The sequence below is a fragment of the Streptomyces sp. Da 82-17 genome (genome assembly GCF_046098215.1).
Taxonomy (GTDB): Bacteria; Actinomycetota; Actinomycetes; order Streptomycetales; family Streptomycetaceae; genus Streptomyces.
In genome coordinates this window covers 168,338-223,396 of the sequence record NZ_JBJURH010000002.1, presented here as the reverse complement: position 1 = coordinate 223,396, position 55,059 = coordinate 168,338, and the positions used below count along the sequence as shown (strand labels likewise).

56 protein-coding genes (2 of these 56 only partly in view) are annotated in these 55,059 nt (G+C 73.1%); 34 read left to right on the top strand and 22 right to left on the bottom strand.

Translation table 11 applies throughout. The features are described 5' to 3' along the window. The 3 genes from ACIDOF_RS03995 to ACIDOF_RS03985 all read left to right on the top strand — a co-directional run. Nucleotides 1-1,454, top strand: the 3' portion of a protein-coding gene (locus ACIDOF_RS03995; RefSeq protein WP_409004231.1) for a lytic transglycosylase domain-containing protein. 379 nt of this gene lie to the left of the window's left edge; the window shows 1,454 of its 1,833 coding nt (coding positions 380-1,833); the start codon falls outside the window, past its left edge; it ends in the stop codon at nt 1,452-1,454. A gap of 265 nt (nt 1,455-1,719) precedes the next feature. Then, nucleotides 1,720-1,854: an SPW_0924 family protein gene (locus ACIDOF_RS03990; protein ID WP_409004230.1), complete on the top strand. Its 135-nt coding sequence runs from the start codon at nt 1,720-1,722 to the stop codon at nt 1,852-1,854. Nucleotides 1,855-1,865: 11 nt separating this feature from the next. After that, nucleotides 1,866-2,864 (top strand): DUF3068 domain-containing protein, encoded by a 999-nt coding sequence (locus tag ACIDOF_RS03985; protein WP_409004229.1) that lies wholly within the window; start codon nt 1,866-1,868, stop codon nt 2,862-2,864. Nucleotides 2,865-2,885: 21 nt separating this feature from the next. On the opposite strand, the gene hrpB is transcribed toward ACIDOF_RS03985, so the two are convergent. Further along, complete coding sequence (hrpB, locus tag ACIDOF_RS03980; protein ID WP_409004228.1) at nt 2,886-5,408, bottom strand: ATP-dependent helicase HrpB; 2,523 nt, start codon at nt 5,406-5,408, stop codon at nt 2,886-2,888. A gap of 81 nt (nt 5,409-5,489) precedes the next feature. Next, nucleotides 5,490-6,314: a class I SAM-dependent methyltransferase gene (locus tag ACIDOF_RS03975; protein WP_409004481.1), complete on the bottom strand. Its 825-nt coding sequence runs from the start codon at nt 6,312-6,314 to the stop codon at nt 5,490-5,492. 376 nt (nt 6,315-6,690) lie between these two features. Between ACIDOF_RS03975 and rpsA the strand changes: the two genes are divergently transcribed. After that, entirely contained in the window at nt 6,691-8,190 is a 1,500-nt protein-coding gene (gene rpsA, locus ACIDOF_RS03970; protein ID WP_409004227.1) for a 30S ribosomal protein S1, read from the top strand. 165 nt (nt 8,191-8,355) lie between these two features. Here rpsA and ACIDOF_RS03965 read toward each other — a convergent pair whose 3' ends face one another. Continuing rightward, entirely contained in the window at nt 8,356-9,324 is a 969-nt protein-coding gene (locus ACIDOF_RS03965; protein ID WP_409004225.1) for a right-handed parallel beta-helix repeat-containing protein, read from the bottom strand. 214 nt (nt 9,325-9,538) lie between these two features. Here ACIDOF_RS03965 and ACIDOF_RS03960 point away from each other — a divergent pair, with 214 nt between their 5' ends. The 4 genes from ACIDOF_RS03960 (at nt 9,539) to ACIDOF_RS03945 (ending at nt 12,060) form a co-directional block, all read left to right on the top strand. Continuing rightward, entirely contained in the window at nt 9,539-10,477 is a 939-nt protein-coding gene (locus ACIDOF_RS03960; protein ID WP_409004224.1) for a PAC2 family protein, read from the top strand. 65 nt (nt 10,478-10,542) lie between these two features. Continuing rightward, the gene (gene coaE / locus ACIDOF_RS03955) at nt 10,543-11,151 is read left to right on the top strand and encodes a dephospho-CoA kinase (RefSeq protein ID WP_409004223.1); all 609 of its coding nucleotides are present in this window, start codon (nt 10,543-10,545) and stop codon (nt 11,149-11,151) included. Between the two features lie 10 nt (nt 11,152-11,161). Beyond that, entirely contained in the window at nt 11,162-11,545 is a 384-nt protein-coding gene (locus ACIDOF_RS03950; protein WP_409004221.1) for a DUF3592 domain-containing protein, read from the top strand. Nucleotides 11,546-11,649: 104 nt separating this feature from the next. After that, on the top strand, nt 11,650-12,060 hold the full coding sequence (locus tag ACIDOF_RS03945; protein WP_409004480.1) for a tetratricopeptide repeat protein: 411 nt from the start codon (nt 11,650-11,652) through the stop codon (nt 12,058-12,060). Here the strand turns inward: ACIDOF_RS03945 and ACIDOF_RS03940 are convergent. Next, entirely contained in the window at nt 12,057-12,347 is a 291-nt protein-coding gene (locus tag ACIDOF_RS03940) for a DUF6343 family protein (RefSeq protein ID WP_409004220.1), read from the bottom strand. The two genes, ACIDOF_RS03945 and ACIDOF_RS03940, sit on opposite strands and share 4 nt — an antisense overlap. A 242-nt stretch (nt 12,348-12,589) precedes the next feature. On the opposite strand from ACIDOF_RS03940, the gene ACIDOF_RS03935 reads away from it, so the two are divergent. The 4 genes from ACIDOF_RS03935 to ACIDOF_RS03920 all read left to right on the top strand — a co-directional run bounded on the left by ACIDOF_RS03935 (nt 12,590) and on the right by ACIDOF_RS03920 (nt 17,357). Then, nucleotides 12,590-13,495 carry a trypsin-like serine peptidase gene (locus ACIDOF_RS03935; RefSeq protein ID WP_409004219.1) on the top strand — a complete coding sequence of 302 codons (906 nt, stop codon included), beginning with the start codon at nt 12,590-12,592 and terminating at the stop codon, nt 13,493-13,495. 160 nt (nt 13,496-13,655) lie between these two features. Further along, entirely contained in the window at nt 13,656-14,369 is a 714-nt protein-coding gene (locus tag ACIDOF_RS03930) for a class I SAM-dependent methyltransferase (RefSeq protein ID WP_409004218.1), read from the top strand. A 260-nt stretch (nt 14,370-14,629) separates the two neighbouring features. After that, nucleotides 14,630-16,861 carry a molybdopterin cofactor-binding domain-containing protein gene (locus ACIDOF_RS03925; protein ID WP_409004217.1) on the top strand — a complete coding sequence of 744 codons (2,232 nt, stop codon included), beginning with the start codon at nt 14,630-14,632 and terminating at the stop codon, nt 16,859-16,861. A gap of 37 nt (nt 16,862-16,898) precedes the next feature. Continuing rightward, a complete protein-coding gene (locus ACIDOF_RS03920) occupies nt 16,899-17,357 on the top strand; it encodes a (2Fe-2S)-binding protein (protein ID WP_409004216.1) in 459 nt (152 codons plus the stop codon). 136 nt (nt 17,358-17,493) lie between these two features. On the opposite strand, the gene ACIDOF_RS03915 is transcribed toward ACIDOF_RS03920, so the two are convergent. Then, the gene (locus tag ACIDOF_RS03915) at nt 17,494-17,940 is read right to left on the bottom strand and encodes an RNA-binding S4 domain-containing protein (protein ID WP_409004215.1); all 447 of its coding nucleotides are present in this window, start codon (nt 17,938-17,940) and stop codon (nt 17,494-17,496) included. 177 nt (nt 17,941-18,117) lie between these two features. Between ACIDOF_RS03915 and ACIDOF_RS03910 the strand changes: the two genes are divergently transcribed. The 3 genes from ACIDOF_RS03910 to ACIDOF_RS03900 all read left to right on the top strand — a co-directional run bounded on the left by ACIDOF_RS03910 (nt 18,118) and on the right by ACIDOF_RS03900 (nt 20,886). Then, nucleotides 18,118-18,825 (top strand): SDR family NAD(P)-dependent oxidoreductase, encoded by a 708-nt coding sequence (locus tag ACIDOF_RS03910; RefSeq protein ID WP_409004214.1) that lies wholly within the window; start codon nt 18,118-18,120, stop codon nt 18,823-18,825. An 86-nt stretch (nt 18,826-18,911) separates the two neighbouring features. Continuing rightward, on the top strand, nt 18,912-19,658 hold the full coding sequence (locus tag ACIDOF_RS03905; RefSeq protein ID WP_409004479.1) for a uracil-DNA glycosylase: 747 nt from the start codon (nt 18,912-18,914) through the stop codon (nt 19,656-19,658). A 10-nt stretch (nt 19,659-19,668) separates the two neighbouring features. Beyond that, nucleotides 19,669-20,886, top strand: a complete 1,218-nt coding sequence (locus ACIDOF_RS03900) for an MFS transporter (protein ID WP_409004213.1) — start codon at nt 19,669-19,671, stop codon at nt 20,884-20,886. A gap of 23 nt (nt 20,887-20,909) precedes the next feature. Here the strand turns inward: ACIDOF_RS03900 and ACIDOF_RS03895 are convergent, their stop codons facing one another. Then, on the bottom strand, nt 20,910-21,320 hold the full coding sequence (locus tag ACIDOF_RS03895) for a RidA family protein (RefSeq protein ID WP_409004212.1): 411 nt from the start codon (nt 21,318-21,320) through the stop codon (nt 20,910-20,912). A 128-nt stretch (nt 21,321-21,448) separates the two neighbouring features. On the opposite strand from ACIDOF_RS03895, the gene ACIDOF_RS03890 reads away from it, so the two are divergent. Further along, a complete protein-coding gene (locus tag ACIDOF_RS03890; RefSeq protein WP_409004211.1) occupies nt 21,449-22,393 on the top strand; it encodes an NADP-dependent oxidoreductase in 945 nt (314 codons plus the stop codon). A 115-nt stretch (nt 22,394-22,508) separates the two neighbouring features. Here the strand turns inward: ACIDOF_RS03890 and ACIDOF_RS03885 are convergent, their stop codons facing one another. Next, complete coding sequence (locus ACIDOF_RS03885) at nt 22,509-23,138, bottom strand: DUF4291 domain-containing protein (protein WP_409004210.1); 630 nt, start codon at nt 23,136-23,138, stop codon at nt 22,509-22,511. A gap of 86 nt (nt 23,139-23,224) precedes the next feature. Here ACIDOF_RS03885 and ACIDOF_RS03880 point away from each other — a divergent pair, with 86 nt between their 5' ends. Next, nucleotides 23,225-24,016 (top strand): nucleotidyltransferase domain-containing protein, encoded by a 792-nt coding sequence (locus tag ACIDOF_RS03880; protein WP_409004209.1) that lies wholly within the window; start codon nt 23,225-23,227, stop codon nt 24,014-24,016. A 165-nt stretch (nt 24,017-24,181) separates the two neighbouring features. Here the strand turns inward: ACIDOF_RS03880 and ACIDOF_RS03875 are convergent, their stop codons facing one another. After that, nucleotides 24,182-25,120, bottom strand: a complete 939-nt coding sequence (locus ACIDOF_RS03875) for a trypsin-like peptidase domain-containing protein (protein ID WP_409004208.1) — start codon at nt 25,118-25,120, stop codon at nt 24,182-24,184. Nucleotides 25,121-25,264: 144 nt separating this feature from the next. Between ACIDOF_RS03875 and ACIDOF_RS03870 the strand changes: the two genes are divergently transcribed. From ACIDOF_RS03870 to ACIDOF_RS03860, 3 genes are all read left to right on the top strand, one after another. Next, nucleotides 25,265-26,704 (top strand): membrane-associated oxidoreductase, encoded by a 1,440-nt coding sequence (locus ACIDOF_RS03870; protein WP_409004207.1) that lies wholly within the window; start codon nt 25,265-25,267, stop codon nt 26,702-26,704. 75 nt (nt 26,705-26,779) lie between these two features. Next, entirely contained in the window at nt 26,780-28,342 is a 1,563-nt protein-coding gene (locus ACIDOF_RS03865) for an MFS transporter (RefSeq protein WP_409004206.1), read from the top strand. 254 nt (nt 28,343-28,596) lie between these two features. Continuing rightward, nucleotides 28,597-29,115, top strand: coding sequence for a lytic polysaccharide monooxygenase auxiliary activity family 9 protein (locus tag ACIDOF_RS03860; RefSeq protein ID WP_409004205.1), 519 nt, complete (start codon nt 28,597-28,599; stop codon nt 29,113-29,115). Nucleotides 29,116-29,210: 95 nt separating this feature from the next. Here ACIDOF_RS03860 and ACIDOF_RS03855 read toward each other — a convergent pair whose 3' ends face one another. Then, the gene (locus ACIDOF_RS03855; protein WP_409004204.1) at nt 29,211-29,960 is read right to left on the bottom strand and encodes a hypothetical protein; all 750 of its coding nucleotides are present in this window, start codon (nt 29,958-29,960) and stop codon (nt 29,211-29,213) included. A gap of 446 nt (nt 29,961-30,406) precedes the next feature. Between ACIDOF_RS03855 and ACIDOF_RS03850 the strand changes: the two genes are divergently transcribed. Both ACIDOF_RS03850 and ACIDOF_RS03845 read left to right on the top strand, forming a co-directional pair. Further along, nucleotides 30,407-31,168 (top strand): helix-turn-helix domain-containing protein, encoded by a 762-nt coding sequence (locus ACIDOF_RS03850; protein ID WP_409004203.1) that lies wholly within the window; start codon nt 30,407-30,409, stop codon nt 31,166-31,168. 130 nt (nt 31,169-31,298) lie between these two features. Continuing rightward, nucleotides 31,299-31,829, top strand: a complete 531-nt coding sequence (locus ACIDOF_RS03845; protein ID WP_409004478.1) for a toxin-antitoxin system, toxin component — start codon at nt 31,299-31,301, stop codon at nt 31,827-31,829. A 689-nt stretch (nt 31,830-32,518) separates the two neighbouring features. Here the strand turns inward: ACIDOF_RS03845 and ACIDOF_RS03840 are convergent. The 3 genes from ACIDOF_RS03840 to ACIDOF_RS03830 are packed head-to-tail and all read right to left on the bottom strand — an operon-like array spanning nt 32,519 to nt 34,132. Further along, nucleotides 32,519-33,127: an HXXEE domain-containing protein gene (locus ACIDOF_RS03840; protein WP_409004202.1), complete on the bottom strand. Its 609-nt coding sequence runs from the start codon at nt 33,125-33,127 to the stop codon at nt 32,519-32,521. A gap of 50 nt (nt 33,128-33,177) precedes the next feature. Further along, nucleotides 33,178-33,609, bottom strand: coding sequence for a hypothetical protein (locus ACIDOF_RS03835; protein ID WP_409004201.1), 432 nt, complete (start codon nt 33,607-33,609; stop codon nt 33,178-33,180). Between the two features lie 52 nt (nt 33,610-33,661). Continuing rightward, nucleotides 33,662-34,132 (bottom strand): ATP-binding protein, encoded by a 471-nt coding sequence (locus ACIDOF_RS03830; RefSeq protein ID WP_409004200.1) that lies wholly within the window; start codon nt 34,130-34,132, stop codon nt 33,662-33,664. A gap of 221 nt (nt 34,133-34,353) precedes the next feature. On the opposite strand from ACIDOF_RS03830, the gene ACIDOF_RS03825 reads away from it, so the two are divergent. Genes ACIDOF_RS03825 through ACIDOF_RS03815 form a run of 3 tightly spaced genes read left to right on the top strand, consistent with a single transcriptional unit; the run spans nt 34,354 to nt 35,624 of the window. Further along, complete coding sequence (locus ACIDOF_RS03825) at nt 34,354-35,214, top strand: helix-turn-helix domain-containing protein (RefSeq protein WP_409004199.1); 861 nt, start codon at nt 34,354-34,356, stop codon at nt 35,212-35,214. Then, entirely contained in the window at nt 35,215-35,505 is a 291-nt protein-coding gene (locus tag ACIDOF_RS03820) for a DUF397 domain-containing protein (protein WP_409004198.1), read from the top strand. A gap of 29 nt (nt 35,506-35,534) precedes the next feature. Continuing rightward, nucleotides 35,535-35,624, top strand: coding sequence for a hypothetical protein (locus tag ACIDOF_RS03815; RefSeq protein WP_409004197.1), 90 nt, complete (start codon nt 35,535-35,537; stop codon nt 35,622-35,624). A 31-nt stretch (nt 35,625-35,655) separates the two neighbouring features. Here ACIDOF_RS03815 and ACIDOF_RS03810 read toward each other — a convergent pair whose 3' ends face one another. Continuing rightward, nucleotides 35,656-37,200 (bottom strand): PLP-dependent aminotransferase family protein, encoded by a 1,545-nt coding sequence (locus ACIDOF_RS03810; RefSeq protein WP_409004196.1) that lies wholly within the window; start codon nt 37,198-37,200, stop codon nt 35,656-35,658. A 41-nt stretch (nt 37,201-37,241) separates the two neighbouring features. Between ACIDOF_RS03810 and ACIDOF_RS03805 the strand changes: the two genes are divergently transcribed. Continuing rightward, a complete protein-coding gene (locus ACIDOF_RS03805; protein WP_409004195.1) occupies nt 37,242-37,757 on the top strand; it encodes a carboxymuconolactone decarboxylase family protein in 516 nt (171 codons plus the stop codon). A gap of 78 nt (nt 37,758-37,835) precedes the next feature. On the opposite strand, the gene ACIDOF_RS03800 is transcribed toward ACIDOF_RS03805, so the two are convergent. Next, the gene (locus ACIDOF_RS03800; protein ID WP_409004194.1) at nt 37,836-39,362 is read right to left on the bottom strand and encodes a glutamate synthase subunit beta; all 1,527 of its coding nucleotides are present in this window, start codon (nt 39,360-39,362) and stop codon (nt 37,836-37,838) included. 191 nt (nt 39,363-39,553) lie between these two features. Between ACIDOF_RS03800 and ACIDOF_RS03795 the strand changes: the two genes are divergently transcribed. Further along, nucleotides 39,554-40,516, top strand: a complete 963-nt coding sequence (locus tag ACIDOF_RS03795; protein WP_409004193.1) for a D-2-hydroxyacid dehydrogenase family protein — start codon at nt 39,554-39,556, stop codon at nt 40,514-40,516. Nucleotides 40,517-40,711: 195 nt separating this feature from the next. On the opposite strand, the gene ACIDOF_RS03790 is transcribed toward ACIDOF_RS03795, so the two are convergent. Both ACIDOF_RS03790 and ACIDOF_RS03785 read right to left on the bottom strand, forming a co-directional pair. Next, nucleotides 40,712-41,428, bottom strand: coding sequence for a DUF2293 domain-containing protein (locus ACIDOF_RS03790; protein WP_409004192.1), 717 nt, complete (start codon nt 41,426-41,428; stop codon nt 40,712-40,714). 80 nt (nt 41,429-41,508) lie between these two features. Further along, a complete protein-coding gene (locus ACIDOF_RS03785) occupies nt 41,509-41,991 on the bottom strand; it encodes a DUF1772 domain-containing protein (protein WP_409004191.1) in 483 nt (160 codons plus the stop codon). 162 nt (nt 41,992-42,153) lie between these two features. On the opposite strand from ACIDOF_RS03785, the gene ACIDOF_RS03780 reads away from it, so the two are divergent. The 3 genes from ACIDOF_RS03780 to ACIDOF_RS03770 all read left to right on the top strand — a co-directional run bounded on the left by ACIDOF_RS03780 (nt 42,154) and on the right by ACIDOF_RS03770 (nt 44,489). Beyond that, the gene (locus ACIDOF_RS03780; RefSeq protein WP_409004190.1) at nt 42,154-42,810 is read left to right on the top strand and encodes a uridine kinase; all 657 of its coding nucleotides are present in this window, start codon (nt 42,154-42,156) and stop codon (nt 42,808-42,810) included. 260 nt (nt 42,811-43,070) lie between these two features. Further along, complete coding sequence (locus ACIDOF_RS03775; RefSeq protein WP_409004189.1) at nt 43,071-43,490, top strand: CBS domain-containing protein; 420 nt, start codon at nt 43,071-43,073, stop codon at nt 43,488-43,490. A gap of 198 nt (nt 43,491-43,688) precedes the next feature. Next, complete coding sequence (locus ACIDOF_RS03770; RefSeq protein WP_409004188.1) at nt 43,689-44,489, top strand: methyltransferase domain-containing protein; 801 nt, start codon at nt 43,689-43,691, stop codon at nt 44,487-44,489. 89 nt (nt 44,490-44,578) lie between these two features. Here the strand turns inward: ACIDOF_RS03770 and ACIDOF_RS03765 are convergent, their stop codons facing one another. The 4 genes from ACIDOF_RS03765 to ACIDOF_RS03750 all read right to left on the bottom strand — a co-directional run bounded on the left by ACIDOF_RS03765 (nt 44,579) and on the right by ACIDOF_RS03750 (nt 48,808). Next, entirely contained in the window at nt 44,579-45,598 is a 1,020-nt protein-coding gene (locus ACIDOF_RS03765) for a carbohydrate kinase family protein (protein WP_409004187.1), read from the bottom strand. A 98-nt stretch (nt 45,599-45,696) separates the two neighbouring features. Further along, a complete protein-coding gene (locus ACIDOF_RS03760) occupies nt 45,697-46,599 on the bottom strand; it encodes a pseudouridine-5'-phosphate glycosidase (protein ID WP_409004186.1) in 903 nt (300 codons plus the stop codon). Nucleotides 46,600-46,931: 332 nt separating this feature from the next. After that, entirely contained in the window at nt 46,932-47,726 is a 795-nt protein-coding gene (locus ACIDOF_RS03755) for an ABC transporter permease (RefSeq protein ID WP_409004185.1), read from the bottom strand. After that, nucleotides 47,723-48,808, bottom strand: coding sequence for an ABC transporter substrate-binding protein (locus tag ACIDOF_RS03750; RefSeq protein WP_409004184.1), 1,086 nt, complete (start codon nt 48,806-48,808; stop codon nt 47,723-47,725). The genes ACIDOF_RS03755 and ACIDOF_RS03750 overlap by 4 nt, the downstream gene beginning before the upstream one ends. Nucleotides 48,809-48,990: 182 nt before the next feature. Here ACIDOF_RS03750 and ACIDOF_RS03745 point away from each other — a divergent pair, with 182 nt between their 5' ends. Further along, nucleotides 48,991-49,353, top strand: coding sequence for a cupin domain-containing protein (locus ACIDOF_RS03745; RefSeq protein ID WP_409004183.1), 363 nt, complete (start codon nt 48,991-48,993; stop codon nt 49,351-49,353). 94 nt (nt 49,354-49,447) lie between these two features. Here ACIDOF_RS03745 and ACIDOF_RS03740 read toward each other — a convergent pair whose 3' ends face one another. Together ACIDOF_RS03740 and ACIDOF_RS03735 are read right to left on the bottom strand one after the other, a co-directional pair. Then, complete coding sequence (locus tag ACIDOF_RS03740; protein ID WP_409004182.1) at nt 49,448-50,011, bottom strand: methylated-DNA--[protein]-cysteine S-methyltransferase; 564 nt, start codon at nt 50,009-50,011, stop codon at nt 49,448-49,450. A 183-nt stretch (nt 50,012-50,194) separates the two neighbouring features. Continuing rightward, nucleotides 50,195-51,106, bottom strand: coding sequence for a glycerophosphodiester phosphodiesterase family protein (locus ACIDOF_RS03735; RefSeq protein WP_409004181.1), 912 nt, complete (start codon nt 51,104-51,106; stop codon nt 50,195-50,197). Between the two features lie 265 nt (nt 51,107-51,371). On the opposite strand from ACIDOF_RS03735, the gene ACIDOF_RS03730 reads away from it, so the two are divergent. The 3 genes from ACIDOF_RS03730 to ACIDOF_RS03720 form a co-directional block, all read left to right on the top strand. Next, nucleotides 51,372-52,274, top strand: a complete 903-nt coding sequence (locus tag ACIDOF_RS03730; RefSeq protein WP_409004180.1) for an MHYT domain-containing protein — start codon at nt 51,372-51,374, stop codon at nt 52,272-52,274. A gap of 98 nt (nt 52,275-52,372) precedes the next feature. Then, nucleotides 52,373-54,544, top strand: a complete 2,172-nt coding sequence (gene uvrB / locus ACIDOF_RS03725) for an excinuclease ABC subunit UvrB (protein ID WP_409004179.1) — start codon at nt 52,373-52,375, stop codon at nt 54,542-54,544. A gap of 252 nt (nt 54,545-54,796) precedes the next feature. Beyond that, a protein-coding gene (locus ACIDOF_RS03720; RefSeq protein WP_409004178.1) for a TerD family protein crosses the window boundary here: on the top strand, nt 54,797-55,059 show its 5' end (the start). Its footprint extends 316 nt past the window's final position; only the first 263 of its 579 coding nucleotides appear in the window; the start codon lies at nt 54,797-54,799; its stop codon lies off the right edge, out of view.

Sequence of the window (55,059 nt, the reverse complement as noted above, 5' to 3'; positions counted from 1 at the left end):
AGGCGCGCGGCGGCCGCGTCGACGACAACGGCACCACCCTCCGGCCGATCCTCGGCCCGCAGCTCAACGGCGTCGGCTTCGCGAACATCCGCGACACGGACGGCGGTTCGTACGACGGCGACACCACGCACGACCGCGCCGTCGGCCCCATGCAGTTCATCCCGTCCACCTGGGCGACGTGGGCGCAGGACGGCAACGGCGACGGCAAGAAGGACCCCAACAACATCTACGACGCGGCCCTCGCCGCCGGCCGCTACCTCTGCGCGGGCGACCGCGACCTGTCGACCACCGCGGGCCTGCACCAGGCGATCCTCAGCTACAACCACTCGCAGCACTATCTGCGTACGGTCCTGTCGTGGCTGGAGTTCTACCGCAAGGGCACCCACGAGGTTCCCGACGGCACCGGTGTGCTGCCCGTCAACCGCAGCAACGACGACGCCAAGTCCGGTTCGGCGAAGGGCGGTTCGGGCGGCTCGACGGGCGGCTCCGGGAACGGGGGCACGGAATCCGGCTCCGGTACGAACAACGGGTCCAACACCGGTACGGGCGCGAACTCCGACGCCCCGGCGCCCGGCTCGACCGACGGCTCCACGGGCACCGACAGCCCGAACGGATCGGGCGACTCCGACGGCGGCACCGACGGCGGCGGCAGCACCGGCGGGACGGACAGCGGCGGCAGCACCGGCGGCACCGGAACCGACCCCTCCGAGCCCAGCACCGGCCCCGGCGGCGGCAGCGAGAGCCCCAGCCCCACCCCCACACCGACCGCGCCCGAGGACCGGGTCGCGAAGCTCGCGGACGCGGGGACCGGCGAGCTCACCGCCACCGCGGGCGAGACGTTCGCCGCCCGGCCCGTCGTACGGGCGCACGGCGCGAACGGCGCGGGCGTCGCCGGAGTGCAGATCCGGTACGAGATCGTCGGCGACACGGACTCCCGCTTCGCGGGCGGCGCCACCGGCGCGACGATCACCACCGACAGCACCGGCAAGGCCGTCGCGCCCGAGCTGCGGGCGGGCGAGCAGACCGGCGAGTTCACGGTCCGCGCCAAGGTCGTCGGCCGCACCCTCGCCCCCGTCGAGCACACCGCGAAGGTCACCGCCCGCCAGGCCGACTCGATGTCCCGCGTCGGCGACCAGGAGATGACCTGCGCGTCCGGCGCCGAGTACACGGTCCCCGTCGAGGTGAAGGCCACGTACAACGGCGAGGCGGCAGTCGGGGTCGAGGTCACCGCGACCATGATCAAGTCGGCGGAGGACCCGACCGTCAACGACAAGGGCCCGTACTTCAAGAACGCGGACGGCGACGTGATCCGCACGCTCAAGGGCCTCAAGACCGACGCGAACGGCGTGCTGAAGCTGCCGAGGATCTACGCGGACGGCGCGCAGGGCACGTACCTGCTGCGGATCGCCGCGGTCGGCGGCGGGACCGTCACCGTCGAGCTCAAGGTCTCCTGACCCGGCGACAGGACAAGCCCCGACTGACCCGGCAGCAGGACTGACTCCGACCGTTCCGCCCCCGCGCCCTCCCCGGGCCCGGGGGCGGTGCCCTGTCCGGCCCGCGCCGACCCGCGCCGCACAGCATCTTCGGCCCGCGCCCGGCCCATCTCCGGCCCGTGCGACGTGTTCTCATCTCACGGCCGCATTGCTACGGTGCCCCCGCCCTGACGCCGTGTCAGGTCGGCGGTTCGGCCGGCCTGGCCACCACCACGGGAGGCCGAGCATGCGCGCCCTGATCTCCGCCGCCATCGGCCTCGTCGCCGCGCTCGCGCTGGTCCTCACCATCACGGCCGTCGGCGCGCCGCCCGGCGAGACCTCGCCGAAGCCGCTGCTCACCACCGTCCCCGACCACCCGTAGGGAGGGCCGCGATGCGCCGCAAGGCCGGCCTCGTCCTGCTCGCGTTCGCCGTGTTCTTCACGGCCCTGTCCCCCCTGATGCGGTTCTACGCCTTCCCGCGTCTGGCGAAGATCCCGCCCAGCCAGTACCAGGAGATGGTCCTGGAGGTGAAGCCGGCGACGCTCATCGACTACGGCACCATGCAGCCGAAGAAGGTCGACAAGCTCACCATCGTGCAGACCCTCAAGGGCAACGTCGAGGAGTCGGAGAAGATCGAGAAGAAGGTCGGGAAGGACGTCGTCGTCTGGGACGGACTCGTCCACGTCGTGGGCCCCGACGGCAAGATGGTCTCTCAGATCCCCGAGCGCTACATCTTCGACGCCCACACCCAGGAACCCGTGCACGCCAAGGGCGAGATGGTCGACGGGCGGGCCGTGAAGCGCGAGGGCATCGAGTTCAAGTGGCCCTTCCTCACCGAGCAGAGGGACTACGAGTATTACGACGCACGGGCGAACAAAACCGCCCCCATCCACTACAAGGGCACCCGCGACTTCCGCGGCGTAGAGGTCTACTACTTCGAGCAGACCATCCCCTGGACCGAGGTCGAGGTCCCCAACACCCTTCCCGTGAAGGGCATCACGCCGGAGTCCGTCCGCAAGACCGGCACGAAATTCTGGTACACGACGGTCCGCAAGTTCTGGGTCGAACCGACCACAGGAGCGCCCGTGTACGGCGAGGAGATCCACAAGGAGGAGATGCGCGGCGGCACCCTCCTGGAGGGCAGCGGACGCGACAAGGTGACCGCCTTCGCCGGCCACGCCAAGATCCGCGAGGACTACATCGACTACACCGTCGACCTGGTCAAGTCCCAGCGCGTCCTCGTCCTCCTCCTCACCAGCTACCTCCCCTGGGGCTTCCTCGCCCTCGGCGCCGCCCTGCTGACCCTCGCCCTCGTCCTGGAGGCCCGCAGCCGCAGGCCCGGCGAACCGGAAGCGGAATCCACCCCTGAGCCCGAACCCGTCAACGCCTGAGTCCGGCGGCGCCCGAACCCGTCAACGCCTGAGCCGCGCGTTCGTGTGCCGGGTCGGCTCCGCCGTCGCCGGGTCCTCCGGCCACGGGTGCTTCGGATAACGGCCGCGCAGCTCCGCCCGTACGCCCCGGTAGCCGTCCCGCCAGAACGACGCCAGGTCCGCCGTGACCGCCGCCGGACGGCCCGCGGGGGAGAGCAGGTGGACCAGGACCGGAACCCCGGCCACCGTCGGCGTCTCGGCGAGCCCGAACATCTCCTGCAACTTGACGGCGAGCACGGGCTGTCGCGGATCCGAGTAGTCCACCCGGATCCGCGAACCGCTCGGCACCTCAAGCCGCTCGGGCGCCAGCTCGTCGAGCCGCGCCGCCTGCCCGTCCGCCCACGGCAGCAGCCGGTTCAGGCACTGCCCCGCGTGGATCCGCCCCAGATCCGCCCGCCGCCGCGCCTTCGACAGCTCCGGCTCCAGCCACTCCTGCACGCGCGCGTAGAGGGCGTTCTCCGATACGTCGGGCCAGGGCGCCCCGAGCTGCTCGTGCAGGAACGCGAGCCGCAGGCGCAACTCCCGTGCGCTGTCGGACCACTTGAGCAGCGCCGTGCCCTCCGCGCGCAGACCGGTGAGCAGCGCCTCCCGCACCAGCGCGGGATCCGCGTCCCTCAGCGGGCGCACCGCCAGCTCCACGGCGCCGAGGCGCTCCACGCTCCGCGCGACCACGTCCCCGTCCGCCCAGGCGACCTCCTCGCCCGCGGAGCGCAGCGGTGCGGCGGCCCGCAGCGCCGTCTCCTCGTCGACGACCGCGGCAAGCCGCACGCGCGCGTGCGCCGAGCTCACCGGGCGGTCCGCGACGGCCACGGCCAGCCACGGCGCCGCGTGCAGCGGCGAACCGGGACCCGTCGCCGCGGCCGTGCCCGAAGCCATCAGGAACGTGCCGTCACCACGCGCGCGTGCGACCCGTTCCGGGAACGCGAGAGACGCGACGAGCCCGCACACCCGGTCGTCCCCGAGCGCGGCCCCAGGCCCCTGCTGCGCGCCGACCGCCTTCTCCCCGACCGCCGAGGTGAGCCGTCGTACCTCCTGCCGCCAGCGCGACCCGTACGCGTCGCCACCGCGCCGCGCGGACCGCAGCGCCGCCGCCAGGTCGTCCCCGTACTCGCGCGGCGGCTCCTCGCTCAGCAGCGCCACCACCTCCGCGGCGGCCCGCGCACCCGCCTCGGCCGCCCCGTCGAGCAGCGCCCGCGCGAGACGCGGATGGAGGCCCAACCGGGCCATGCGCGCGCCCCGTTCGGTCACCCGGCCGGTGTCCGCGGACAGCGCGCCGAGCGCCGTGAGCACCTCCCGCGCCGCCGCGAGCGCCCCGGCGGGCGGGGCGTCGAGCAGCGCCAGGCCCGAGGCGTCCGGATCACCCCAGCAGGCCGCCTGCAGCGCGAACGCCGCCAGGTCGGCCACCCTGATCTCCGGCGCCGGGAAGCGCGGCAGCCGCCCCTGCTCCGCCTCCGCCCAGCACCGGTACACGGCCCCCGGCGCCTCGCGCCCCGCGCGCCCGGCACGCTGCCGCCCGGCCGCCTGCGAGGCCCGCACCGTCGTCAGCGCACTCAGGCCCCGCGCGTGATCGGTACGCGGCTCCCGCGCGAGCCCCGCGTCGACGACCACCCGCACGCCCGGCACCGTCAACGACGACTCCGCGACCGCCGTGGCCAGCACGACCCGGCGCCCCGCACCCGGCGACAGCACCGCGTCCTGCACCGCCGCCGGCGCCCGCCCGTGCACCTGCAGCACCTCGACGCCGCCGAGATCCCCCAACTGGCCCGCCACACGCGCGATCTCCCCCACGCCGGGCAGGAAACACAGCACATCGCCGTCCCGCTCGGCCAGCGCCCGCCGCACCACAGCCGCCACATGAGAGAGCAGCGCCGGGTCCACCCGCATCCCATGAGGAGGCCGCACCGGCCGCGCGGGCGGCGCCCACACCACGTCCACCGGGTACGCGACACCCTGCGCCTCGACCACCGGCGCACCGCCCAGCAGCCGCGCCCACCCCTCCGCGTCCGTCGTCGCCGACGCCGCCACCAACTCCAGCTCGGGCCGCAGCGCCGCCCGTACGTCGAGCAGGAAGGCCGCCACCGTGTCCGCGTCCAGGTGTCGCTCGTGGCACTCGTCGAGGACGACCGCGTCGACGCCGCTCAGCTCCTGGTCGCGCTGGAGGCGCTGCAACAGCACACCGGTCGTGACGACCTCCACGCGCGTGTGCCGCCCGACGACGCGCTCCCCGCGCACCGTGAACCCGACGCTGTCGCCGACCTTCTCGCCGAGCAGCCACGCCATCCGCCGCGCCGCCGCACGCGCGGCGATCCGGCGCGGCTCGGCCACCACGACCCGCCGCGCCTCGGACCCGCCGAGCAGCCCCGCCAGCTCCAGCGGCACCAGCGTCGTCTTGCCGGTGCCGGGCGGCGCGCACAGCACCGCCGCGCCCTGCCCTGCGAGGGCGGCACGCAACTCGGGCACGGCCTGCCGTACGGGCAACTGCTCCAGGACGTCGCTACGGATCACGCACCCAGTCTCCCGGACGGCTCCGTACGACAGTCCGACAGTCCCCCGGCTTCGTACGCTCCAGCAGCCGCCGTACGACCGTCAGTCCCGTTCGCAGACGAAGATCGCCGTGCCCGGGATGAGGCTGCCGCGCAGCGGGGACCAGCCGCCCCACTCCTGCGTGTTCCACTCCGGCCACTCCGGCTCGACCAGGTCCACCAGGCGGAAACCGCCCGCCACCACGTCCCGCACCCGGTCGCCGACCGTCCGGTGGTGCTCCACATAGACGGCGTTGCCCTGCTCGTCCTGCTCCACATAAGGAGTGCGGTCGAAATACGACGCCGCGACGGACAGGCCCTCCGGGCCCGGCTCGTCCGGGAAGGCCCAGCGCATCGGATGCGTCACCGAGAACACGAACCGCCCGCCCGGCCGCAGCACCCGGCGCACCTCGCGCAGCACCAGCACCGGATCGGCGACGAAGGGCAGCGCCCCGTACGCGGAGCAGGCCAGGTCGAAGGAGCCGTCGGCGAAGGGCAGCGCCCCCGCGTCCGCCTGGACGAGGGGGAGGGGAGCGGAGGAGTTCAGGTCGTCGATGCGCAGCGCGTGCTGCAGCTGGCGGTGCGAGAGGTCGAGGGCGACCGGGCGGGCGCCCTGCGCGGCCAGCCAGCGCGAGCACTGCGCGGCGCCGGCGCCGATCTCCAGGACGTCGCGCCCCTTCAGGTCCTCCGCCGGGCCGAGCAGCTCGGCCTGCACCTCGTCGAGCCCCTCGGGGCCCCAGACGAAGCGGTCGTCGCCGAGGAAGGTGCCGTGCTCGACCTGGTACTCGTCCGCGTTCCGGTCCCACCAGCCGCGGTTCGCGCGGCTGCTCTCGGCGACGCCCGAGGCGCGCCGGGTGGCTTCCGGTTCGGGCAGCTCGTGCTCTTGGATGGTCGGCTCCCTCGTCGTACTCTTCCGTCGAACGCTGTCGTCGCGGGGGTTCGCGAGGCGCGGTTGGCCTCGTGCGACAGTTCTTGTGCCGGGTATGCGGCGATCCGCCCCGGGTGCCCGCCTTCGCGCATTGACCCTGCCCGGCAGCCCCCGTATGCTACAAGTTGCGCTGGCGGCCTGCGCTCCTCAGACAGAGCAGGGTGCGCTCGCATCTGTTGTATGTCCCCTCGGTTGTCGAGGCGATTCCGTTTTTCCCGGTGGGAAGTCTTCCCGGGGAAACCGCGCCTCCTGAACTGTCTGGCTTCTGCAGGGCGAAATGGGCTCTCGGCGTAGCAGTACCTACGACTTCAATGTCCGTACCGGAGCCCTTTCCCACATGACGAGCAGCACCGAGACCACCGCCACCACCCCGCAGGTTGCGGTCAACGACATCGGTAACGAGGAAGCCTTCCTCGCCGCGATCGACGAGACGATCAAGTACTTCAACGACGGCGACATCGTCGACGGCGTCATCGTGAAGGTCGACCGGGACGAGGTCCTGCTCGACATCGGTTACAAGACCGAAGGTGTCATCCCGAGCCGCGAGCTCTCGATCAAGCACGACGTCGACCCGAACGAGGTCGTCGCCGTCGGCGACGAGATCGAGGCCCTGGTTCTCCAGAAGGAGGACAAGGAAGGCCGCCTGATCCTCTCGAAGAAGCGCGCCCAGTACGAGCGTGCCTGGGGCACCATCGAGAAGATCAAGGAAGAGGACGGCATCGTCACCGGTACCGTCATCGAGGTCGTCAAGGGTGGTCTCATCCTCGACATCGGCCTCCGCGGCTTCCTCCCGGCCTCCCTGGTCGAGATGCGCCGCGTCCGCGACCTCCAGCCCTACGTGGGCAAGGAGCTCGAGGCGAAGATCATCGAGCTGGACAAGAACCGCAACAACGTGGTCCTGTCCCGCCGTGCCTGGCTCGAGCAGACCCAGTCCGAGGTCCGCCAGACGTTCCTCACCACCCTGCAGAAGGGCCAGGTCCGCTCCGGCGTCGTCTCCTCGATCGTCAACTTCGGTGCCTTCGTGGACCTGGGCGGCGTCGACGGTCTGGTTCACGTCTCCGAGCTGTCCTGGAAGCACATCGACCACCCGTCCGAGGTTGTCGAGGTCGGCCAGGAAGTCACCGTCGAGGTCCTCGACGTGGACATGGACCGCGAGCGTGTCTCCCTGTCGCTCAAGGCGACGCAGGAAGACCCGTGGCAGCAGTTCGCCCGCACCCACCAGATCGGCCAGGTCGTGCCCGGCAAGGTCACGAAGCTGGTTCCGTTCGGTGCGTTCGTCCGCGTGGACGAGGGCATCGAGGGTCTGGTCCACATCTCCGAGCTGGCCGAGCGCCACGTGGAGATCCCGGAGCAGGTCGTCCAGGTCAACGACGAGATCTTCGTCAAGGTCATCGACATCGACCTCGAGCGTCGTCGCATCAGCCTCTCGCTGAAGCAGGCCAACGAGGCCTTCGGCGCCGACCCGTCGGCCGTCGAGTTCGACCCGACCCTGTACGGCATGGCCGCGTCCTACGACGACCAGGGCAACTACATCTACCCCGAGGGCTTCGACCCCGAGACCAACGACTGGCTCGAGGGCTACGAGGCGCAGCGCGAGGCCTGGGAGACCCAGTACGCCGAGGCGCAGCAGCGCTTCGAGCAGCACCAGGCCCAGGTCATCAAGTCCCGCGAGGCCGACGCCCAGGCGGCGGCCGAGGGTGGCGAGGCCGCTGCTGCCGCTCCGGTCAACGCCGGTGGCGGTTCGTACTCCTCGGAGTCGGACGACAACTCCGGCGCCCTGGCGTCGGACGAGGCGCTCGCCGCTCTGCGCGAGAAGCTGGCCGGCGGTCAGAGCTGAATCGCTCTGCGCTAGCAGGTAGTTGAACAAGTGGGCCCGCACCTTCTGGTGCGGGCCCACTTGCCTTTTCGCCCACTCGCCGTGGGGTGCCTTCTTTGTGCGGGTGCCGGTTTCGTCGTGGCTGGTCGCGCAGGTCCCCGCGCCCCTAGGTGATGCCCCCCTTCGTCAAGGCGTGACCTCTATGTTCGTCAGGCCCTTGCCTCCCGTGACCGTGTTGCTCGCGTAGACCGTCGTGCGGCAGGCGTCGCTCTGGTTGGTCACGTTGATCGCGAGTTGTTTGTCGCCGGAGGCGCCGGTCAGGTCGGAGGCGTTGTCGCGGAAGACCGTGCCGCAGCCCCAGCCGGGCTTCTGGGTGTGGGTCTCGTAGCCGTTGTTCGTGGTGTTCCGGCCCCGGTTGTCCGCCACCAGGACGTCGTTGCCCTTCACGTCGACCCATGAGTCGTCGTAGTTCGCGCCCGTCAGGCCCCTGCCGTCGAAGGTGTTGCCGACGATCTGGGCGCCCGTCGTGCCCTCCTTGATGTCGACGCTCTCGCCGCCCACGTCCGGGCCGATGGTGTTGCCGGTGATGCGCACCCGGTCGCTCTTGTCGTCGAGGGTGTTGGCGCTGCCCACGTACACACCCTCGCCCATGCCGCGGCCGTCGTTGCCGGTGTCGTGGATGCGGGAGTTCTTGATCACGCCGTCGCTCGACGACTTGCGGAAGTGCACGCCCTCCATGTCCAGGCCGTGCACCGTCACCGAGTCGACGACCACACCTCGGGCCGCGTCGATCATGATGCCCTTCTGGCCACCGGTGACGGTCACGCCGTGCACGGTCCAGTACGCCGCTCCGTCGAGGTGCAGGCCGTACCCGCCGCCCGCCTTCAGGACCGCGTTCCCGGAGCCGGTGAGCGTGATGCGCGCGTCGGGGCGGGCCGCCGTCGAGGCCTTGAAGTTCCCGCTGTACGTGCCGTCGGCCAGGCGGATCGTGTCGCCGGCGCGGGCGGCCGACAGGGCGGACTTCAGCTCGGCCGAGGTGGACACGTCGATGACCGCGTCCGGGGCCGGACCCGCGGCGGCGGAGGCGGCGACGGCAGGCACGGCGGCGGTCGCGGTCAGGACGGCGAGGGAGACGAGGAGAGTACGCGTACGCATGGGGGGTTCTCCTATATGAATGCGGGGCCTGTGTGTGAACGTGAGGCTGCTCCGGGAACGTAGAGGCGGGGCATGTCCCCGTCAAGGTCTGGACCAGACGAGTTGGCGTAGTACGCGCGCGTGGTGCAGGAAACGGCGTCGTGGGGCCGGGGGTTGGGAATGCTTGTGCCGCGTCACGTGTTCTGGAGTACGAACACGAGGAGGAGCGGTCACTGTGGTTGAACCCGAGGGTTTGTACAGGTGGGAGCCGAAGGGCCTGGCGGTCGTCGACATGGCGTTGGCCCAGGAGTCGGCGGGACTCGTCATGCTCTACCACTTCGACGGGTACATCGACGCCGGCGAGACCGGCGACCAGATCGTCGAGAAGCTCATCGACACGCTCCCCGGCCAGGTCGTCGCCCGCTTCGACCACGACCGGCTCATCGACTACCGCGCCCGCCGCCCCCTGCTCACCTTCGAGCGCGACCGCTGGACCGACTACGAGGTCCCGGCGCTCGAGGTCCGCATGCTGCAGGACGCCACCGGCGCGCCGTTCCTACTGCTGTCCGGGCCCGAGCCGGACGTCGAGTGGGAGCGGTTCGCGGCCGCCGTCAAGCAGATCGTCGAGCGGCTCGGCGTGCGCCTGTCCGTCAACTTCCACGGCATCCCCATGGGCGTGCCGCACACCAGGCCCGTCGGCCTCACCCCGCACGGCAACCGCAGCGAACTCGTCCCCGGCCACACCTCGCCCTTCGACGAGGCGCAGGTGCCGGGGAGCGCGGAGGCGCTTGTCGAGTACCGCCTGATGCAGGCCGGGCACGACGTCCTCGGCGTCGCCGCGCACGTCCCGCACTACATCGCCCGCTCCGCCTACCCGGACGCGGCGCTCACCGCCCTGGAAGCGGTCACCTCGGCCACCGGTCTGGTACTGCCCGCCGCCGCGCACGCGCTGCGCACCGAGGCGCACCGCACCCAGAACGAGATCGACCGCCAGATCCAGGAGGGCGACGAGGAACTGGTCTCCATGGTCCAGGGACTTGAGCACCAGTACGACGCGGCGGCCGGAGCGGAGACGCGCGGGAACATGCTCGCCGAACCGGTCGAGATCCCGTCCGCCGACGAGATCGGCCGGGAATTCGCACGGTTCCTCGCGGAGCGCGAAGGCGACCTCTGAGCCCCGCGTGAAGATCCCGAGGGGGCGGGCAGCGGAGAGTGAAGCGAGGCCCTAAGCTGCCGGGCATGCTGAAAGTGGGTTTGACCGGCGGAATCGGCGCGGGCAAGAGCGAGGTCTCCCGCCTGCTCGCCTCGTACGGGGCGGTCCTGATCGACGCCGACCGGATCGCGCGCGAAGTCGTGGAACCGGGAACTCCGGGGCTGCGGGCGGTGGTTGAGGCCTTCGGGCCCGAGATCCTCGCCGCCGACGGCAGCCTCGACCGGCCGCGCCTCGGCTCCGTCGTCTTCGCCGACCCGGAGCGGCTCGCCGTGCTCAACGGCATCGTGCACCCGCTGGTCGGCGCCCGCTCGGCCGAACTGGAGGCCGCGGCCGGCGCGGACTCCGTCGTCGTGCACGACGTACCGCTGCTCACCGAGAACGGCCTTGCCCCGCTGTACGACCTGGTGATCGTCGTCGACGCGTCCCCCGAGACCCAGCTCGACCGGCTCGTACGGCTGCGCGGCATGTCCGAGGAGGACGCCCGCGCGCGGATGGCCGCCCAGGCCACCCGCGAGAAGCGCCTGGAGATCGCCGACATCGTGATCGACAACGACGGGCCCCTGGAAGCGCTCGAACCGCAGGTACGCAGCGTCTGGGAGGACCTCGCGCGGCGCGCAGCCGCGGGCGACGCCTGAGGGCCCGCCGATGCTCGTACTCGCGGTGCTGACCGCGCTCGGCGGTCTCGTCGCGCTCCTCGCCGGCGGCTACGGGCTGCGCAGGACCCGGCGCATGGAGGCGTCGGCGCAGGCGGCGGACGCGCTGGTCAAGCCGCCGCAGCCGGGCTCGGACCGGCCGCTGGTGCAGTTCGGGACGGCGGACGGCAGGGTCGTGGAGATCGCCTCCCCGGTCCGCCGCACCCGGCGCCGACCGCTGCGGCCGGGCAGCGAACTCCGCATCGCGTACGACGCGGACGACCCGCGCGAGATCGTGCTCCTCGACCGGCGGCGCGTACGCGTCGACCAGGCGTTCATGGTCGCCGGTGCCGCGCTGGTGGTGCTCGGTGTGGTGCTGGTGGTGCGAGCCCTGTAGGGGGCGCCCGTGGCGATACGGGGGTGCGGGTTCGGTGGAATAGCGCTGGTGCAGGGCGCGTTGAAACCGAGCAGTGAGGGAAGGACTCAGTCGTGCCCGAAAGCATCGGTCGTAGCAGCAGCGGATCCGGCGACACCGGCGGTGGTCGCGGCGGTGCCGGGCGTAACCCCGAGACGCATGTCATCGACTTCCGCGCGGCCGAGCAGCTCCTCGCCGCGCGCGATCCGCGGGGTGCCGTGAAGCTGCTCGACGAGGTCATCGCCGCGCACCCGGAGAACACCGCCGCCCGGCTCCTTCGCGCCCGCGCCTTCTTCGCGTCGGCCCAACTCCGCGCCGCCGAGCTGGAGTTCTCCATCGTCCTGGAGCGCGAGCCGGACAACGCCTTCGCCCACTTCGCCCTGGCCCGCACCTACGAACGCGCCAACCGGCCCGGCCAGGCCCGCCGCCACTTCCGCCTCGCCGCGGCCCTCGACCCGCAGCCGGAGTACCTGGCGGCGGCCCGCTTCGACGGCTAGCCGCGCGGGCGGTCGCGCCCCGGCCGGTTGTCGCCGTGGTCCGGTTCGTACGGGGGAACGTCCCGGCCCGGCTGGAAGTGCGGGCCCTGGCGGATGTGGCGCAGGACCAGGACCAGGTCGACCGTGACGATCAGCCACAGCACCCCGCAGGCCGCGGCCCAGCCGGGGCGGCCCGCCACGGCGAAGGCCGCGGTGCCCGCCGTCGTCCAGATCAGGCCCCACACGCCGAGCCAGAAGCGCATGCGGAGGGGACTGCGCGCAGTCATCGGTTCACTGCCCGTGCGCATCGAAGGCACCTCCCGCCGGGCGGATCTCCACGCCCCGCCCAGGCGTTTCTTCCTGCTTCTTCCAGGATCCTCCTGCGGAATCCCCGACGGAAATCGGGCTCAGGCCGATCCGTAACCAGCTTGTGTTGACGCGCCCCTGACACAGTGTCGAATTCGTGGCACGCTGCCCCCTGCACTCCCACCTCCCGAACGAAGGAGTACGCAGCGTGAGACGACGCAGCCTTCGAATACCCCACAGGGCCATGAGCGCGGTCGCAGCGGCCGGCGCCCTGGTGGCCGGACTGCTCCTGCAGACCGGATCTGCCTCCGCCTCGACCGCCCCCTCGGCGGAGGACTTCTGGACGGCCGAGCGGATGCGCTCCGCCGAGCCGCTCGACCTGCTGCCGGTGAACCCCGGCGACCTGACCAAGGTCAAGGAGGGCGTGGAGAAGCTCGTGCCGGGGACCGGTCTGCCCGGCGCCGAGGCCTTCCCCGAGCAGGGCGGGCCCTGGACCGGCGGCGGCAAGGTCACCAGCACCACGGGCCGGGTCTTCTTCACGTACCAGGGCCGCCAGGCCTCCTGCTCCGGCAACGCCGTGACCAGCGCGAACAAGTCGACCGTCCTGACCGCAGGGCACTGCGTGAAGATGGACGGCGCCTGGCACACCAACTGGGTGTTCGTCCCCGGCTACAAGGACGGCCAGGCGCCGCACGGCAAGTGGACGGCCGCCAAGACCATGTCCACGCCGCAGTGGACCGCGAGCGAGGACATCAACTACGACGTCGGCGCGGCGGTCGTGAACCCGCTCGACGGCAAGCGGCTCACGGACGTCGTCGGCGCCCAGGGCGTGGCCTTCAACAGCGGCTACAACAAGAAGATGTACGCCTTCGGCTACCCGGCCGCCGACCCGTACGACGGGTCCAAGCTCATCCACTGCAGCGGGAACTCCTTCCAGGACTTCCTGCTCTCCGACGACCACGGTCTGTCCTGCGACATGACCGGCGGCTCCAGCGGCGGCCCCTGGTTCCAGGACTTCAACGAGTCCACCGGAACCGGCCTCCAGACCTCGGTGAACTCCTTCGGCTACAACTTCCTGCCGGGGTACATGTTCGGCCCCTACTTCGGGGACGACGCCAAGAACCTGTACGAGAAGGCGCAGGCGAGCTGAGCTCGGAACTCCTTCCTCGCGAACGGCCCCGCGCCCTCCCGGTGCGGGGCCGTTCCGCGTTCCGTCTTCGTCCTCGCGGGTGAGCACGGGGCCGTGCCACGATCGGGTGACGCTCGCGGATGCGGGGAACTCCCGTACGAGCGCCGCCCGTTGGACCGGCATGAGCGAAGTGATCCGAGAGGGATACTCGGGCACGGGGCCGGGGGCGATCACACCCGACGGCTGCGCGGTCGAGTTGTACGCACGCCTGAAGGCGGGGGTCGAACCGGACATCGTGGCGGGCGCGGTTCCGCAGGGCGGGAGCCTGCTCGAACTGGGCTGCGGGGCCGGGCGGTTGACGCGCCCGCTGACCGGCAGAGGCTTCACGGTGACCGCCGTCGACGAGTCGGCGGAGATGCTGGCGCACGTCGAGGGCCTGCCCGGCGTGGCCCGGACGGTGCGCAGTCCGATCGAGGCGCTCGACGGGGGAGGGCTCGGCGAGCGGTTCGACGTCGTGCTGCTCGCCTCGTTCCTGGTGCACGCCGCCGACCCCGCCGTACGGAACGGCATCCTGGGCGCGTGCCGGAGCCATGTGAAGGACGACGGCTGCGTGCTGATCCAGCGCGAGGGCGCCGACTACCACACGGCCCTGCCGAGAGAGCGCGTCGACCCCGCCGGGTACACGGTCCGGATCGTGTCGTCGACGCCGGTCGGGGACGGGGTCAACTCCGTGGAAGCGCAGTACATATGGCCGGACGTCACCTGGACGCAGACGTTCCGGGCGCGGGTCCTGAGCGTGGCCGAGTTCGAGGAGCACCTCGCGCGGGCCGGGCTCGCCGTGGAGCGGTACCTGACGGAGGACGGGACGTGGGTGCTGGCGCGGCCGGTGCGGTGAGGGGGAGGAGGGCCGCCGCCCCTGCGGCCGTGCGGTGAGGGGCGGGGAGCCCTGTGGCCTTGGGGCGAGCGGTGCTCGTCGTGTGCGGTCGCTGCTCGTGAAGGTCGTGCGCCGGGTGCTCGGTAGGGTGTAGCCGGGGCGGGCCGGTTGTGGTAGCCAAGCATCGTCCAGGCGTTGTTGACGGGACGTCAACGCGTAGACCCATCAAGCAGCTTGGCGCTGCGACGACCCTTTGGAGACCCCAGTTGGAGCCCCCTGCCGTGGCCGAGAACTCCGCGGGCGACGGAGTCGGCCGGCGCAAGCTGCTCGCGTACCTGGTCGCCGCCCCCACCCTGACGGTCGCCGTCCGCGTCGGGGCCGACGCCTGGGCGCCCGAGCAGGCCGCCGCGGCCGGCCCGGAGGCGCCCGCCACCGCGCCCGCCGCGCTGCCGGACGTGCTGCCCGACCTGGGCGACGTGCTGATCCTCGCCGCCGCCCCCACCTCGCACCTGCTCACCCTGGAGCTCCAGGAGGACGGCAGCGCCCGCTTCGGGCTGCCCCGAGCGGAGGTGGGGCAGGGCCTGACGACGGCCGTGGCGATGCTGATAGCCGACGAGTTGGACCTGCCGCTCGACCGGATCGACGTCCGACTCGACGACGCGCGGCCCGAGTTGCTCTTCAACCAGCTCACCGGCAGCTCCAACTCGATCCGCGCCCTGCACCGCCCCGTGCGCACCGCGGCCGCCGCCGCCCGCGCCCGCCTGATCGCGACCGCCGCCCGCCAGTGGGACGTCGACGCCGCCGACCTCACCGCTCGCGACGGCGCCGTGCACGCCCCCGACGGCCGCAGCCTCGGCTACGGCGCGCTCGCCAAGGGCGCGGCCGCCCCGCGTACCGCCGAGGCGCCCGACGTCACGCTCAAGGACGCCGCCGACCAGAGCGTCGTCGGCCGGCCCACCGGGCGGATCGACGCCCGCGCGATCGTCACCGGGCAGAAGGAGTTCGCGCTCGACCTGGACGTGCCGGGCGCCAAGCCCGCGATGGTGCGCAGGCCGCCCACCGTCAACGGCACCGTGGCCGAGGTCCACAACGCCGCCGACGTACGCGCCCTGCCCGGCGTGCTCGACGTCGTGGAGATCCCCACCGGCGTGGCCGTCGTCGCCGAGACCTTCGGGCAGGCCCTCGCCGGCAAGGAGGCGCTGCGCGTCGACTGGGGCCCCGGCACCGTGGACGAGCTGTCCCACGAGGACATCAAGGCCAAGCTCCGCAAGGCCGCCCCTGGCTTCCTGCCGCCGCTGCTGGTGCAGCACATCGACGCCGAGTACGACTTCGCGCCGGTCAGCCACGCGCCGCTGGAGACCAACAGCGCGGTCGCGGACGTGCGGGCCGACCGGGCCACGGTGTGGACGGCCGCGCAGTCCCCGATCGCCGCGCGCTCCGCCGTCGCCGAGGCGATCGGGCTGCCCGCGTCCCGCGTGGACTTCCATGTGGTGCAGGCCGGCGGCTCGTTCGGGCGGCGGCTCTTCTACGACGCGGCCGTCGAGGCGGCCCAGGTGTCCAAGGCGTGCGGGAAGCCCGTGCGTCTGATGTGGTCGCGGATCGACGACATGCGGCACGGGCGGATGCGGCCGCCCACGCACCACAAGCTGCGCGTCACCCACACCCGGGACAAGCCGCTGTCCCTGCAGCACCGCACGGCGTCCGTCGAGACCGACACGGGCCACGGCATCGGCGACGCGCTCACCGCGGGACTCACCGAACTCCCCGCCGGGAACGAGACGTTCGCGCAGACCATGTTCCGCCTGTCGATGCGCTCGCCGTACGACCTGGGGGCCACCGCGCAGACGTTGACGGAGGTCCCGCTGAAGCTGCACACCGGGTCGTGGCGCAGCGTGTACTCGGGCACCGCGCGGGCCGCCGAGGAGATGTTCCTCGACGAGGTGGCCGAGAAGCTGGGCGTGGACCCGGTGGAATTCCGGCGTACGCGGCTCAAGACCGAGGCGCAGCGCAAGGTGCTCGACACGGCCACCGCGGACTGGGGCCGGGAGCTGCCGGAGGGCGTCGCGCAGGGCGTCGGCTTCCACGAGGAGTACAAGTCGCGGGTGGCCTGCCTCGTCGAGCTGGACGCCCGCGCCCCGAAGGCGCCGCGCGTGACGCGTGCCGTGATCGCGGTCGACGTGGGCCGGGCGGTCAACCCGCGCGGCGTCGAGGCGCAGATGCTGGGCGGGCTCACCGACGGCATCTCGACGGCCCTGCGCGCCGGGCTGCACTTCGACAAGGGCCTTCCGCTGGAGGGCAGTTACTCGCAGTTCCACTACGCGCGGCAGAAGGACTCCCCGCCGGACGTCACCGTCCACGTCGTCGAGTCCGACGCCGAGCCCGGCGGTGTGGGCGAGCTCGGCGTGCCCGCGGCGACCGCGGCGATCGGCAACGCCTACGCGCGGGCGACCGGCACGCGGGTGCGCAGCTTCCCCATCCACTTCGACGTCGACTTCGAGCCGTTCCCGCGCTGAGCGGCGGCATCCTGCGTTTCTGCTGAGGAGTTCTCTCTTGCCCGCACAAACCTTCACCGTGAACGGCGAGCAGGTCACCGTCGACGCCCCCGACGACCTGCCGCTGCTGTGGGTGCTGCGCGATCTGCTCGGCATCCGCGGACCCAAGTACGGCTGCGGCATCGACGTCTGCAAGGCCTGCACGAGCCATCTCGACGGCGAGGCGGTCAACCCGTGCGCCGTGCCGGTCTCCGAGGCGGCCGGCCGTGAGGTCACCACGATCGAGGGGCTCGCCGACGGGGACCAGCTGCATCCCGTGCAGGAGGCGTGGATGGAGCAGGACGTCGCGCAGTGCGGCTACTGCCAGCCGGGCCAGATCATGGCGGCCGTCGCCCTCCTGAAGCGGACCAAGAACCCGACGGACGAGGAGATCGACGCGATCGAGAACGTCTGCCGGTGCGGTACGTACTTCCGGATCCGGGAGGCGATCAAGTCGGCGGCGGCGCGGATGAGTTGAGGTCGTTTGCGGCGCGTGCGGGGTGTCCGGGGTTCGGTACCGGGGCTGCGCCCCAGGCCCCCGCTCTCATCGGCCTGCGGCTCGTCCTCGAACTCCCCCAACCTTCGGCCGGGAGGTGCCCCCGGACGGGCTGGATCTACAACCGCGAGTTGAGTGCCCGCAAGCGCTCCATCTCCCTGCGGTCCCGCTTGGTCGGACGGCCCGTGCCCCGGTCGCGGACGCCCGCGGGGGCGACGGCCTCGCGGGGCGGGGGCGGCGGGCTGTTGTCCACGTAGCACTCCACGGCGACCGGGGCGCCGACGCGCTTGCGGATGACCCGCTTCACGACGACCACCCGGTCCCGGCCCGCGTACCGCAACCGCACCTCGTCGCCCGCCTTCACCGCGTGGGCGGGCTTGACGCGGTCGCCGTTGACCCGGACGTGCCCGGCCCGGCAGGCGGTGGCGGCGGCCGAGCGGGTCTTGATCAGGCGCACCGACCAGATCCAGCTGTCGACCCGCACCGTGCCGCCGTCCTGCGACGGCACCCCCTCACGCGGGGCGGAACGGTCCTTCTGGCCGGGCTGATCGGACTGCGAGCTCATGCCCGCACTGTAGCTCCGCGGCCCGCCTCGGCGCCGCCGAGATTCCCGGATCGCGATCGGGCTCGGGGCGTGCGGTCTCCGGCGGCGGCTCCCGAGTGCTCACTGCCCGTGCCCGCCCCTGGGCCGTCCCGCCCCTTCCCATGTGATTTCCCGGCAGCCCGTACGTACCGTGGTGGCATGTCGGACGTGCAGGGATTCGGCGGGCCCGTGGTCCTGGTGACCGGGGGGAATCGTGGGATCGGTCGTGAGGTGTGCCGGCAGTTGGCCGGGCTCGGGCATGTCGTGCTGCTCACCGCGCGGTCCCTGGCGGACGCCGAGGCCGCCGCGGCGGAGATCGGGCAGGGCGTCGTGCCCGCGCAGCTCGACGTGACCTCCGAGCACGACCGGCTGCGGATCGTCCGCCAGGTCGAGGAGCGCTTCGGCCGCCTGGACGTGCTGGTCAACAACGCGGCCATCGCGTACGACACCTGGCAGTACGCCGTCGACGCCGATCTGGACGTGGTGCGGGAGGCCGCCGAGACCAACCTGTACGGGCCGTGGCGGCTCACGCAGGTGCTGCTGCCGCTGCTGCGGGCGAGCCCGCACGGGCGCGTGGTGAACGTGTCGAGCGGCGCGGCCTCGCTGGCCGACATGGGCGCGGGCACCCCCGCGTACGCGACGACGAAGGTCGCCCTCAACGCCCTGACGCGGATGCTCGCCGCCGAGCTGCGGGCCGACGGCATCCTGGTCAACTCGGTGTGCCCCGGCTGGGTGGAGACGGACATGGGTGGACCGGGCGGGCGGCCCGTCGCGGACGGCGCGGCCGGCGTCGTCTGGGCCGCGACCCTGCCCGGCGGCGGCCCGACCGGCGGGTTCTTCCGCGATGGGGTGCGGGTGGAGTGGTGAGCGACCCCCACGCGAGCGGCGCCCACGCCGACCGCCCCCACGGCTCCGCCGGCCCCCACGGCTCCGCCGGCCCGCCGTACCCCGACCTGGGGGCCCTCGACCGGGACCTCACGCACTGCCGCCGCTGCCCCCGGCTCGTCGCCTGGCGGGAGGAGGTCGCCCGGACGAAACGCGCCGCGTTCGCCGACGAGACGTACTGGGGCCGGCCCGTGCCCGGCTTCGGGCCCGCGGACGCGGCGCTCCTGATCGTCGGCCTCGCCCCCGCCGCGCACGGCGCCAACCGCACCGGCCGGATGTTCACCGGCGACCGCTCCGGCGACGTGCTCTACCAGGCCCTGTACGACATCGGCCTCGCCTCCCGGCCCACCGCCACCGCCGCCGACGACGGGCTCGCCCTGGACGGTGTGCGGATCACCTCGCCCGTGCACTGCGCACCGCCCGCCAACAAGCCGACGCCGCAGGAGCGGGACGACTGCCGGCCCTGGCTGGTCGGCGAGCTGGGGCTGCTCGCGCCCACGCTGCGCGCGGCGGTCGTGCTCGGCGCGTTCGGCTGGCAGTCGGCGCTGCCCGCGTTCGCCGCCGCGGGCTGGGAGGTGCCGCGACCGCGGCCGGCCTTCGGGCACGGCGCCCGTACGACGCTGCGCGGAGCGCACGGGCCGCTCGACGTGTACGGCTGCTTCCACGTCAGCCAGCGCAACACCTTCACCGGACGGCTCACGCCCGCGATGCTCCGCGAGATCCTCCGGAACGCGGCGACGACGGCCGGACTGCCCGTACACCCCGAGCAACCCCAAGAACGCCCCCAAACTGCGCAAAAGGGACGTCGAGCCTAGGTTGGGCGGGGTGAGCGACACCGTTGACACCCCCCGCGCCGTAGCCACCGCCACCACCGGTCCCGGCGCCGCCGCGTACCGGAATCTGATCGCGGCCACCGTCGGCTTCACCCTCACCTTCTGGGCCTGGAACCTGATCTCGCCGCTCGGCGGCGCGTACAAGGACCACCTCGGGCTCAGCTCGTTCCAGCAGTCGCTGCTCGTCGCCGTCCCCGTGATCGTCGGCTCGCTCGGCCGGGTCCCGGTCGGCGCGCTCACCGACCGCTACGGGGCCCGGCTGATGTTCCCGCTGGTCACGGCGTTCACGATCGTGCCGGTGCTGCTGCTGATCCCCGCCCGCGACTCGTACGCCGCGATGCTGGGCGTCGGCTTTCTGCTGGGGCTCGGCGGCACGACCTTCGCGATCGGGGTGCCGCTGGTCAACTCCTGGTTCCCGCCCGCCAGAAGAGGCTTCGCGATCGGCGTCTTCGGCATGGGCATGGGCGGCGTCGCGCTCTCCGGCTACTTCACGCCGCGGATCGCGAAGCACGGGGAGAACCTGCCGTTCCTTGTCGTGGCCGCGGCCCTCGCCGTGTTCGCGGTGCTCGGCGCGCTGCTGATCACCGACCGCCCCGACCGGCCCGTCCCCACCGCCCCGCTCTCCACCCGCCTCGGCTCGGCCGGGCGGCTGCGGGTGACGTGGGAGCTGTCGGCGCTGTACGCGATCGGCTTCGGCGGCGTCGTCGCCTTCGGCGTGTACCTGCCGACGTACCTGAAGACCTGGTACGAGCTGTCGCCCACCGACGCGGGCACCAGGGCGGCCGGGTTCGCCCTGGTCACCGTCGTGTTCCGGCCGATCGGTGGCTGGCTGTCGGACCGCGTCCACCCGGCGGTGGTGACGGCGGGCGCGCTCGTCCTCGTGGCGCTGCTCGCGATCGCGCAGGCCTTCGACCCGTCGCTCGTGCCGATGGGCACGATCTGTCTGCTCGGCATGGCCGCCGGGCTCGGCGCGGCGAGCGGCAGCGTGTTCGCGATGGTCGCGCAGGTCACGCCGCAGCCGCAGGTCGGCTCGGTCACCGGCATCGTCGGCGCGGTCGGCGGCCTCGGCGGGTTCGTGCCGCCGCTGGTGATGGGCGCGATCTACAGCGCCAAGGACTCGTACTCGATCGGCTTCATGCTGCTGTCCGACCTGGCGCTCGCCGGATGCGTGTACGCGTACGGGCGGATGCGGGGCGTACGGCCGGAGTGAGCCCCGGGCTCGGTCAGCCGCGCTCAGTCCGGGACGACCGCCGTGGCCGTGATCTCGACGAGCTGACCCGTGTAGCCCAGCGTGGGGACGCCGATCAGGGTGGAGGAGTGCGGGCCCGAGGCGCCGGTGGCGAGGCCGGACTTCTCCACCACCTCCCAGACGGCGGAGAGCGGACCCGGCTCGTCCGCGACCACGTACACATCCGTGTACGCCACCAGGGAGAGGTCGCTGCCGACCGCCTTGAGCTGCTCCTCCAGGTTGGCGAGCACCTGCCGGGCCTGCGCGACATGGTCCCCGGGGCCGACCAGCTCGCCGTCCGCGTCCAGCGGCACCGAGCCCGCGAGGAACGCGAGCCGGGTGCCGGCCTCGACGACGGAGGCATGCGTGTACCGGGGCGGGGTGAAGAGCGAGGGGACGACGTTGCGCCTGATCACGGTGGTGCCTCCTGGAGCCGTGTCGACATGCCGGCGGGGACCGCCCACCGGATCATGTACGGGAGGGACCGCCCCTCGCACCCGAATTTCGCGGGAATGCCGTGTACCGCAGGGGAGTTGCGCCGAACATGAAGGCAATCGCACTTGACAGCTACGGATCCCCCGACGACCTCCGCGTGGCCGACCTCGCGGAACCCAAGGTGGCGCCCGGCGAGGTCCTGATCCGGGTCCGCGCCGCCGGGGTCAACCCGGTGGACTGGAAGCTCGCGGCGGGCGGCCTCGACCCGATCATGGAGACGCGCTTCCCGATGATCCCCGGCTGGGACGTCGCGGGCGTCGTGGAGCGCACCGGTCTCGACGCGACGGAGTTCGCCGTCGGCGACGAGGTGTACGGGTACGTCCGCAAGGACTGGGCGCAGAACGGCGCGTACGCGGAGCTGGTCTCGGCCAGTGTCCGGATGCTCGCGAAGAAGCCCGCCGCGCTCGACTGGGAGCAGGCCGCGGGCGTCCCCCTCGCCGGGCTCACCGCCCTGCAGGCGCTGCAGCGGGTCGAGGTGCGCGCCGGCGACACGGTCCTGATCCACGCGGCGGCCGGCGGTGTCGGATCGCTCGGCGTGCAGATCGCGGCCGCGGCGGGCGCCCGCGTGATCGGCACGGCCAGCGAGCGGAACCACGACTTCCTGCGGGAGCTGGGCGCGGAGCCGGTGACGTACGGGGACGGGCTGGTGGAGCGCGTACGGAAGGTGGCGCCCGAGGGCGTGGACGCGGTGCTCGACTTCGTGGGCGGCGGCGTGGCCGCGGCGTCCGTTCCGCTGCTGCGCATCCCGCCGACCGGCGGCCCCGGCTCCGCGCGCCTCGCGTCCATCGCCGACGGCGACGTCCTCGCCGCCGGGGGCCACATGGTGTGGGTGCGCCCGGACGCGGAGGGCCTCGCCTCGCTCGCGGAGCTGGCCGACGCCGGGAAGCTGAAGGTGCACGTCGACCAGGCGCTGCCCCTGGAGGACGCCGCGCAGGCATGGCGCCTCAGCCAGGAGGGGCGGACCCGGGGGAAGATCGTCCTCGCGGTGCCGTAGCCGCGCCTGCCGGTCGCCCTACCCGGCACACCGCGCCCACCCTCGCCGTCCTGCGCGGCACACCGCCCACCCTCGCCGTCCCGCGCGGTGCGGCGTCCCGTCGTCCACTGCGGCCCTACGCGCCCAGATGCGCCAGCGCTCCCGGCGCCGTCGGGTACTCCCGCTCGTCCGGCAACAGCGCCCGTGCGGCGTCCAGTCGGCCCGACCGCACCAGCGCGTGGATCTCCCGGGCCGTGGGCGTGACATCGGTGATGGAGACCGTCCACTCGTCCGCGTACCGCCTGGACGCCTCGCCCGCGAGGCCGAGTTGGAGCGAGCGGTGGGGCAGGGGCGCGAGGTGGACGTCGCGCTCGGGGTCCCACTGCACGCGCGCCGGCGCGGTCCGGAGCTGTTCGCGCCATGCCTGGCGGTCGGCGTGCAGGCCCCGCTCGTAGTGGGAGAGGCACGCGTTCCGCAGGGCCCATTCGAAGCCGCTGCGGCTGATCTCGACGGCGAGCACGGTCTCCTGGCCGTCCTTCGTGGCCCAGCCGCAGCGGTACATCATCCACAGGAAGGACGGCTTGATCCAGGTCATCCGGTCCCGCTTCCACGCGGTGGGGAAGCGGCCGTCGCGGGCGGCGGGCAGGCCGAGCGCGGGGGAGTAGGCCTGGTAGACGGTGACGGTGTCGGCGGTGTGCAGCGCGCGGATGCGGCGGGAAGGGGCGGAGGCGATCGTCGTCGTCGCCTTCTGGTCATGTTGACTCATGTGGCCAGGATGCAGCCCGAGACCGGTTCCGCGCCACGGAATATTCCGAGCGGACCGCCGTCGTACGTCGGTACGTTGGAGCCACCATGGATCACACCCCCACCACGCAGACCGGCAGCCCCGACGACGACGCCTTCCTCGACCGGCTCGCGGACCGCCTGGCCGCGCTGCCCGCCGTCGAAGCCGTCACGCTCGGCGGATCCCGCGCCCAGGGCACGCACACGACGGAGAGCGACTGGGACCTCGCCGTGTACTACCGGGGCGCCTTCGAACCGGAACAACTCCGGCGCGCGGCACGCGAGTTCGGCTGGGAGGGCGAGGCCTCCGAACTGGGCGGCTGGGGCGGCGGCGTGTTCAACGGCGGCGCCTGGCTCACCGTGGAGGGCCGCCGCGTCGACGTGCACTACCGCGACCTGGACGTAGTCGAGCACGAGTTGGCCGAGGCCGAGCAGGGTCGGTTCCACTGGGAGCCGCTGATGTTCCACCTGGCCGGCATCCCCTCGTACCTGGTCGTCGCCGAGCTGGGCGTCAACCGGGTGCTGCGCGGGCAACTCCCCAGCCCCGCCTACCCGGAGGCGCTCAAGGCGGCCGCCCCGGCGGTGTGGCGGGACCAGGCGCGGCTCACCCTCATGTACGCGAAGGGCAACCACGCCCCGCACGGCCGGCTCACCGAGGTCGCGGGCGCGCTCGCCGTCGCCACGGCTCAGTCCGCGCACGCGGTGCTCGCGGCGCGCGGCGAGTGGGTCACCAACGAGAAGACGCTGCTCGCCCGGGCCGGTCTGCGTGACACCGACGCCCTCGTCACCGGCCTCACTCCCGAACCGCAGTCCCTGGTACGGGCGGTGGAGCGGGCGGAGGAGCTGCTGCTGCGGTCGTGAGCCCCGCGCCCGGGCGGGTGGTCCCGCGCCCGGGCCGGTGCCCCGAGGCCGGGCCGGTGCCCCCGAGGCCGGGCCGGTGCCCCCGAGGCCGGGCCGGTGCCCCCGAGGCCGGCAGGTGGGTGGCGGCCGGCGTCGCCACCCACCTCGATCACCGCCGAGTACGGGCTACTTGCCCGCGCCCGGCTTCGGCAGCCCGCAGCCCTCGGCACTCAGGTCGATCTTGCTGCCCACGCCCACGCAGGGCACCATCTGGTACGTCTGCTGGCCGTAGTTGATGCCCTTGCGGACGGTGATCTCGCCGTTCTCGTCCACCTCGCACGGGTTGTTGACCGTGCACTCCTCGCCGCTCTCGTTGCCCGTGTTGTTCACGGCGACCACCTTGCCGGTGGCGTCGTCCAGGACCGGGGAGCCGGAGGTGCCGCCGATCGTCTTGCAGGCGTCGGTGTAGCGGACCGAGTCCTTCCAGGTCCAGTCGCCCTCCTTGAGGGTCGGCACGAACCCGTCGATGTCGCAGCTGTACGTCTTCTTCCAGTACCCGGAGACGACCGTGATCGCGGTGCCCGCCGAGGGGTGCTCCGCGTTCAGCTCCAGCGCCTTGATGCCGTACTTGCTCTCGATCTGCTCGTACGTCTCGGTGAGTTCGTACAGCGAGACGTCCGTGTCGGTCATCGTGCCGTACGCGAGCTTGCTCGCCTTCAGCGTGCCGACCTCGCTGCCCGAGGCGTTCAGCAGGTCGAAGGTGCGGCTCGACGGCTGGTCCACGAGGACCTCGCCCGGACCCGGCATGCCGCCCTCCAGGCAGTGCCCGTTGGACATCACCAGGGCGGGGTCGCCGGGCTCGGCGTCGGGTGTGCGGACGACCGAGCCGGAACAGTTGCTCAGCGCCACCGTGCCCGCGAAGTCGACGGCGCGCGGCTTCTTCGCCTTGCCGAACGCCTCGCCGAGGGCCGTGCCGAGCGCCTTGCCGGGCGCGGCCTTCGCGCTGCTCGTGGCCGCCTTGCCGGGCGTGCCAGAGTGGTTGTCCTGCGCCACCGCCGGGGCGGCGCCCACGCCGGCGACCAGGAGCGCGGCCGTCGCGAACGCGCCGACGAGAGGTTTCTTCATGTGGGGGTCCCCTCTGTCTCCGAGGACCTTGGTGCCCTCGGCATTGTCATGCGCATTCTTATGGGGTGAACGCTCTGCGGACAACAGTGCGCGTCTGTCGGACAGTTGGTTGACTGCCGTCGCCCGACGGGTGAGAGTCACGCGGTGGAGATCGACGAACTGACGGACAGTGAGCGACGCGTCCGGGAGGCCTTCCCGAGCGGGCACACGGTCGACCTGAGCGGCGCCCCGCAGGAGCAACGGGCCGTACGCGCCGAGGTGTTGACCGACCTCCTGCTCGGCGACCGCCGCCGCGACGGCGCCGTGGCCGCACTGCGGGTCACCGGCGCCCGCATCACCGGCGCGCTGCGCCTGCGGTACGCGCTCGTGGAGTGCGCGATCACGCTGCAGGCCTGCGAGTTCGAGGAGCCGCCCGACCTCTACGGGGCGCAGCTGCGGCAGATCAACCTCACCGACAGCACCTTCCCCGCCCTGCATGCCGCCACCGTCCGCGTCGACGGCGTCCTCCGCCTCACCGGCTGCCGCACACCCGGGCCCGTACGGCTCGGCGGGGCCGCCGTCTCGGGCGCCTTCTTCGTCGACCGGGCCGAACTCGGCCTACCCGGCGTGGCGTCGGACGAGCCCGTGCTGCAGCTCAACCAGGCGACCGTCGGGCACGACCTGCACGGGCCGGGGCTCGTCGCGCACGGCGAGGTACGGCTGCAGGGCGCCACCGTCAGCGGCGCGGTGAAGCTCAGCGACGCCTTCCTCGACAACCCCGGCGGCGACGCCCTGTCCGCCAAGACCCTCACCGTCGGCTCCGACGTCCACGGCATGCGGCTGCGCGCCCTCGGCCGGGTCAACCTGCGCGGACTCCACGTACCCGGCCAACTCAACCTCGCCTACGCTCAGTTCGCCAACCCGGGCGGCACCGCCCTGCGCGTCAGCAGCTCCGTCATCGGCGAGCTGTGGCTGCGCGAAGCGCCCCGTATCGACGGCGAGGTGACCCTGCGCCGCTCCCAGATAGAGATCCTCAACTTCCCGCCGGAGACCTACCCCGACACCGTCCGCCTCGACGGACTCGTCTACACCGCCCTCGACCCGCACGAGCCCGCCGAACGCCGGCTCGACCTCCTGGAGCGCGAGAAGGACGGCTACGTCCCGCACGAGTACGAGCAACTCACCACCGCCTACCGCCGGTTGGGCGACGAGTCGGCCGCCCGTACCGTCCAGCTCGCCAAGCAGCGCAGGCACCGCGCGACCCTGCCCGCGTACGCACGCGCCTGGGGGCATCTGCAGGACGTGACCGTCGGCTACGGCTTCCGGCCGGTGCGCGCCGCCGGCTGGCTCGCCTCGCTGCTGCTCGTCGGGACCGTCGCGTTCGCCCTGGACCGGCCGCCCGCCCTCAAACCCGAGGAGTCACCGCCCTTCAACCCGCTCGCGTACACCCTCGACCTGCTGCTGCCCATCGTCGACCTCGGCCAGGAGAAGGCGTACGCGCCGGACGGCGGGGCGCAGTGGCTCGCGTACGGGCTGATCGTCACCGGCTGGGTGCTCGCCACGACGATCGCGGCCGGTGTGACCCGGACGATCAGCCGCCAGTGAGCGCGGCGGCGCCGGGCGGCGGCGATCGGGGGAAGGCGAGCGGCGCGGGCCCGCCGTACGAGGGATGATCCGGACATGAGCCGTGATGCCCCTGACGCCGCCGGAGCCCTGCGCACCCGGAGCGCGACCGGCCGCTGGGTGCTGCTGACCACCGTCCTCGGCTCCGCCATGGCGCTGCTCGACTCGACGGTCGTGAACGTCGCCCTGCCCCGGATCGGCCGCGACCTCGACGCCGATCTGGCCGCACTGCAGTGGACCGTCAACGCGTACATGCTGACCCTCGCCGGGCTCATCCTGCTCGGCGGTGCGCTCGGCGACCGGTTCGGGCGGCGGAAGGTCTTCGTCCTGGGCGTGGTGTGGTTCGCGGCGGCCTCGCTGCTGTGCGGGCTCGCGCCCAACGCCGGAGTCCTGATCGCCGCCCGCGCCCTGCAGGGCATCGGCGGCGCGCTGCTCACGCCCGGCTCGCTCGCCCTCATCCAGGCCTCGTTCCACCCGGACGACCGGGCCAGGGCGGTCGGCCTGTGGTCCGGACTCGGCGGCGTCGGCGCGGCGGTCGGGCCGTTCCTCGGCGGCTGGCTGGTGGACGGGCCCGGCTGGCGCTGGGTGTTCCTGCTCAACGTCCCGCTCGCCGCGCTCTGCGTCCCCGTCGCCCTGCGGCACGTACCGGAGTCGTCCGGCGGGGCCGAGGCGCGCGAGCACTCCTTCGACGTGCTCGGCGCGGCCCTCGGCGCCCTCGCGCTCGGCCTGCTCACCTACGCCCTGATCGCCGCACCGGACGGCGCCGCGTCCCCGGCCGTGCTCGGCTCGGTGCTCGCCGGGCTCGTCCTGGCCTGGCTGTTCGTCCGCATGGAGCGGCGCCGCCCCGAGCCGATGCTGCCGCCGTCGCTGTTCCGCATCCGCCTGTTCACGGCCGTCAACATCGTCACCCTCTGCGTGTACGGGGCGTTCGGCGGCTTCTTCTTCCTGGCCGCGCTGCAGCTCCAGGTCGTCGCGGGCTACTCGGCTCTCGGCGCCGGCACCGCGCTGCTCCCCACGACGGTCCTGATGCTGCTGCTCTCCGCCCGCTCCGGCGACCTCGCCCAGCGGACCGGGCCGCGCCTGCCGCTCACCGTCGGCCCGCTGCTGTGCGCCGCGGGCATGCTCCTGATGCTGCGCGTCGACGCCGGGCACTCCTCGTACGTCACCGAGGTGCTGCCCGCCGTGGCGGTGCTCGGGCTCGGCATGGTCACCCTCGTCGCCCCGCTCACGTCGACGGTCCTCGCCTCGGTCGACACCGCGCACGCCGGTCTGGCCAGCGGGGTCAACAACGCGGCCGCCCGCGCCGCCGGCCTGGTCACCGTGGCGGCGCTGCCGCTGCTCGTCGGCATGGGGCCGGAGGCGTACCGCTCGGTCGCGGAGTTCGGGAGCGCGTTCCGGCGCGCGATGCCGCTGTGCGCCGGGCTGTTGGTCCTGGGCGCCCTCGTCGCGTGGTGGACGGTGCGGGCGCCCGAGGCGGAGCGCGCCGGGCGCTGCCACCCGGAGTGCCGTACGAACTGCTCGGTCGCGGCCCCGCCCCTGGAACCGCAGGAGGCGGCGGAGCCCGAGGGGCGTGAGGCGGGCGGTTCCGAGGGCACCGCGGGTTCGCGCGATCCCGACTGACCTCTCGGATTGGACCGACCTTCCGGCCGGTCTCTCGGATTCCGGCCGACCTCTTGACCGTGGCCCGTCAGCCGCTATGGTCTAGGCGCAAGGTCTAGACCAGGACTGAGCGTGAACTCCCGTCGCGGGCCGCCGAGTCGGCGCCCTGGCGGCCCGCCGGGCTGCGCACCTTCACGCTCCTTCACCTCCCCCCACCGAGCGGAGCCGTCGTACGCCCCACGCGCGCGGCGCCTCCAAGCTGTGAAGGAGTAGCCATGCAGAGGAACCGGAAGCTGGCCTTCGCCCTCGGCGCGGGCATCGCGCCGCTCATCGCCCTCACCCTGTCGACCGGCACGGCGAGCGCGCACGGGTACGTCAACTCGCCGCCCAGCAGGCAGGCCCAGTGCGCCGCGGGCACCGTCCCGTGCGGCGCGATCAAGTACGAGCCGCAGAGCGTGGAGGGCCCCAAGGGCCTGAAGAGCTGCAGCGGCGGCAACGAGGCCTTCGCCGAGCTGGACGACGACAGCAAGGGCTGGGCGGTCACCCCGGTCGGCAGCTCCCAGGACTTCACCTGGAAGCTGACGGCCCGGCACGCCACCAGCACCTGGGAGTACTACGTCGGCGGCAACAAGATCGCCGAGTTCGACGACGGCGGGGCCCAGCCCGGCGAGACCGTCACGCACAACGTGAACTTCGGCGGCGCGAGCGGCAAGCAGAAGGTGCTCGCGGTGTGGAACATCGCCGACACGGCGAACGCGTTCTACGCCTGCATCGACGTCAACATCGGCGGCTGACCGGCCGGTTCACGTCGCACGGTGTGCGCGGCCCGTGGGCAGCCGATCGCCCGCGGGCCGCGTCCGTACGCTCGCCCGTGCACGCGTCCGGGTGCTCAGCCCTGCGGACGTACGACCCGGAGCCGGGGCGGCGTCGCCCGCGCGTCGGCCTCGGTGGTCCGAGGCGCCGTCGCAGCGGAATCCCGTCGTTCCGTCGCCTCGCGGCCGCCCGGGGTCGCGCTGCGCGGGTGCAGGATCAACGTCAGCCGGGTCAGGCCGCGTTCGCGCAGCGTGGCCGGGGTGTCCGTGACGACGCGGCAGGTCGTCGCGCCCCACGCCGGGTCCGGGTGGCGCAGCGGACGCACCGCGCCGTCGTGGTCCAGGGCCGCCGGGCCGACGCTGTGCATCCAGCGCGGCAGGCCCTGCTGGTAGGCGGCGTTCATCAGCGGGTCGCGGGCGATGTCCTCGCGGATGCCGCGCAACGTGGCGTCCTGCCCGTACGCGTCGAGCGCCGCCGACAGCTGGGCTAGCAGCGGCAGGCACCAGCGCGTCTCGTGCTCGCGCAGCACCGTGCCCGCGTCCGGGTGGAACAGGACGAACCGCAGGACGTTCTCGCCCGGCATCGCCCCGGGCGCCTCCCGTACGCCCGCGAAGAGCTCCTCGTACGCGGAGTTCGCGGCGAGCACGTTCCAGGCGCGGTCGAAGAGGACCGACGGGCTGGGGGTGGCGGCGATCAGTGCGGTGTAGTCGCGCAGATAGGCGCGCAGCTCCAACTCACGCTCGGCGGAGGCGGGTTGGGCGTGCCCCGGGCCGTGCGGCCAGGGCTTCAGGGAGCCGGTGGGTCCGGACGCCGGGTCATTCGTCATCGAGATCATTCGTCATCGAGACGCTGTCCCTCCCGTGGAGTCAGACGTTCCGCACGCGGGCCCGCACGGTGGTCGTCCGCCGCGGGCCCTGGCCGGTCGGCGGTGCTCCCCGCCCTGCGCGACCGGCCGTTACGTACTTTGTTGAAGGCGATACTCCTTCTCCCGGAGACCGCGTGTCAATGATCGTGGCATTTCCTGCCGCAGGCCGATTGCTTTGCGCCACAGCTGTGGCAAGCCCTTTCCGTCCCGAGGCGGACCGACTAGCCTCCGGGCAGCCCCGGTTGTTGCCCGAAGCCGGTACGGCACCGGGCCGAGGCCGCCCGACTCCTCCCCGACCAGGGGGAGTTCCCCGAGGTCAGCGCCGTACGCGCGGCACTGCGGGCACAACGCGGCCGTACGGGACGACAGTTGACCGAATCGAAGCTCTCGACGTAGGAGATCCACCGGTGACTGATGACTGCATCTCGGTTCCCGGGCCGGCAGCCGCCGGGCCGCTCGCCGTGGTGGTCGCCCGCGTCGCCGAACTCGCCGACCGGGTCGGCGTGCCCCGCGGCGAGGTGTTCCGGCCGCAGCGGCTGTCCGCGGAGTCCGGGGTGCCCGTCGCCGTCGTCGAGGAACTGCTCGCCGGCCGCACCGCGGGCGAGGCCGACCTGCAGGCCCGCTTCCTGCAGCGCTTCGCCCTGCTGCGCAAGACCCGGCTCAAGCCCGACGGGCGGCGGTACACCCAGCAGGAGATCGCCGACGGCGCGGGCATGTCGCGCCAGCAGGCCGGCGCCCTCATCAACGGCGACCGCCGCCCCACCATGGAGCACTGCGCCGCCATCCAGCGCTTCTTCAAGGTGCACGCCGGGTTCCTGACCGCCGAGGACGCGGACGCCCTGACGGGTGCGCTGCGCCGCGTCGAGGAGGAGCTGCGGCAGCGGCAGGCGCTCCGGCTCCCCGAGGAACGCCCGCCGGTCGACGCGGACGGATCCGTTCCGGGCACCGGTCCCGGGCCCGGCCCCGGCTCCGGCTCCGAGGTCGCGGCGGGCGCCGCGCGGAGCCGCGCCGCCGACGGCCCGGACGACCCGCTGCAGCGCCTGCTGCAGGACCACGGCGTGCGCGGCATCGCCTGGCGCGCCGCCCAACTCCCCACCGACAAGCACCGGGACACCGTCACGGAATGGCTGGACATGCTCCTAGAGAACGTGCGGCGATCGGAGTCCTGATGGCCGCAGCCAGGGGTACGAGCAGGACCCTGCACACGCATGCGGGCAGGGTCGGTACGAGCGCCGCCCGGGTCCCCACCACGAGCGCGGCGAGTGAGGCACGGAGAGAACCGTGGGCATAGCCAAGGACATGCGCAAGCTCTGCGCCGACCTGCTCGCCGGCGTCGAGTCGGCCGCACCCGCCCGCCCCCAGGAGCTGCACGAGGCGCTGTGCGCGGCGATGAGCAGACGCCGCGGCCGTCCCTTACGCCTGCGCACCGCGTCCTTCCCGCCCGGCACCGCCAGCGGGCTCTGGCTCGACATGACCGACCAGGACCTGATCGTGATCGAGGAGCGCACCGCCCCCGACCACCAACTCGTCATCCTCGGCCACGAGTTGTGGCACATGGAGGCCGGGCACACGGGCCAGCACGTGGAGGGCGCGGGCGTCGCCGCACGCCTACTCGCCGACGAGGCGGACCTCCAGGACACGGTCCTCAAGGTCGCGGCCCGCACACGCTTCGACCACGACGACGAGGCCGACGCGGAGAGCTTCGGCCTGCTCCTCGCCAGCAGATGCCGCACCTGGCTCACCGAGACCGACCAGTCCGACCAGCCGAACCGCGATCGCCTCATCGGCCGCATCGAAGCCTCCCTGGGGCACCGCCGAGGGCGGGGGTAGACGGGCTTTGCCTGGGGCCGGCTCGGCTCGTTCGGCGGGGAGGCAGGCTTCGCCAGGAGCGGCTCGGCTCGGTTCGGCCACGGCTCGGTTCGGCCACGGCTCGGCCCGGCCTCGGCTCGGCTCGGCCTCGGCTCGGCCACAGCTCGGCCCGGCCTCGGCTCGGCTCGGCCTCGGCTCGGCCACGGCCCGGTTCGGCCACGGCTCGGCCCGGCCACGGCTCGATTCGGGGGCGCGGTGGGCCTCGTCTTGAGCGGCCCGGCTCGGCCTGGCTCGGCGGCGTGTCCCGCATGGGCTCGGCGTCCCGGCTCGTCCTGCCTCGGCGTTCCCACCCGCCCGGCTGTTCCGGGCTGACCGGCTGACCGGCTGACCTGCTGACGGGCTGACCGTCTGGCTGCGGCGGCTCCGCTCGCTCCGTCTCGGTGGCCCGGCCCGCCTGCTCCGAGGCTCGTCCCGCCTGGCTCGCTTGTCCCTCAGCCTCAACTCCTCCTGCCTCGGCAGACCCTTGCCGGACGCCAGGCCTCGGTGCGCCAGCCCGTCCTGCCTCTCAGCGCCAACTCGCCCCGCCCTGACGGGCCAACCGGCGGCCCGGCTGAGTCGGCCCGGCTGCGGTGGCCCAGCCGTCCAGCCGCCCCGCTGCCGCCCAGCCGTTCGACCGCCGCGCCCCCAACTTCCCCCGCCCGTACCCCCCTTCAGCCCCGTCGAGTCCCCAGTACCCTGCGGGCCGCCGTATGTGCGCCTGCTGCCACCGCTCCCGCTATGGCGAGGCTGATGGCCGCGTCGCGGGGGCGGGTCGGGCGGAGGGTGCCCGCGCGGCGGAGGCGGCCGCGGGCCCAGAGGGTGAACGGGACGACGAGCAGGGGAGACGTGGCCGAGCCCGGGGTGTAGCCGCGTACCGCCGCTGCCTGGGCGAGGTGGACCAGGCCGTGCAGGCCGAAGCCGTTCAGGACCGACTGGTAGTACGCCGAGCGCCCGCCCGTGCGCCTGCCCTCTGCCGCGGCCGACGCCACCACCAGGCCGACGCCCGCCATCGCGAGCCCGAACTCCCGGCGCTGCATGCCCGCCATGCTCCGCCACAGCCGCTCCGGCACCTGCGGAAAGCGCCGCCGCAGCTCCGGCACCCGCGTACGGGTCCAGCGCGGCACCGTCGCCAGCTCCTCAAGGTCGTGCAGCAGCCAGGCCGCGAACAGGCCGAGCGTGACGGCCGCGTCGACCCCGGTGGGCGCACCGGCGGTCGCACCGGCGGGCGCTTCGGCGGCCAACTCCCGGGTGTGCGGGCTCAGTTCAGGGGGTGCGTCCATGCCCGCAGTCTGACAGCGGGACTGTCACGACCGGATAAGGCCAGGGCAGCTCAGCGGCGCGCCGTCGGCGAGGTCGGCGCCGTACGCCCCGTACGCATCCACAGCGGAACCGTGCCCGTCACCCGGCACATCGCGAGGTACAGCGGGATCGGCGGCGTGTAGGGCGCCGTGCCCTCGGGGCGGTGCACCAGGCGGGGTGCCTTCGGCCCGGCCGGGACCCGCGCCCCCGTCGCGTACCGCAGCGGAGCCGGCCAGTCCAGGGAGACCGACGAGCCCGACGGCACGATCCACCACCAGCGGGCGCCGTCCGCGTACACGCAGCCGATCCGCGGCAGCCGGGCCCGCACCTGGCGGCCGTACTCCTCGGGCATGCCCACCGCGTCGCAGCCGAGCGGCGTCGTCATGCCCTCCGGCAGCTCCAGGGGGACGTCCTGGGGGAGGCGCGCCAGCGAGGCGAGCGTCGTCAGGGCCATCACGCGCATGCCGCCACCCCGGTCTCCGTGCGGGCCACTCCCGTGCCGTGACAAGTTCGCGTCACGCGGCCGCCGCCCGGACGGAACGCGGCAGCTCGGCCCAGACCATCAGGCCGAGCCCTTCCTCCTGCGCGCCCCACGCGTGGCTCACCGCCGAGACGAGGAGCAGGCCGCGGCCGTGGTCCTCGTCCCCGGAGCGCGCCGGGTGCGGATGCGGGCCGGTGCCGTCCTGGCCCGGGCCCTCGTCGCGGACCACTATCCGGACGTGGCCCGCTACGGGGTCGTCGGTGAGGTCGCAGACGATCTGCCGGCTCACCGTGTGCACCAAGGCGTTGGTGACCAGCTCGGACACGACCAGCGCCGCCGTGTCGCAGGTGTCGTCGCACAGGGCGAAGCCGGAGAGATGTTTGCGCGTGAGGCGCCGGGCGCGCGCCACCGAATCAGGGCGTGCGGCCAGCTCGAAACGGCAGCGGCGGTCGCCGAACGGCGCCCCGGCAGGGGACTGCACAGTCTGGGTCTTACCGAGTGCCACGGCCGGTTCCTAACGGGGCGGACGAGTTCACGCATGCCACTATCTCCCCGCCGCGAACACTTGGCAAGCGTCACTCTGAAAAGTGCAGAGTGCAGTGTTCCTCCCGCGGCGCCCATGGCACACTGCTCCAGCGGCTTCCGTACGGCGCCGCGCGGGCGGCGGTTTTTCCGTCGGCCGACAGCGTTCGACGACGACGGACCCAGGCGAAACGGAGGCAAGCAGTGAGCGAACCGCGGTCCGCTCCCACCGTGGGTCAGGTCGTTCTCGGCAAACGTCTCCAGGAACTCCGTGAGGAAGCCGGGCTCAAGCGCGAGGAGGCCGCGCGCGTGCTGCGCGTCGCCCCCGCCACGGTCCGCCGCATGGAGACCGCCGAGGTCACGCTGAAGATCCCGTACCTCCAGTCGCTCCTGAAGGCGTACGGCGTCGAGGACGAGGAGGCCGACTCCTTCGTCACGCTCGCCGAGGAGGCGAACCAGCCGGGCTGGTGGCAGCGCTATCACGACATCCTGCCCAGCTGGTTCAGCATGTACGTCAGCCTGGAGGGCGCCGCCAGCCTGATCAGGTCGTACGAGCCGCACTTCGTGCCCGGTCTGCTGCAGACCGAGGAGTACGCGCGCGCGGTGATGCGCTCCGGGGCCGTCGGCCGCACCGACGAGGCCGAGCTGGAGCGGCACGTCGCGCTGCGCATGCAGCGTCAGGAACTGCTCACCCGGGACGACGCCCCGAGGCTGTGGGTCGTCATGGACGAGACCGTGCTGCGCAGGACGGTCGGCGGTCCCGAGGTGATGCGGGCGCAGATCGACCGCCTCCTCGAGGCCGTGAAGCTGCCCAACGTCACCCTGCAGGTCGCCGAGTTCGCCCAGGGTCACCACCCGGGCACCTACGGCCCGTTCGTGCTCTTCCGGTTCGCCGTGCCCGAGCTGCAGGACATGGTCTACGCCGAGTACCTCACCGGCGCGGTCTACCTGGACCGGCGTGCCGAGGTCGTGACGTACCTCGAGGTCATGGACCGGATGGCGGCGCAGTCGGCGACGGCACACCGCACGAAGGAGATCCTCCGGGATCTGCGCAAGGAGCTCTGAATGGAACGCACCACCGTCGAGGACCCGGCCGCCGAGGAGGGCCGCGCCCACGGCGAAGGCCGGGTCTACAACGGCATGCCCGCGCGGGACCTCGGCACCGAGGGCTGGCACAAGCCCTGGAGCGGCGGCAACGGCGGCAACTGCGTCGAGGCCATGAAGCTCGCCGACGGGCGGGTCGCGGTGCGCCAGTCCGCCGACCCGGACGGGCCGGCGCTCATCTACACGACCAGCGAGATACACGCCTTCATCCAGGGCGCGAAGTCCGGCCAGGCCGACTTCCTGCTGTCCTGAGCGGTACCCCTCTTATAGGTGCACGTTTTGTGGGTGCACGCCTTAGGGGTGCACGCCTTATAGGTGCCCGTCTTGCAGGTGCCGTCGTGCAGGTGCTGGTTTTGCGACCGGTCCCCTAGGTGCCGGTTCTGCGAGCAGCGGTGAGCGGTTTTACGACCCGTTCGGGGGAAGCGCCGCGCACAGAGCGTCCACCGCCGCCGGGTAGGCGTGCTCCGGCGGCGTCGCATAGCCCACGACCAGGCCCTCACGCAGCGGGCCGCGCGCCTCCGGGTGCCGGAAGTCCGCCAGACCGTCCAGGGCGAGCCCCTGCCAGCGGGCCGCCTTCAGCGTGGACGGCTCCGTGCCGGGCGGCAGCCGCAGCACCGCGTGCAGGCCCGCCGCCACCCCGGTGACCGGAATGTGCGGGGCGCGCTCCGTCAGGGCCCGCACCAGCCGGTCGCGCCGGCGCCGGTACCGCAACCGCATCCGCCGCACATGCCGGTCGTACGAGCCGCACTCCAGGAAGTCCGCCAGGGCCAGCTGGTCGGTGACGCCCGTCCAGGCCTCGCGCTCGCCCTTGACCCGCAGCACGTCGTCCACCAGGTGGTCCGGCAGCACCATCCAGCCGAGGCGCAGCGCGGGGGAGAGGCTCTTGCTGACCGAGCCGAGGTAGACCACCCGCTCCGGGTCGAGGCCCTGCACCGCGCCGACCGGGCGGCGGTCGTAGCGGAACTCGCCGTCGTAGTCGTCCTCCAGGACCAGGCCGCCCCGCGCGCGTGCCCAGTCGACGGCCGCCGCGCGCCGCTCCGCGTGCAGCGGGCCGCCGGTCGGGAACTGGTGGGCGGGGGAGAGCAGGACGGCCCGCTCGGACCCCAACTCGCCGGTGCGCGCGCCCTGTTCGTCCAACGGCAGCGGAACCGTGCGGACCGCCGCGGCGCCGAGCAGGGCGCGGTGGAAGGCGAGCCCGTACTCCTCCACGGCCAGCGGGCCCCGCAGGACCCCGGCGCCGCTGCCGCCCGCGCCGCCGAACAGCAGCCGCAGCGCGTGCGCGAAACCGGCGCAGATCACGATCCGCTCCGGTGAGGTGCGCACACCACGCGCGCGTGCCAGGTACTCCGCGAGCGCCGTGCGCAGCTCGATCCGGCCCTGCGGTGCGGCGGGCCCGAACGCCTCGTGCGGCGCCGCGTTCACCGCCCGCCGCACCGACGCCACCCAGGCCGTACGCGGGAACGAGGCCGGGTCGGGCTGCCCCTGCCGCAGATCGAAACGGGGCCCACGCGCGCGTGCAGCCGGTTTTCGCGCGGACGCCTCCCGCGCGGGCGACCTCTTCGGTACGCGGACGGGGCTCGCGGGGACGGTCCGCTCGGCGACCCGGGTGCCCGAACCCTGGCGGGCGACGAGCCAGCCCTCGGCGACCAGCTCCGCGTACGCCTCGGCGACGGTGTTGCGGGCGATGCCGAGGTCGGCGGCGAGCGCGCGGTAGGGCGGCAGGAGCGTGCCGGGGGCGAGGCGGCCCGACCGTACGGCCGAGCGCAGCGCGTGCAGCAGGGCGGCGCGGCGGCTGCCGGTGGAGGGGAGGTCCAGGTGCAGGTCGGTGCCGGTGCCGCCGTCGGCGCCCGCGCGCGTGCCGGTGCCTTCGTCGGTTCCCGCGCGTGTGCCGGTGCCGCCGTCGGATCCGTCCGTGCCGGGCCCGGAATTGACCTCGGAAACTGCCATGGAATTGCACCCTACACAGGGTCTTTCCGGACCGTAGGTTCATGGGCATGAGCAACGAGACGACGTACGAGCCCACGAACCGGACGACGGACCACGCCGCTGCGAAGCCGGTCCGGGTGAACTTCGCGCAGGCCGCTCCCCGTGCCTTCAAGGCGCTGATCGGCTTCGACGCCGCCGCCCGCGCGGGCCTCGACCCGGCGCTGGTCGAGCTGGTCCAGATCAGGTCGTCGCAGCTGAACGGCTGCGCCTACTGCCTGCACATGCACACCAGCGACGCCCGCAAGGCCGGCGAGAGCGAGGAGCGGCTGCACATGGTGGGCGTGTGGCGCGAGGCCCGGCACTTCTTCACCGAGCGGGAGCAGGCCGCGCTCGCCCTCGCCGAGTCCGTGACCCTGGTCGCGGCCGGCGGCGTGCCGGACGAGGTGTACGCGGAGGCCGCCGCGCGGTTCTCCGCGGAGGAGCTGGCCCAGCTGATCGCCCTGATGACCGCCATCAACACCTGGAACCGGATCGCCCTCGCCACGGCCAAGGTCGCAGGCACGGACGAGCGGGCCTGAACCCACCCGCCCAGGGCCTGAACCCACCCGCCCAGGGCCTGAACTCCCCGGAACGCGGAGGGAGTTGCCGGTCCCCTTTCACGCCCGCATCGGTCCGGCGTCCGCCGTGATCGGTGCGGGCAGGTCCGTGTCCCCCGTGAGGAACCGGTCGACCGCGGCGGCCGCCGCCCGGCCCTCCGCGATGGCCCAGACGATCAGGGACTGGCCGCGCGCCGCGTCGCCCGCCGCGTACACCCCCGGCACCCCGGTCGCGAACCCGGCGTCGCGGCGCAGCGTCCCGCGTTCGTCGAGGTCGATCCCCAACTGGGCGATCAGGCCGTCCTCCTGGGAGGGCCCGGAGAAGCCGAGGGCGAGCAGCACCAGGTCGGCCGGCAGCACCCGCTCCGTACCCGGCACCGGACGCCGACCTTCCGGCGTGACCTGCACCAGGTGGACCTCCCGCACCCGCCCCGCCGCGTCCCCGGTGAGCCGCAGCGTCGACGCGGCGAACAGGCGGGCGTCCGCGTCCGCCTCCGGGGCGGTGCCGAGCGCGGCCGCCTCCTCGTGCGCGGGCGACAGCCGGTACACCTTCGGGTACGTGGGCCACGGCTCGGCGTCCTCGTCGCGCTCGGCGGCCGGCAGCGGATAGATGTCCAGCTGCGAGACCGAGGCGGCGCCCTGCCGGACCGCGGTGCCGAGGCAGTCGGCGCCGGTGTCGCCGCCGCCGACGATCACGACGTGCCGCCCGGCCGCCGACAGCTCGTCGTCCGGGTCCGGGCCCGGGTCGGGGCCCGAGGCCGAGGCCGAGTCGTGGTCGTGGCAGGCGCGGTTGGCGTACGGCAGGTACTCCATCGCCTGGTGCACGCCCTTCAACTCACGCCCCGGTACGGGCAGTTCGCGCCAGGCCGTGGCGCCCGTCGCGAGCACAAGCGCGTCGTACCGGCCGCGCAGCTCGTCCGCCGAGACGTCCAGGCCGACGGTCAGCGAGGTGCGGAACCGGGTGCCCTCGGCCTCCATCTGCGCCAGGCGGTGGTCCAGATGGTGCTTCTCCATCTTGAAGTCCGGAATGCCGTACCGCATCAACCCGCCCGCCAGGTCGTCCCGTTCGTACACCACGACCGTGTGCCCCACCCGCGTCAGCTGCTGCGCCGCCGCGAGGCCCGCCGGGCCCGAGCCGACGACGGCGACCGTGCGGCCGGAGAGCCGGTGCGGCGGCCTGGGCGGCGCGTAGCCGCGCTCCCGGGCGACGTCGGCGATCGCCACCTCGACATTCTTGATGGTCACCGCGGGCTGGTTGATGGCGAGGACACAGCCGGACTCGCAGGGCGCCGGGCACAACCTGCCGGTGAACTCGGGGAAGTTGTTGGTGGCGTGCATCCGGTCGCTCGCCGCCCGCCAGTCGCCGAGCGCCACCAGGTCGTTCCACTCCGGGATCAGATTCCCCAGCGGGCACGCCTCGTGGCAGAACGGAACCCCGCAGTCCATGCACCGGTCGGCCTGCGCGCGGACGATCGGCAGCAACGCCCCCGGCACGTACACCTCGTGCCAGTCCCGTACGCGCTCCTCGACGGGCCTGCGCGGCCAGTCCTCGCGCGCGGTGGTGAGGAACCCCTTGGGATCGCCCATGGCCGTCTCCTCCGCGGGCCGGCGCTCGCCGCCTCACCGGCCCTCTCGCCACGATACGTCCGGCTTCGTCCGCTGTCCCTTCCGCACGGTCGGGGCCGGCCCCGCCGCCTGCCACGGCACCGGGCGCCGCCCCTTCGGGCCCGCCGTCTACGCTGACCGCGGACCGCCGACGATCACCGAGGGAGAGTGGGATGGCCAAGCTGCGCTGCGCCGTGCTCGACGACTACCAGGGCGTGGCCCTGTCCATCGCCGACTGGTCACCGCTCGCCGACACCGTGGACGTCCATGTCGTACGCCGGTACCTGGGCGACGAGGACGCCGTGGCCGCCGAGATCGCGGACTGCGAGATCGTCGTCATCATGCGTGAGCGCACCCCGTTCCCCGCCTCGCTCCTCGCCCGCCTCCCCAAGCTGCGGCTCCTCGTCACCTCCGGGATGCGGAACGCCTCCGTCGACCTGGCGGCGGCCGCCCGGCACGGCGTGACCGTCTGCGGGACGCCCAGCAACTCCGAGCCGCCCGCCGAGCTCACCTGGGCCCTGATCCTCGGACTCGCCCGGCACGTCCTGCCGGAGGGCGGCGCGCTGCGGGACGGCGGGCCCTGGCAGTCCACGCTCGGCGCCGACCTGCACGGGCGCCGACTCGGCGTCGTCGGCCTCGGCAAGATCGGCACGCAGGTCGCCCGGGTCGGCCGCGCCTTCGGGATGGACGTGACCGCCTGGAGCCAGAACCTGACCGCGGAGCGCGCCGCCGCGGCGGACGTCGAGCTCGCCGACTCTCTCGAACACCTGCTGTCCCGCAGCGACTTCGTCTCCCTGCACGTCCAGCTCAGCGACCGTACGCGCGGGCTCGTCGGCGAGCCGCAGCTGCGGTCGATGCGGCCCGGCGCGTACCTCGTGAACACCTCGCGGGCCGCCCTCGTCGACCAGGACGCGCTCGTCCGCGCCCTGCGCGAGGGCTGGATCGCGGGCGCAGGCGCGGACGTCTTCGACCAGGAGCCGCTGCCCGCCGACCACCCGCTGCGCACCGCCCCGAACTTCCTCGGCCTCCCGCACCTCGGGTATGTCACGCGCCGCAACTACGAGGGGTACTTCCAGGGCGCGGTCGAGGACATCGCGGCGTTCCTGGCGGGGGAGCCGATCCGGGTCCTCGGCTGAGCGGAACGGTTGAGGGGCGTTGCCTGACGCTTGCGGCCGGGCGCCTGCCGCTTGCTGCTTGCCGCCGGGTGCTCGCCGCCTGATGCCGGACGCCTGCCTGACAGTTGACGCCTGACACCTGACAGCTGACGCCTGACGCCTGCCGCCTGCCGCCTGACGTCTGACACCTGCCGCCTGTGGGAGGTGGGCGGCCTGTCACGCGTCGTCCGTTCTCTCCCGCCAGCCGTCCAGGACACCGTCCACCACCGCCCGTACCCGGCGCCGTGCCTCGGCGCGCCGCACTCCGGCCATCAGGAGCGCGTCGTACTGCGAGTCGTCGTGCCGGACCGCCGCCCGGACCGCCGCCGTGACCGCGACCGGGTCGAGGGCCCGGCCCGCGGCGCTGCGGCCCACGCGGCCGCTGCCGCGTCGGGACGCGTGCGCCGCGATGCGCTGCGCGCGCTCCTCCGGGCAGCGGGGGAACAGTGCGCGGATCTCCGCCGCGAACGCCGCCGTGAACCGCACGTCCTCCGCCGCCCGCCGCGCCGCGTCCCGCTCCCGGCGCCGGGCCCGGGCGTCGGCGTCGGCGAGGCAGCGCCGTTCGGCCAGGGCGAGCGCGGCCTCCTCGACGAGGACGCCCTGCCGCTCCCACCGCCGCGCCCTGCGGTTTCTGCGGACCACGACCACCGACAGCGAACTCGCCTCCCGGGCCCGCCGGGTGAGCGCCGTGTTCCCGCGCGGCAGGAACACCAGATGGCCGAGGTCGGCACAGTCCAGGCAGTGCGGGGTGCCGTCCGCGAGGACCAGGAGCGGGAGCGGGCCCGCGGCGCACTCCGCGCAGTGCCGGTGCCGCCGCCCGAGCGGCTGGATCGCCACAAGTCCCGTGACGGGTACGTCGGTTGACGGCCCGACCCGGGCCGATGAGCGCGGCATGAGCGGTACTTACCCGGTCGGCGCCTCGGGTACGTCGCGCACCCCTCGCCTCCCGTCCCCGCCCCGTGCCCGTGCCGAGGTCAGGCGGCGAGGCCCAGGACGAGCGCCGCGCATCCGGCCAGCGCACCGGCCGCCCGTATGTGGTTCCAGGCCGTCCACTCGCGTACGTACGACCGCCACGGCTCGACGCTCTCCGCGGCCTCCGGGTCGAGCTTCGCCAGGGCCTCGTTGCGCGGGATGTTCGCCGCCACGGTCACCCCGAACGAGCCGAACAGATACAGCGCGCAGCCGAGCAGCAGCGGCGCCGTCCCCGGGTTGGGCCACAGCACGAACGTGACCACCGCGACCACCGCGCACAGCCCCGCCGTGCCCATGAACACGGCCAGGAACAGCGGGTTGACGATCAGCACGTTCAGCTTCTGCATCGCGGCGATGCCCTGCGCGGGCGGCAGCGCGGCGAGCGTGCGCATCACGGAGGTGGAGAACGCGAAGAAGACGCCCGCGACGAGCCCGCAGCCGAGCGCGGCCGCCAGCGTCAGCGCGAAATACGGTCCGGCGATCAAGATGACTCCCCCTTGAACTCCCCCTTGAGTCCACCCGCTTGATCCTCCCTCGCGAGGGAGCGCGCGGCAACCGGATTCCGCGGTGCGCGGCGCCCGCCACCTGCCACCCGCCACCCGCCACGCGGCACATGGTGCCTTGAGCCGGCCGGGCATCATGGCCCCGTGCGACTCGAACCGATCACCTGGGACCGCCTGACCGACGCCCTCGCCGACCGCGTCGCCGCCCTCGACCCCGCCGACGGCGGCGCCTGGCCGCGGATCGGCCTCGACGGCGCCCCGCCCGCCGGCACCGGCGACCTCGCCCGCCGCCTCGCCGACGCCCTGCGCGTACGTGGACGGTCCGCGCAGGTCGTGGCCACGGAGGACTTCCTGCGCCCGGCGTCCCTGCGCTTCGAGTACGGGCACCGGGACCCCGAGTCGTACTACGACGGCTGGTTCGACACCGGCGCCCTCTGGCGCGAGGTCCTCGGTCCGCTCGACCCCGGCGGCACCGGCCGGATCCTGCCCGACCTGTGGGACCCGGCCGCCGACCGCGCCACCCGCAGCCCGTACGTCCAACTCCCGCCCGGCGGCGTCCTGTTGCTGCACGGCCCGCTGCTCCTCGGCAAGTGGTTCCCCTTCGACCTGACCGTCCACCTGGCGCTCGCTCCCGGCGCACTGGACCGCCGTACGCCCCCGGACGAGCGCTGGCGCCTGCCCGCCTTCGCCCGGTACGCGGACGAGGTCGGCCCGGAGACCGCGGCAGACGTGCTCGTACGCGCCGACGACCCGCGACGCCCGGCTTGGGCGCGGCCCGCGTGGGCCGCCGGGGGTGCGTGAGGCTGCCTGGGCCGGGGGTGCGTGCGGCCGTGCCTGCGTGAGCCGGTGCCTGCGTGCGGCCGTGCCTGCGTGAGCCGGTGCCTGTGTGCGGCCGCGGGGTGCCGGGGCGGGGGTGCGGCGGTCACGGTGGGTGTCCGGTTCCTCGCGCAGGTGCGGGGTACCCGGTCGCGGAAGAGAATGAGTGCGCGGTCGGCAGCGGCGCCCTCGTGGCGCGCCGTGCCCGAACCAGCCACCCCCGAACCGGCCTATGGAGGCACACCATGACCACCGCCGGAGACATCATGCACCGCGGGGCCCAGTGGATCCCCGCCCACGAGACCCTGGACCGCGCCGCCCAGCTGATGCGTCAGCTGAACGTCGGCGCCCTGCCGATCAGCGACGAGAACGAGCGGCTCTGCGGCATCCTCACCGACCGTGACATCGTCGTCGGATGCGTGGCGATGGGCCACGACCCGGCCAAGATCACCGCGGGCGAGATGGCCAAGGGCACCCCGCGCTGGATCGAGTCCGACGCCGACGTCGACGCCGTGCTCCAGGAGATGAAGGGCCACCAGATCCGCCGGCTCCCCGTCATCGAGGACAAGCGCCTCGTCGGCATGATCAGCGAGGCCGACCTGGCCCAGCACCTCTCCGACGAGCAGCTCGCCGCCTGGGTGGAGAGCGTGTACGCGAGGAGCTGAGCAGCTTCCGCTCGTGGCTGCGTCTCGCAGCTGCGCCGCCCAACTGGGCCGCTCAGCTGCGCCTCGTAGCGGTATCCCGTAGCTGTGCGTCTCGTAGCCGTATCCGTGGGCGGTTCGCTGCCTGCGTCATGCCGCCGTCCGGCCGGATGATCCGGAAGAAAACCGGAAGAAAAACGGATCAACTGGGATGATCGCGGCATGACGCAGACGCGAACCCACGGATACCTCCTCGACCCCCGTTCCGCCGACGCAGGCCTGCCCTTCGACGCGACCGCCGCCCTCTACGACGCAAGCACGTTCCGGCACTTCGAGCGCATCGGCGTCGGCCCCGGCTGGCGCTGCTGGGAGGTCGGAGCGGGCGGCACGTCCGTACTGGGCTGGCTGGCCAAGCGGGTCGGCCCCACCGGCCGAGTCGTCGGCACCGACCTCGACCCCGCGCGCGCGAGCGCCGCCGCGCGCCCGCCCGTCGAGGTCCTGCGCCACGACGTGGCCGCCCAGGAGCCGCCCGGAGAGGGCTTCGACCTGGTGCACGCCCGGCTCGTCCTCTCCCAGGTCACCGACCGCGAGCACGCCCTGCGCTCGATGGTCCGCGCCCTGCGCCCCGGCGGCCGCCTGCTCGTCGAGGACGCGGACGTCGCCCTCCAGCCCCTCGGCTGCCCCGAAGCCCAGGGCCAGGCCCAACTGTTGGCCAATCACGTGCGCAAGGGCCTGCACATCCTCCTCGCGGAGAGCGGCGCCGATCCCGCGTACGGGCGGAAGCTGCCGCGGCTGCTGCGCGAGGCGGGCGTGGCCCAGGTCGAGGCCGAGGCGTTCTTCCCGCTGACCTCGCCCGCGGCCGCCGCCCTGGAGACCGCCACCGTCCAGGAGGCCCGCGACCGCCTCGTCGCCCGCTCCCTCGTCACCGGCGGCGACGTCGACCGCTACCTCAACCAACTCGCCTCCGGCACCCTCGACTTGACGACACCTCCGCTGATCTCGGCCTGGGGCCGGAAGGTGTAGGCGGGGCCGCCGGGGCAATCGTCTTTCCGTACGGGAGGCTCCGGCGGGAGGTTTGTCGGTCCTGGTCGACCTCTCGTCCGGGTCGGGCCTCAGCCCGGTCTGCCGCCCACCCGCAGCACCGCTCGTGCTCCCGCGCGGCAGCCCTCGGTCGCCGCGTCCACGGCCGTGGCGCCTGCGAGACGGGCCGCAAGGAAGGCGCCGGTGAACGCGTCCCCGGCGCCCGTCGTGTCCCGCGCCGTCACCCGTACGCCCGGCACCCGCACCGGGGCCGCCCCGCCCTCCACGACCAGCGCGCCCTCCGCCCCCGCCGTGACCGCCACCAACGGGAACCGGCTCCCCAACTTCCCGGCCGCCTCGGCCACGACGGCCGGGTCGAGTGCCGGCCCGGGGGCGAGCGGTGGGGCGGAAGGGGGTGGGGAGTCGGAGGGGAGCGGTGGGCCTGAGGGGAGCGGTGGGGCGGAGGGCGCGCGCAGCCCCGCCAGCAGCAGCGCCTCCTCCCGGTTCGGCAGCAGGACGTCCGCCCCCTCCACCGCGTCCAGGAACCGGTCCGCCCCCGTCTGCGCGAGGAACCCCGCCGACGCCGGGTCGACGCTCACCGGCACGCCCCGCGCCCGCGCCGCCGACAACGCGAGCCGTGCCGTGGCCCGGCTGCCGTCGGCGAAGAACAGGTAGCCCGACAGGTGCAGATGGGCCACCCCGTCGAGCAGCGCCGGCGACCAGTCCGCCGGGCGCAGCCGCAGCACCGCCCCGCTGTCCGTCAGGAACGTCCGCTCCGCCGCCCCGTCCACCAGGCAGATCACCGTCCCCGTCGGCGCCTCCTCGTCGACGACGAGCCGCGGCCGCACCCCCGCGGTACGCAACGCCTGCTCGTGCCAGGCCGCCGACTCCACGCCCACCCGGCCCAGGAGCGACACGTCCCCGCAGCCCCAACGCGCCGCCCAGCACGCCACGTTGGCGCCCGCGCCGCCCGGCACGAGCCGGATCGCGGCGGCCGTGTCCGTGCCGTGCGCGAGGGGCGCCCGATACCGCGCGACCACGTCCGTCACCACATCGCCGAGCACCAGCAGCCCGCCGCCCGCCCGCCGCCCGGCCTCCTCGCTCGACCGCATCGCTTTGCCCGACCGCGCCCCCTCGCCCGACCGCGCCCCCTCGCCCGGCCGCATCGCCTCGCTCGACCGCGCCCCCTCGCCCCGCCGCGCCCTCTCGCTCAACGCGACCACGCCCCCGCGATCCGCGCCGCGAGCCGCACATTGCCGCGCACCGCCGCCAGGTTGGCCCGCAGCGACGCCCCGTCCGTGTGCCGCACCAGGAAGTCGAGCAGGAACGGCGTCACCGCCTGGCCCGTGATGCCGCGTTCCGCGCACTCCCGCAGCGCGTCGGCCAGCACCCGCGCGTGCAACTCCGGGTCCAACTGCTCGGCCTCCGCCACCGGGTTGGCCACGATCAGCGCCGACTCCGGCCCGCCCAGCGCATCCTGGGCGCGCAGCACCTCCGCTGCTTCCTCGGGCGAGCTCAGCGTCCAGTCCACCGGGTGCCCGGAGTCGGTGAGGTAGAAGCCGGGGAAGCGGTCAGTCCCGTACCCGGCGACCGTCACGCCCAGCGTCTCCAGCCGCTGCAGCGTCGCCGGCACGTCCAGGATCGACTTCACGCCCGCGCACACCACCGCGATCCGCGTACGCGACAGCAGCGCCAGGTCCGCCGACTCGTCCTGCGTCGACGTCCACTCCCGGTGCACCCCGCCGAGCCCGCCCGTCGCGAAGATCCGCAGCCCAGCGCGGGCCGCGAGGAACGCCGTCGCCGACACCGTCGTCGCCCCGCTCGCCCCGGTCGCGAGCGCCGGCGCCAGGTCCCGGTGGCCCAGCTTCCGGATCCCGTCGCCCGCCGCGATCCGTTCCACCTGCTGCTTGTCCAGGCCGACCCGCGCCCGCCCGTCGAGCACCGCGACCGTCGCGGGCACGGCGCCCTCGCGCCGCACCGACTCCTCCAGTTCCAGGGCGACTTGGAGGTTCTGCGGGCGTGGCAGCCCGTGGGCGATGATCGTCGACTCCAGGGCCACGACCGGCCGGCCCGCCGCCAACGCCTCCCTGACCTCTTCCGACACGATCAGCACTTGTGGCCTCCCATCGCCGACACCTCTGCCCGTCCGACCGTCTTTCCCTGCCGCCGCGAGGCCCTCCGCCGTACGCCCTCGCCCGCTCGCCCGCTCCTCGCCCCCCCCGGCTTCCACGTCTCATCCCTGTCGACCCCACCTCTCGCCCAAACCCCTGACGGCTGCCAACTGCCAACTGCCAACTGTCGGCAGACGGCAGGCGCCAGACGGCAGACGGCAGACGGCTGCCGGTACGGCGTACGGGACTTGCGCATGCGTCTGCACGCGCGCGTGGCGTCGGATTTCGCGGTACGGGCGCCGGGGGCGAGCCCGGGGCGGCCCAGGGGTCGCGTTCAGGCTCTGCGTGCCCGGGCCGCCGCCCACGGCATCAGACGTCTCTCGGCGAGCCCGAGCAGCGCGTTGATCCCCAGGCCGAGCGCGCCCGCCCACAGCGTGCCCGCGAGGACGTCCGTCGTGCCGTCGGGTATCTGCGAGGCCTGCGCGATGAATGTGCCCAGCCCCTCCCCGAAGCCCGACAGGATCTCCGAGGCGACCGCCAGGATCAGCGCCACCGCCGCCGAGATCCGCACCCCGGCCGCGATGAACGGCGCCGTCGCCAGCAACGACACCCGCCACAGCACCTGCAGCCGACCGAACCCGAAGGCCCGCAACGTGTCCTTGGCGACCGGATCGACGTCCCCCAGCCCGTACACCGTGTTGAAGAGCACCGGCCACACGCATGCGTACGCGATGACCGTGACCTGCATTCGGCTGCCCGTGCCCAGCAGCAGCGCCACCAGCGGAATCAGCGCCACCGAGGGGATCGGCCGCAGAAACTCCACCACCGCGCGTGCCGCCGCGTCGACCTTCGGGACACTGCCGAACAGCACACCGAGCGGCACCGCCAAGGCGCACCCGAGCAGCAGCCCGTACGCCCAGACCGTGAGCGTCGCCCCCACCCCGTCGAGGAACAGGCCGTCCCCGGCGAGTTCCGCCGCGCGGGCCACGACCTCCGACGACGGCGGCAGATAGGCGCGCTGCACGATGCCCGCCCGCCCCGCCACCTCACCGGCCGCGAGCACCACGAGGACGCCGACGAGACCGAGCAGCGCCCGCCGCGGCCGCGACAGCGTCGTCACCGCACTCATGGCGACCCGGCCCGGAACAGCAGCTTCTCGGCGTCGAGCCGCTTCTTCAGGAGCCCGCCGTCCACCATCAGCGCGATCAACTCACCGATCCGCTCAGGGTTGTCGGACCGCGCGTACCGGGGGAGGGCGATGGCGCGGGCTGTCCGCACGTCCAGCTTCGAGTAGCCGGGCAGCACCTCCTCGACGTTGTCCCGGTTCTGCGCCGCGTCCCGCTGGCCGCGCCGCACGGCCCGCTGGAACGCGGCGGCCGTTCTCGGGTTCTCGTCGACGAAACGCTGCGTCGTGCCGTACCCGGACAGCGGCAGCCCGTCGGCCGGGCCGCTCGCGCCGTCCACGACCACGCGCGCGCCGAGCCTGCGTCTGGCGTCCGTGAGGAACGGCTCGGTGATGTCCGCCGCGTCGACCCGGCCCTTCTCCAGCGCCGCCGCCATCTGCGGGAACGGCACCTGCCGGTACTCCACCGCCTTCGCGTCGTGCCCCTCGTCCTTCAGGATCGCGCCGAGCCGCAGCGACTGGATGCTGTGCAACACGTTCTCCGCGACCTTGCGCCCCTCCAGGTCCTTCGCCGTACGGATCGGGGAGTCGGGCATCACGACGACGTCCATGGAGTGCGGGGCGAGGGCCACGCCGTCCGCGAGGATCCGCAGCTTCAGGGCGCCCCGGTCGTGCGCCTGCAGCAGCGTCACGTAGTTGCCGCCCGCCACCACGTCCACCTGGCCGTTGGCGAGCGCCGGGACGGCCTGGACGCTCTGCTGCACCGGCCGCACCTGCACGCGCAGCCCCTCGTCCTTGAAGTAGCCGCGCTCCTGGGCGATGTAGAGCGCCGCGCTGTCCACGAGCGGGGTCGCCGCCACGGTGACGGTCGACTTCTCCAGGCCGTTGCTCGCGGTCTGCCCGCTCCCGGAGCTTCCGCTTCCGCAGCCCGTCGCCAGAAGCAGCAGCGCCACCGGGGCCGCCGCCAGCCGCCCCAGGGCACGCCGCAGCGAACGACGCCGACGGGCCGGCTCGTACTCGGCCTTCCCGGTCCGCCCGGCGCGCGCGGTGTGCTTGCTCTGCTCGGTCTGCTCGGTCTGTGGTGACACCGTCAACTCCCCCGTATCAGACGTGACTTGGATAGTGCATGCCGTGACGGCGCTTCAAGACCGCGCGCCCGGTCACAGGCGCCGGCCACTACTGGCTACTGGTTTCTGGCTACTGGCTTCGGTCGGCGGGCCGGGGACTGCGCCTGTCCAGGCCGCTCGCCGTCGCTCTAAAGTGCGGTCCCATGACGACCACCGACACCGCCCCCGCCTCGTTCGCCGCGCACATTCCCGACGCCGAGCTGGTGCCCGAGCCGCTGGACCCGGCCCAGATCATCTCCGGCGACCCCGTCGTGACCGGCAAGGTCCTGTGGGAGTCGGCGGACGGCCGACAGGCGCGCGGTATCTGGCAGATCACGCCCGGAGTGGTGACGGACACGGAGGCCGACGAGCTCTTCGTGGTCGTCAGCGGACGCGCCACCGTCGACGTCGAGGGCGGCGACGTACTGGAGCTCGGCCCCGGAGACATGGCCGTCCTGCGCGCGGGCGACCGCACGACGTGGACGGTCCACGAGACCCTCCGCAAGGCGTACCACGTCAACCTCTAGCGCTCCCGGGCCCGCTGGAACCTCCAGGGCTTCCGGGCCCGCTGGATTGCCGCCGGGGCCGACCACTCCGCGCAAGGCCTGCCGAGCACCGCTCTCAGAACAGCGGCGCCGGCAGAACCCCCTCCAGAGCGAGCAGGTGGCGCTTGGTCTCCAGGCCTCCGCCGAAGCCGCCTATCCCGCCGTCGCTCTCGACCACGCGATGGCACGGCACCACGACCGGCAGCGGGTTGGCGCCCATGGCCGCGCCCACGGCCTGGGCGGCGCCCGGCTGGCCGACTCTGGCCGCGAGGTCCCCGTACCCCACGACCGAGCCGTACGGAACCCCGCGCGCCAGCTCGCGCAGCACCTCGCGGTTGAAGCCGGAGATCAGCGTCCAGTCCAGGTCGAGCGTGAACGTGCGCAGCTCGCCCGCGAAGTAGGCCGCGAGCTGGCGTATCGGCTCCGCGAGACGAGGGGAGGCGGGCGCCTCGACCGGCATGCCGCCGAAGCGGGCGGCCAGGCGCTCGACGGCCGCGTCACGGGTCGCCGCGTCGGCGTGGAAGACGACGTTGACGAGCCCATGACCGGTCGCGGCCAGGAGCAGCGGGCCGATGTCGCTCTCGACGACGGCCCACTCGACGACCTGGCCGGAGGTCTGCGGATCGCGGTTCTCGTTCACGCGGACAACCGTACGGCGAGCCACTGACAACGCGCCCCGCCTCCCGGATTCCCGGCCGCGACGGCCGCGACGGCCGCCGGAACGACGGAGGCGCGGCGCGGGCCTCCCGGCCGCACGCCACGCCTCACCCGGATCGTGTCCGCTGTCGATCCCGTCGATCCGGTTCCGGTCGTTCCGGTCTGCTCAGTCCTCGGCGGAGATCGCCGAGCGCACCACGTCCGGCTTGTTGCTGATGATGCCGTCGACGCCGTACGAGTCGGCCCGCCGCGCGTCGGCCGCCTCGTCGACGGTCCACGTGAAGATCTCCAGCGGCTTGCCGTGCGGGCCGGTCATGGCGTGGATCGCCGCCACGTACGTCTGCGAGATCGTCGTGTGCCGGGAGTTGATCTGGTCGACGAACGTCGCGTACTCCGGCAGCTCGGCGATCGAGGGCGTGCCGAGGAAGCCCTTCTTGATGTCGGGCCGCAGCGCGTGCACCTTGCGCATGCTGTCCGCGTTGAAGCTCTGCCACACCAGCTTGCTGCGGACGTGGTCGGCGTCGAGCCAGCCCGTCTTCTTCAGCACGCGCAGGGTGTCCTGCTCGATGCCGGGGTACAGCTCCGGCTTCTTCACCTCGAGGACGAGCTTCTGGTGGTTCCGCTCGACGCGGTTCATGTACTGCTCGAGCGTCGGCACGCGCGTGCCCGCGTACTTGGCGTCGAACCAGCTGCCCGCGTCCAGCTTGGCGATCTCGGCGGAGGTGAAGTCCGCGACCTTCCAGGGGGACCGGTCGGGGAACACCTCCTCGACGTTCGTCGTCCGCTTCAGGTTGTCGTCGTGCATGATGATGAGCTCGCCGTCCTTGGTGCGCTGGACGTCGTTCTCGACCCAACGGAAGCCCATCTCACGGGCCTTGTCGACGGCGGCGAGGGTGTTCTCCGGGGCGTACGCGGACGCGCCGCGGTGGGCGACGACGAGCGGTCTGTCGGTCTCGGCGGAGACCTGCGCGGCGTTCGTGCTCGGCGGGGTCGCCGCCTGAGCCGTGGTCGTGGGGAGCAAGAGCGCGCCGACTCCCAGTAGCGATACGGCCGTTGCTGCTGCGGGACGTGCGTACACGTGAACTCCTCGGTTCGAGAGATCGCGGACCGGACGAGAGTGACAGTCGATGACCAACAAGAGGCAGGCGCCGGATGGACACAGGTTGAACGGAGTTGCCCCGAGACAGGCCGAACACGCCCATCCCGCCTGATTCTTTGCCGAAAAATCGCTCGTACGTTTGTCGGTGCGCTCTAATCTCTGCTCAATCACCGCCACGAGGACGGTGGTTGCACGGGGGCTCACAGGTGATACCGAGTCAATTTTGTTGGAGGGGCTGCCGCCCATGCAGGGGACGATCGACGGATTCAGTTACGGGCTCGTCACGCCCGTGGTCGCGTACCTCATGGCCTGCCTCGGGGGAGCGCTCGGCCTGCGCTGCACCACCAGATCGCTGCTTGTCGAGAACTCCTGGCGGCCCGGCTGGCTCGCCCTCGGATCCGCCGCCATCGGCTCGGGCATCTGGACCATGCACTTCGTCGCGATGATGGGCTTCGCCGTCGAAGGAGTCCCCGTCCGGTACGACCCCGCGATCACCTTCGCCAGCCTCGGCCTCGCCGTCGTGATGGTCGGCATCGGGATCTTCATCGTCGGCTACCGCGGCGCGACGGTCATGGCCCTGTTCACCGGCGGCACCATCACCGGTCTCGGCGTCGCCTCCATGCACTACCTGGGCATGGCCGGCATGCGCCTCCAGGGCACCCTCCGGTACGACACCTTCACGGTGTCCCTGTCCGTGCTGATCGCCGTCGTCGCGGCGACCGCCGCCCTGTGGGCCGCCGTACAGGTGCGGGGTTTCCTGTGGAGCCTCGGCGCCAGCCTCGTCATGGGGCTCGCGGTCACCGGCATGCACTACACCGGCATGGCCGCCCTCGACGTCCACGTGCACGCCTCCGGAGGCGGCCCCTCCGGCGCCCCGGCAGGCGAACTGCTCGCGCCCATGATGATCGGCCCGCTCGCCTTCCTCGTCCTGGCCGGCGTCGTCGTGATCTTCGACCCGACGATGGCCGCCGGCGCCGACCGGCCGCGCACCGGCCTCGGCCCGCGCCCCCGCCCCGCCCTCGTACGCCGACCGGGCATCCCCGCGCACGGCCCCGGCTCCGACGCGTACCGCGGCCGCCCGCCGCGCCGCCGCCGCAGCTTCGTCCCCGCCCCGCCCCGAGGCCCCCGCTCCCGCCTGGGCCGATGATCACCGGGACGCCGCCCGCGCACCCCTGACCAGGCACGACGGGCCCGCCCGCCGGATTGCGGGGCCGGTTGTCAGTGGGGAGTCGTACGGTGGGTCTCATGCGGCCCGTATCCAAGATCGAACGCACGGTGGCGCCCTTCGAGGTCGTCAGCCCGTACCAGCCCAGCGGTGACCAGCCCACCGCCATCGCCGAGCTCGACCGACGCATCCGCGCCGGCGAGAAGGACGTCGTCCTGCTCGGTGCGACCGGCACCGGCAAGTCCGCCACCACTGCGTGGATGATCGAGAAGCTGCAGCGCCCCACGCTCGTCATGGCGCCGAACAAGACCCTCGCGGCCCAGCTGGCCAACGAGTTCCGCGAACTCCTGCCGAACAACGCCGTCGAGTACTTCGTGTCGTACTACGACTACTACCAGCCCGAGGCGTACGTCCCGCAGTCGGACACCTACATCGAGAAGGACTCCTCGATCAACGAGGAGGTGGAGCGCCTGCGCCACTCCGCGACGAACTCGCTGCTCACCCGGCGCGACGTCGTGGTGGTCGCCTCCGTCTCCTGCATCTACGGCCTCGGCACCCCGCAGGAGTACGTGGACCGCATGGTCCCCCTCAAGGTCGGGGACGAGATCGACCGCGACCAGCTCCTGCGCCGCTTCGTCGACATCCAGTACACGCGCAACGACCTCGCCTTCAGCCGCGGCACCTTCCGCGTCCGCGGCGACACCATCGAGATCTTCCCGGTCTACGAGGAACTCGCCGTGCGCATCGAGATGTTCGGCGACGAGATCGAGGCCCTCTCCACGCTGCACCCGCTCACCGGCGAGGTCATCAGCGACGACCAGCAGCTGTACGTCTTCCCCGCCTCGCACTACGTCGCCGGACCCGAGCGCATGGAGAAGGCGATCAACGGCATCGAGAAGGAGCTGGACGAGCGCCTGGCCGAGCTGGAGAAGCAGGGCAAGATGCTGGAGGCCCAGCGCCTGCGCATGCGCACCACGTACGACCTGGAGATGCTTCGCCAGATCGGTTCCTGCTCCGGCGTCGAGAACTACTCGATGCACTTCGACGACCGCGCCCCCGGCACGCCCCCGCACACCCTGCTCGACTACTTCCCGGACGACTTCCTGCTCGTCCTGGACGAGTCCCACGTGACCGTGCCGCAGATCGGCGCCATGTACGAGGGCGACGCCTCCCGCAAGCGCACCCTCGTCGACCACGGCTTCCGGCTCCCGTCCGCGCTCGACAACCGCCCCCTCAAGTGGGAGGAGTTCCAGGAGCGCATCGGCCAGACCGTGTACCTGTCGGCGACGCCGGGGGCGTACGAACTCTCGCGCGGCGACGGCCACGTCGAGCAGATCATCCGCCCCACCGGCCTGGTCGACCCGGAGGTCGTCGTCAAGCCCACCGAGGGCCAGATCGACGACCTGGTGCACGAGATCCGCACCCGTACGGAGAAGGACGAGCGCGTCCTCGTCACCACGCTCACCAAGAAGATGGCCGAGGACCTCACGGACTACTTCCTGGAGCTGGGCATCCAGGTCCGCTATCTGCACAGCGACGTCGACACCCTGCGCCGTGTCGAGCTGCTGCGGGAGCTGCGCGCGGGCGAGTTCGACGTCCTGGTCGGCATCAACCTCCTCCGCGAGGGCCTCGACCTGCCCGAGGTCTCCCTGGTGGCGATCCTCGACGCCGACAAGGAGGGCTTCCTGCGCTCCGGCACCTCCCTGATCCAGACCATCGGCCGCGCGGCGCGCAACGTCTCCGGCCAGGTCCACATGTACGCGGACAAGATCACCCCCGCGATGGAGCGGGCCATCGACGAGACCAACCGACGCCGCGAGAAGCAGATCGCGTACAACAAGGCGAACGGCATCGACCCGCAGCCGCTGCGCAAGAAGATCAACGACATCGTGTCGGCGATCGCCCGCGAAGAGGTCGACACGGAACAGCTGTTGGGCTCCGGGTACCGCAAGGCGAAGGACGGCAAGGGCGCCAAGGCCCCCGTCCCGTCGCTGGGTTCGGAGGGCAAGGGCGCCAAGGCGGCTTCCGGCAAGGCGGGCACGGGCAAGTCGGCCAAGTCCGCGAAGGGCAAGGCCGAGCAGGTGCCGACGGACCGGCCGGCCGCCGAACTCGCCGAGCAGATCGAGGAGATGACCGACCGTATGCGTGCCGCCGCCGCGGACCTGCAGTTCGAGGTCGCCGCCCGGCTGCGCGACGAGGTGTCGGAGATGAAGAAGGAACTCCGCCAGATGAAGGAGGCGGGCCTCGCCTGAGGCGCGCCGCCGGGCGCCCAAAAGGAGCCCGGGGAGGGCGCCCGAGGGGCGCCGGGGCGCCCGGGAGAGCGCCGAACACGCCGCCGCACCCGGCCGGAGACGACCGCCCGGCCGGGTTGGCCGGATGTGTTGCAAGACCGCCACAAAGCGTTGTCCGGACTGCGGCGTTGTCAGTGGCACTGCGTAGGGTTCTGACCAACCGCAGCACGTAGGGCGGTTGGTCGTTGGGGAAGGTTCGAGAGGGGACAGCGCGTGTCGGTCAACATGACGAAGGGGCAGGCGATCAGCCTGCAGAAGAACGACGGGGGCACCCTGACCGCGGTGCGCATGGGGCTCGGCTGGCAGGCGGCGCAGCGCCGCGGCCTGTTCGGCTCCCGGACCAAGGAGGTCGACCTCGACGCGTCGGCGGTCCTGTTCGCCGACAAGCAGCCCGTGGACGTGGTGTTCTTCCGCCACCTCGTCAGCGACGACGGCTCGGTGCGGCACACCGGCGACAACCTCGTCGGCGGCGTCGG

What these genes read in the sequence shown, in the direction of transcription:
- ACIDOF_RS03990 (WP_409004230.1), top strand. Translation starts at nt 1,720, where the DNA reads ATGCGCGCCCTGATCTCCGCCGCCATCGGCCTCGTCGCCGCGCTCGCG.
- ACIDOF_RS03985 (WP_409004229.1), top strand. Translation starts at nt 1,866, where the DNA reads ATGCGCCGCAAGGCCGGCCTCGTCCTGCTCGCGTTCGCCGTGTTCTTC.
- rpsA (WP_409004227.1), top strand. Translation starts at nt 6,691, where the DNA reads ATGACGAGCAGCACCGAGACCACCGCCACCACCCCGCAGGTTGCGGTC.
- ACIDOF_RS03965 (WP_409004225.1), bottom strand. Translation starts at nt 9,324, where the DNA reads ATGCGTACGCGTACTCTCCTCGTCTCCCTCGCCGTCCTGACCGCGACC.
- coaE (WP_409004223.1), top strand. Translation starts at nt 10,543, where the DNA reads ATGCTGAAAGTGGGTTTGACCGGCGGAATCGGCGCGGGCAAGAGCGAG.
- ACIDOF_RS03950 (WP_409004221.1), top strand. Translation starts at nt 11,162, where the DNA reads ATGCTCGTACTCGCGGTGCTGACCGCGCTCGGCGGTCTCGTCGCGCTC.
- ACIDOF_RS03940 (WP_409004220.1), bottom strand. Translation starts at nt 12,347, where the DNA reads ATGCGCACGGGCAGTGAACCGATGACTGCGCGCAGTCCCCTCCGCATG.
- ACIDOF_RS03935 (WP_409004219.1), top strand. Translation starts at nt 12,590, where the DNA reads ATGAGCGCGGTCGCAGCGGCCGGCGCCCTGGTGGCCGGACTGCTCCTG.
- ACIDOF_RS03930 (WP_409004218.1), top strand. Translation starts at nt 13,656, where the DNA reads ATGAGCGAAGTGATCCGAGAGGGATACTCGGGCACGGGGCCGGGGGCG.
- ACIDOF_RS03915 (WP_409004215.1), bottom strand. Translation starts at nt 17,940, where the DNA reads ATGAGCTCGCAGTCCGATCAGCCCGGCCAGAAGGACCGTTCCGCCCCG.
- ACIDOF_RS03910 (WP_409004214.1), top strand. Translation starts at nt 18,118, where the DNA reads ATGTCGGACGTGCAGGGATTCGGCGGGCCCGTGGTCCTGGTGACCGGG.
- ACIDOF_RS03890 (WP_409004211.1), top strand. Translation starts at nt 21,449, where the DNA reads ATGAAGGCAATCGCACTTGACAGCTACGGATCCCCCGACGACCTCCGC.
- ACIDOF_RS03885 (WP_409004210.1), bottom strand. Translation starts at nt 23,138, where the DNA reads ATGAGTCAACATGACCAGAAGGCGACGACGACGATCGCCTCCGCCCCT.
- ACIDOF_RS03880 (WP_409004209.1), top strand. Translation starts at nt 23,225, where the DNA reads ATGGATCACACCCCCACCACGCAGACCGGCAGCCCCGACGACGACGCC.
- ACIDOF_RS03875 (WP_409004208.1), bottom strand. Translation starts at nt 25,120, where the DNA reads ATGAAGAAACCTCTCGTCGGCGCGTTCGCGACGGCCGCGCTCCTGGTC.
- ACIDOF_RS03865 (WP_409004206.1), top strand. Translation starts at nt 26,780, where the DNA reads ATGAGCCGTGATGCCCCTGACGCCGCCGGAGCCCTGCGCACCCGGAGC.
- ACIDOF_RS03860 (WP_409004205.1), top strand. Translation starts at nt 28,597, where the DNA reads ATGCAGAGGAACCGGAAGCTGGCCTTCGCCCTCGGCGCGGGCATCGCG.
- ACIDOF_RS03855 (WP_409004204.1), bottom strand. Translation starts at nt 29,960, where the DNA reads ATGACGAATGACCCGGCGTCCGGACCCACCGGCTCCCTGAAGCCCTGG.
- ACIDOF_RS03845 (WP_409004478.1), top strand. Translation starts at nt 31,299, where the DNA reads ATGCGCAAGCTCTGCGCCGACCTGCTCGCCGGCGTCGAGTCGGCCGCA.
- ACIDOF_RS03840 (WP_409004202.1), bottom strand. Translation starts at nt 33,127, where the DNA reads ATGGACGCACCCCCTGAACTGAGCCCGCACACCCGGGAGTTGGCCGCC.
- ACIDOF_RS03835 (WP_409004201.1), bottom strand. Translation starts at nt 33,609, where the DNA reads ATGCGCGTGATGGCCCTGACGACGCTCGCCTCGCTGGCGCGCCTCCCC.
- ACIDOF_RS03820 (WP_409004198.1), top strand. Translation starts at nt 35,215, where the DNA reads ATGGAACGCACCACCGTCGAGGACCCGGCCGCCGAGGAGGGCCGCGCC.
- ACIDOF_RS03810 (WP_409004196.1), bottom strand. Translation starts at nt 37,200, where the DNA reads ATGGCAGTTTCCGAGGTCAATTCCGGGCCCGGCACGGACGGATCCGAC.
- ACIDOF_RS03805 (WP_409004195.1), top strand. Translation starts at nt 37,242, where the DNA reads ATGGGCATGAGCAACGAGACGACGTACGAGCCCACGAACCGGACGACG.
- ACIDOF_RS03800 (WP_409004194.1), bottom strand. Translation starts at nt 39,362, where the DNA reads ATGGGCGATCCCAAGGGGTTCCTCACCACCGCGCGCGAGGACTGGCCG.
- ACIDOF_RS03795 (WP_409004193.1), top strand. Translation starts at nt 39,554, where the DNA reads ATGGCCAAGCTGCGCTGCGCCGTGCTCGACGACTACCAGGGCGTGGCC.
- ACIDOF_RS03790 (WP_409004192.1), bottom strand. Translation starts at nt 41,428, where the DNA reads ATGCCGCGCTCATCGGCCCGGGTCGGGCCGTCAACCGACGTACCCGTC.
- ACIDOF_RS03775 (WP_409004189.1), top strand. Translation starts at nt 43,071, where the DNA reads ATGACCACCGCCGGAGACATCATGCACCGCGGGGCCCAGTGGATCCCC.
- ACIDOF_RS03770 (WP_409004188.1), top strand. Translation starts at nt 43,689, where the DNA reads ATGACGCAGACGCGAACCCACGGATACCTCCTCGACCCCCGTTCCGCC.
- ACIDOF_RS03765 (WP_409004187.1), bottom strand. Translation starts at nt 45,598, where the DNA reads ATGCGGTCGAGCGAGGAGGCCGGGCGGCGGGCGGGCGGCGGGCTGCTG.
- ACIDOF_RS03755 (WP_409004185.1), bottom strand. Translation starts at nt 47,726, where the DNA reads ATGAGTGCGGTGACGACGCTGTCGCGGCCGCGGCGGGCGCTGCTCGGT.
- ACIDOF_RS03745 (WP_409004183.1), top strand. Translation starts at nt 48,991, where the DNA reads ATGACGACCACCGACACCGCCCCCGCCTCGTTCGCCGCGCACATTCCC.
- ACIDOF_RS03730 (WP_409004180.1), top strand. Translation starts at nt 51,372, where the DNA reads ATGCAGGGGACGATCGACGGATTCAGTTACGGGCTCGTCACGCCCGTG.
- uvrB (WP_409004179.1), top strand. Translation starts at nt 52,373, where the DNA reads ATGCGGCCCGTATCCAAGATCGAACGCACGGTGGCGCCCTTCGAGGTC.